This window comes from Streptomyces kaniharaensis (assembly GCF_009569385.1).
GTDB lineage: Bacteria > Actinomycetota > Actinomycetes > Streptomycetales > Streptomycetaceae > Kitasatospora > Kitasatospora kaniharaensis.
Genome location: NZ_WBOF01000005.1, coordinates 112825 through 167151 on the forward strand (window position 1 = coordinate 112825; position 54327 = coordinate 167151).

Below are 54327 nucleotides of genomic sequence, written 5' to 3' on the forward strand. Positions count from 1 at the left end.
CCCGCCCTCGCGCGCGCCCGCATCGCGCGTCACCAACGTTTCCGCTACGCGGGAACAGCAACCAACAACGGAGAGATGCCTGTTCACACGTGCCTGTTGAGAGTGGCCTGTTAGTGGAGCCGCCGCCAGGGGGGTTTCCGGAAGCCGATCCAGGGGGGTCTCGGGAGCCGAATCGAGGGGGGTCTCCTCGACCGATCCGTCACCGAACAGCGCCAGCTGACCGGCACACACCCACTCCCCGACGACGTCCTCCAGCCCCACCACGGCATCCGGGCGGGCCGACTGCCGGGGCTGCGGGAACAGCCCGAGCTGCACCGCCACCCCGCTCAGCTGCGCCGGGTGCACGGTGTACTTGAACGCCCCGCCGCGGCTGCCCACCCGGCTGACCCAGCCATCGGCGACCAGGTCCCGCGCGGTCGTCCGCGCACCCTCAGGCGTCATCCCGCAGGCCTCCGCCAGCTGCGCGGCAGAGACGGCCTGGCCGAGGTCGGAGCGCACGCTGATCGCGCAGTAGACCTTGAACCGGTGCCCGGACAGGCAGTTGCGGGCAACCGCGGAGACGGTGACGGCGAGCTCGTCCTCGGCGACCGGCCGGACCCGGCGGGCGAGCGTGCCGGTGGGGGCATGGTGCTCGGACAGCACCAGCTCGCCCTCAACCTCGCGCAGAGCGGCCGCCACGGTCTTCTCGTGCAGGGCCAGGCCCAGCGCGATGGTGCGGTTCGCCGCCCAGCACGCCCCGTGCCGCCGGCCGTAGTCCGCCACCGACGTCACGGTCCGGATCGTGTCCCCGGTGTACTGCCGCAGCCACCGAGCCGGGAACCGTGTGCGGAACCCCAGCTGCGCCGGCCGAGCACCTGGCCCTCCGGTCGCGGTGTCCCTCGGTGGTGCATCCTCGGCGGCGGTGTGGGGGGAGGGGAGAAGTTCTGCTGCCGTCGTCACCGGTCACCCCGGGGCACGGCGACAGCCCCAGCGCCCGCGACGGGCGACAGGGAGACCAGCGATCCAACGGTCGTGCGGTGCTGTCGCACGACCGAAAACAGGTGGTTTCGAGCGCGCGTGGGCATGCCGAACTGGCGAAGGGCAGGAGCTTCCTGCATTATGTCCTCGTTCTCAGGACCCAGCTGAGGGCACACAAAAGCCCCGAGCGGGCGACGTGTCGCGAAGATGGGATCGGCCGGACCTCCCCGTGGCAGGGGAACCGGCCAGCACTACCGACAGGCCTGGGCTAAGGCGGTCGGTGCGCGGTGACGTGAGGGACGCGAGTTCGGCGGGTGGTTACGGCGAACCGACAGTCCCGGGCGGTGCAGTAGGCCCCTTTAGCAAGGGCCGTGAGGGCACCGCCCCCCAAGGGCTAGGCCATAGCCATCACCACCGCGATATTCCGACGGCATACCCGAAGCCGCGGAGGCTGGTGGGTCACCAGGGACTCCTCGCGCCCCGAGGACGTCAGACCCCGATGAGCAGCTCGTAGGCACCATGCCACGTCGAGCTGCGGAAGGGGCGACGAGTAAACCCCAGCGGAGCGCCCACGAAGGCGCTCGACGCGGGGAGCCAGAGAGCCGCCTGCCGTGGTGCTGCCCCGGGTCGGCATGGCGATACGCCAAAACGCCCAGCCGCTGTTGCGTGCTGGGCCGCGACTACGGGTACGCTGGTTCACAGCGAACCGTCTCCATTCTTCTAAAGAGCGGTCGCGACGAGCACCGAGGCCCCCCTCTCACAAAGGGCCTGGTCTCGACTGGGGACCGGCTAGTCCTGGGTACCAACGGTGATTTCCAGCACCGCGGACAGCCGGTCCCACTTTTTTGTTTTGGGTCCTGAGTGGCAGTCAGATGTTTCCAGGCATCATCCAGCCAACTACAGGGTGCTTGTGATCCTAGACCCTCCGCGACCCTCCGCCGACCTCCATTGGCGGGTGTCGGAACGTCTTCCGATCATGCGACTTCTGGTTGAGGCCGTCAGCCAACCTTGCTTGTCCTGACACGTCGGCCTCGATCATGCTCGGCTGACGCTACATCCATTCGCAAAAACCAGCAAGGTTGACCGGCGGCTGCGCCCTCAGAACTCGTATTGAAGCTGGTACAGGTGTCCTGCCTTCACCATGATGGTCACCTCGATGACTTCGCCCTTCGTGCTGCGCACCACCCGGAAGGTCCGCAGCACCGGAATGAGTTCTCCAGGCAGTTGCAGTGCCTTGAACTGTTCCTGCGTTGGGATGCAAGCCGAGACGAGGTCGACCGTTCCCCCCGGCGCCGGCGAGTGACCGAGCTCCGCGAGGAGCGTTGGCGTTCCGCCCCGGATCTTTCGGCGCTCCAGCAGGGGAGTCCCTGCGGCGATCGAGAGGGGGTAGTAGGAGTGGACCAGTTCGGCCGGCTTGTCATCGAGGTACAGGATCTGGCTCCGCAGCCCGACCAAGGCCTTGTCTGGGAGGCCGAAGGCTGCGGAGACCTGCTTCGGCGCCGTGACCTCCCCGACGTCGAGCAGTTCGCTTGAGGCCCGGTACCCCTGCTGCTCGGCCTCGGTGATCCACCGGTACGTCTCACCTGGTGCAGCCGGCGCTGAGTACGCGGCAGGAACCATCGTGCGGCGAGGCTTGGCCGTCACCGTCACGCCGGAGCCAGCGCGGGAGGTCACGAGCTCCTCGGCCTTGAGTACGCCGACGGCCTTCTGAACAGAGGCGTTCGAGGCATCGAACCGTTCAATGAGCTTCCCGGTGGAGGCCAGCTTTGTGCTCGCGGGCAGCTCTCCCGTGAGGATCTCGTCTCGCATGTCCGCCGCCATCCGCTGGTGGATGGATCGCGGGTCCTCGCGCTCCGCCTTCCTGGGCCTGCCCTGTTCAGTGGTCATGTCATCCCGTCCGCATCTCGTAGCGCAGGCGCTGGTGAAGCGCCGAGGCAACCATCACGTCCACCCATATCGGCTCGCCAGCGTCGGTCGCATAAGTCCGGTACACAACTAGCACCCACACACCGTCGGCCAGGTCCAAGGCCGTCCGCTCGGGCGTCGTGGGCGGCCTCGACTCGACCTCCTCGACGACACAGGGCGTTTCGATCCCGAGCTCGCGAAGGACTCCTGCCACCCCTCCCTTGACCTTCGCCGGCAGCGCCAATGCCGTGTCGGCGGCAACGTCACCCCGGAGGTACGAGTCCGTCAGCTCCACTGGCGCGTCGTCGAGGTGCACCGCGCGCCGGCGGACTACGACGGGAGACCCCGAAGGTATGCCCAGGAGAGACGCGACCCGCATCGGGGCCGGGACCAGCCCCGCTTCCACGATGCGATGCGTCCCCCGCCGACCTGCGCCGGCCGCCTCCTGCTCCCATGCCGTACCAGGCGCTTGACCACCTGTGTAGTGCGAAGAGCTGCTGGTCCACATGCCTGTTTGTCCCCCATCCCTGACGCTCCAACCTTGCTGCTTTCCAGATTAAGGCCAGGTACGAAGCGGGGAGCGACGCGCCAAGCACCACGCGAAGCTTGCTGCTTTTCGCGAAAAGCAGTATGGTTCTGGTGTTGGACGAGCCAGCAGGGAGAAGGCATGGAGGCCGACAACTCGGCGCCCGTGGACTTGCCTCGCAGGAGCGTTGTGGTCCGTCTCGGAGATCGCTCCGGTACGGCTCGCCGCTGGAATCGGGCATGTCGACCGCGAGAGAACCCCAAGGGGGACCCCGCGGCCGAGGTGACGGCGAAGGTGGCCGCGACGCTGCTCGGAGTGCATGTCGCCACGGTCTACCGATACATGGAGCGCGGCGTTCTGTCGCACAGGCGCCTCGGGGCGGAACCGCCGACGGAGCGGGGCACCGGGAAGCGCGGCGGAGCGATTCGCATCCCGCTCGCGGCCATCGAGGAGATGCGCCGGGTTCGGGGTGGCGTCGCCCGCTGACTGACAGTCACGAAGATCAAAAAGAAGAGACCTCGGCTCCGCCTGGACAGCTGTCGCCGAGGTCTCAAGAACCAACTCGCGAGGAGTGATTCACGTGCACATCTTGCACCATGACCACCACGGCACGCCCCCCGGGGCCGAGAACTGGCTCGCCGGCAAGGTCGAGAGCTGGAAGCAAATCCAGACGGAGACCGGCCAGATCCACGACCAGGCGGAGCAGCTTCGCCAGGGGTCGGCGGGAGGTGTGTCCTGATGGGCCGCCGCATCAGCGCTGCGAAGGCGTACCTCGGCTTCGGGTCCTCCTCCAGCTCGGGGGGTAGCACCTCCGACTCGGCGACCCGACGCCGCGGCTGGTGGTCCTCCGACCCGGCGGCCGACCTCGCCAACCATCGCACGGCGCAGGTCAATGTCCCGGCCGCGACCTACAGCGCGGGGCAGCGGGTCTTCACGCCCGATCCCTATGTCGGCGGCGGCGATCACTTCACCCGGAACTTCGGCGGACCGTTCACGCCGAGCGGGGACGGGGGTGCGCAGTGAGGCTCCAGTACATCTGCCGTGCCTTCAGCAATGGCTCCGGCGACCCCGCGGACAACCCGCCGAAGAACCCGCCGGCCGGGAAGGGGGGCAAGTGATGCGCGTCTTCGCTGTCGGCAAGATCACCGCTCGCAAGCCTGCGGTCGGCTCGGTGAGCCCTGAGGCTATCGGCCTGTTCGGGAAGCCGCAGCCCAAGCCGGGCCCCGACACCGTCGCTTACCGCCGTCTGCGCGGTAAGCGCGGCGGTAGCGACCAGCCCGCGAAGTAGTTCCCCGCAGTTCGGTATCCCGCCGCCTGTCCCTCGGAACCGCTCTGACATGTACACGTCCAGAGCGGCGCCGGGGGTGGTGCGGCGGGCCCCCAAGGGCCCAGCACCTACCACCTTGCCCGGAGGTCCGGCGGAAGCCGCCCGAAGGAAGCGATCGTTCCTCCCCGCCCCGGGCTTCGGCTCGACGGACAACTCCACAGCGAGTCAATCGAGTTAGGCCCCACAGCCGTGAGCGTGACACCGCGCGGGGAGCACCACGACACCTTTGTGATGTCAGCACTTTCGGCGCGGGGCCCGCCTCCCCGTCATCCAGGCGCGATCGACCCGGCAGCCGGCCGGGCGGTAAGCGGCCATCACGTCCCGTTGGCACCGGGGCGCAGCCGTCACGTACCCCTCGATCCACCCGCACCACCCGTTCGACCGGTCGCCGTCGGCCCTCCAGGCCGGCGGCGCCACCCCTTCGCAGCCCCGAAGCTGCCCAGGCCCACCGCAGCCTGGCCCGGCGCCAGCGCCGAGGTCGGTGCGGAGGGCGCGGGGAGCCCCGGAGCTGTCCGGCCTACCAACTGCCCACCCAGGAGGAGTTCGCGATGAGCGAGAGCAACCCCCTGTTCTGGATCGTGCTGTCCGGCGGAGCCGCCTTGCTCCTGTGGGGCCTGGCGATCGTCCTGGACCACTACTTCTTCACCCCTTACCTGACCCGGGTCAACCGAGAGGAGGACCGCCATGGCTGACGACCCGATCACCCCGACACGCATCGACAAAGCCGGTGAATGGAGTACGGCGGGTAACTCCCCGCCGTCCGGTTCCGTCCCGCCGCCGCGGCCCGGCGGCGGGGACATCCCGCCTTCCGCACCGCCCCCGCCGAACAGCCCGCCGCCTCCGCCGCCGTCAGACCCGCCCGGCGCGTTCGGCGGTGACGACGCCGAGGAGCCCTGGTGGTACCGAGGCGGAGGACGCGGTGGCGGGGGCGGCGGTGTCGCCACGGCGCCAGCCCCCATGCCCGCCGCACCACCCGCCGCACCGCCCGTCGCGATGCCGCAGCCGATGTGGGACCCCGCGATGATGCCGCCGATCAACGTGATCGTGAACTTCCCGGCCCCGGCGCCGCCGCCCCGATTCTCCCTGCGCAGGCTGCGACCCGCCTGGAACGGCAGCGCGGCGATCGCCGCGCTGATCCTCGTGCCCGTCACCAGCCGGGTGCTGGGTGTGGAGGACTACGGCGTCCTCTACACCGGGGCCGTCCTTGCGGCTGTCGGTGAGCTGGTCGCCGTCATGAAGCAGCGGCGCAGCGGCTGGCTGGTGCGGGTGTTGTCCTTTCACGTGGGCTTCGCGGCGTTTCTCACTCCGGTCGGGCTGCATGCCCTCAGCTACCCGCTCACGGGGGTCTGAGTATGGGCGTCACCCCTGCCCAGCTGTCCTTCGGAGGCCTGGCGCTGTCCGGCGCGATCCTGATCACTGCCGCGATCCGCTGGTGGCGAGCGGGGTTCCCGCTGCCCGGCGTCATCACTTTCCTCGCCGGCCTGCTGATGGGTCTGCTCTCCGCCCTGTGCACAGGAGGCCTGCTCGCTCTGGTGGCGCGCAACCTCGTCAAGGCGACGAACAAGCTCGGCGAGGCGGCCGCTGGGCGCGGATCCTCCCAGCTGCTCGGGCCCGCCCAACCGGCAGGTCTCAAGGAAGGCGGCGGAGTCGCCGTCGCCCTGCTGCTCGCCACGCTGATCGTCATCTGGAAGTGCTGCGACAACACCCTGCGCCGCCAGATCGGCTGGGGCTCGGTCGTCGGCACCTCCTTCGGCCTGGCCAGCGGCGTCTCCGGACTCGCGGCGATCACCCTGATCCCCTGGCTCAACCACGCCGGGGACCAGGTGCTGTTCGCCTGGCAAGTCCACTGAAACCCGCTGCTCACACACGGTGCCCGCCGCCCGAACCGCGGCAGGCAGCGGCATCTCGCACACCCACCCCGATCCCAAGTGGAGGAGAACACCTCATGTGGAACGTTCCCGCGACCAGCCTCACCATGGGCGGTCTGCTGGTCGGACTCGCGATCCCCGTCTGGCACGTGACGCGGTTCGGCGGCGCCCACATCAAGAACCACAAAGCCATCCTGAAGAACTCGACCGAGCTCGTTCCGCTGGCCGCCGGCATGGCCTACGGCAGCCTGGCCACCGCCACGACCAGCGGGCTGATCGGCGCCTTCACCGGCGCCATCACCTTCCTCGGCAACGGGGCCGGCTCGTTCGCGATGTGGGGCCTCACCGGCGGCACCACCACCCTCAACACCCGCGCCAACCCCCTGGAGCTCGACGGCGCGGGCAACATCGTGCTGCTCCTGATCACCGTCGCGGTCATCGCCGCCTGGAAGCCGATCCCGCAGGAGGCCCGGGCCCGCATGCGCGTCGGCATGGTCTCCGGCATCCTGCTCGGCCTGTCCGCGACGCTCGGCGGCGTCGTCGCAGCGACCATCATCCCCGCCGTCAACAACGCGGGTGCCGCGCTCGTCGACGCCATCAACTGACGGCCTACGCACGCCCGGACGCCATCGGTCGCCCATGCTCCGCACCGCCTTCGCGTGCTGCGGACGTGGGCGGCCGTCACCGCCCGGCCCTGTGCCGGCACCACCCCCGAAGCTCCCCGACGTCCCCGCTGGAGGAGGACCGTGACCACCCACCTGCCCGAACCGCTGGTCATCGACGCCGAGTTCGTCGACGACGAAGAGCCGAACCCGATCCCCGACGAGGAGCGCGGAACCGAGCGCCGCCCCGGCCGGGCCGCTACGGCCGCCGTGTTTTTGGCCCGGGGCACGGTCCGGGTCGTCGTCCGTAACATCGCCGCCACTCGCACCGGCCTCAGCGTCTTGGTGGCCGAACGCGGTGCCTGGCTCAACGGCGGCAAGCTCAGCGAAGCGCACCTGCGCACCCACCTGCTGAACCGCCGCTACGCCCAGTGGCAGTCCGCCCAGAAGACGGCGGCCGCGAGCCTGGTCGAGCAGGCCAAGGTCCTGCAGACGCAGGCCGACACCACCACCGCCCAGGCCATGGCCCTGCAGACGCAGGCCGCCACCGCCGTCGACCGGATCACCAAGGCCGCCAGCGGGACGGACCCGATGAAGGCCGGGCGCCAGGCCGGGGCGGACCGCCAGGCCGCTGCCAAGCTGCTGGAGGCCGCCGCCGAAGACCGGGCTGCCGCCGGCAAGCTGCTGGCGGCAGCCCGCGAGATAGAGCAGCAGCTCTACCTCGGGCACTTCGAGCCGAACGAGCTCGAACTGGCCAGCCACCGCCGCCGGGTGGCCAACGGACGCCGGTGGCGGACGGCGGCCCTGTGCCTCGTGGTGGGATTCGCCGAGCTCCAGATCGGCCCGCTGCTCATGGAGATCACTGCTGCTGGGGTCCTCACGGCGGCGTGGGCCAAGGGCCGGTTCACCGGATGGCGCTCAGCCGATCCCGAGATCGAGGCCCTGAAGTACCAGCCGGACACCGGGAAGAGCACGGTCGCCGCCGGCCAGAGCGCCGACGCCCCCGCCGCCCCGGGTCCGGATCCCGCACAGCCCGGCGCCACCCACAACGCCGCGAGCCCCGGACCGGCCAACGCCCCCGCCGACGAACAGCACGCCCCCGCCGACGCCGACGAGCCGGACGAGGAGATCGTGCTGCTCAATGCCGCGCTCACCGCCGCAGGCCTGCTGCCGCCCGCCCGCAGGGGCAAGCTCCCGCTGGGCGTGCAGGTCATCGACGCCCCGGACTACTCCATCGGCAACGGGTTCGTCACCACTGTCGACCTGCCGGTCGGCGGCGGAAAGCTGGTCAGGCACGCCCTGGCCAAGGCGGACGTCATCGCCGGTGAGCTCTCCGTGCCGGTCACCCAGCTGGCCATCCGGGAAGTGCCCGCCGCCGAGGGCGGCCACGGGCGCCGGATGCAGGTCTGGGTCGCCGACGAGGACCCCTACCTGGCGGTGGGTCACGACCAGAGCCCGCTGGTCCTCGCCGCTACCTGGAATTTCTGGGGCGGTGTCCCGTTCGGCAAGACCATCCTGGCCGAGCGCCGTTCCCTCCTCACGCAGTTCGCCGGCGGTTTCACCAGCATGTTCTTCAGCGGCATGATGCGCTTCGGCAAGAGCTTCGCCATGCGCGTCGCGGTCGCCGCCGCCCTGCTGGACCCGGGCCTGCGCCTCTACCTCGCCAACGGCAAGCAGGGCGCCGACTGGAAGTCGGCCAAGAAGGTCGCCCACCGCTTCACCGAGGGCACCGGCGAGGAAGACCTGGCCCGGTTCGAAGCCATGCTCGACGAGCTGGTCGAGGACATGGAGCAGCGCTACCGGGACTTCGGCGACCTGGACGTCTCCCTGGTGCCCGAAGGACGCCTCACCCCCAAGCTGGCCCGCCATCACGGCATGCCGATCCTGCTCGCGGTCATCGACGAGCTCCAGCTCTACCTGCTGGCGATGACCCCGAAGCGGCGGGCCCGCGCGCTGGAGAAGCTGAAGAACCTCCTGCGCGGCGGACCTGCGGCCGGGGTGTTCCTGATCTGCGGCAGCCAGCGACCCGACGGCGAAGAGGTCCCGACGGGATTTCGCGATCTTTTCGGTGTCCGGGTCTCAGTGCGCTGCCCAGACAAGCGCTCCAGCCGGATGTGCCTGGGCGACCTGGCCTCCGACAACGGCGCGGACTCCAGCGTCCTGACCGAGGATCACGTCGGCATCACCGTCGTCGCCGTCGGACACCGGTGGGAGATCCTGTCCACCGACTTCCTCACCAGCGCCGAGTTCGACGAGATCTGCGAGCGAGCCCGCGCCATGCGCGAGCGCGACGGCACGCTCACCGGCGACGCCGTCGGCGACGTCCGCATCACCGAGCCCACCGGCATCCGCGCGGTACGCGCCTGTGTCGACGCCCTGCGCGAACTCGACACCGACCGCGCCACCATCGCCCTGCTCGCCGCCCAGATCGGCGGCCAAGACGAGGAGCCGGACGAGGACAACCCCAACGCCAGCCCGGGCGAGTTCGCCGGTATCACCCCTGACGTCCTGCGCAAGCTGCTGAAAGACGCCGGTTGCGGTAACACCGTCAGCCTCGGGGCCGTCGAGGACCAGCGCAACGCCTCCGGCTACAAGCTCTCCACCTTTGAAGGTGTCCTCAGGGCGGCCAAGGCCGCCCGGGACAGCCACTGACTCTCGCCCCCTCGGGGTCGTCCTGCCGGTGCTCCGGCCGGACGGCCCCGCTCCTTTCCCCGGCCACCCCCCAGAACGGGAGAACACCATGGCCCGCACCAACGCCCGCCGTACCCGGCCCGCCGCCAAGTCGACCCCGTCCACCCGGTCCAAGCCCGACGCCACGCAGCAGGACCCTTCCCCGCCCACCGCCGAGCAGATCCTCGCCACCGCCCAGGCTCAGATCGGAGAGCTCCTCGCCACCGCCGAGCGCAACGCCGGCGAGCTCCTGGCCCAGGCCGTCGCCGACGCCGACCGCCAGATCGCCACCGCCACCCAGTGGAGCGAGGAGTCCGAGCAGCTGCGCGCCGAGGCCGCCGAGAGCGCCGACCGCCTGACCGCCGCCGCCGACCGGCAGGCCGAGCAGATCCTCGCCGCAGCACGCCGCCAGGCCGAGCACATCACCACCGAAGCCATGGCCGCCGCCGATGTCGAACGCGACCAGGCCACCGCCGAAGGCCACGCCGCAGCGGACCGCCTGGTCGAGGACGCCACCCAGCGCGCTGCGCAGCTGCTGGAGGAGGCCGAGACCGCCGCTGGCAAGGTGCGCGCCGACGCCAACGACGAGGCCAAGGCCTTGGTTGCCGCGGCCGAGGAGCAGGCCCGCACCCGCGCCGCAACCATCGCCGACGAGGCGCAGGCGACGGCCAACCAGCTGCTGCGCAAGGCCGAGCGCGACGCCGAGGCCACCGGCAACCGGGCCGCCGACGAGCTGGCCGACGTCCAGGCGCGCATCGAGCAGGCCAAGGCCTACCTGACCCAGGTCTGCGTCCGCGCCGACGAGGCCCGCGAGGGCGCCGACCTGATCGTGGCCGAGCGCCACCGGCAGGCGAGCCGGATCCACCTGGACGCGATCACCACCGCGGAGGCCACCCTGGACAGCGCCACCCAGACGGCCGAGGAGATCCGCACCACAGCATCCGCCACCGCCCGCAAGATCCTGGCCGACGCCGCCGAGGAGGCCGACCGGACCCGCTGCGAGGCCGAACAGCAGGGCGAGCACGTCATCGAGACCGCCCGTGCCGACGCCGACGCCATCCGGCTGGACGCCCAGGACGACGCGCGTCAGCTGCGCGAGCAGGCGCAGGCCGAGGCGGTGGACATCCGGAAGGAAGCCGCCGAGGAGGCCGACGCCATCCGCTCCCGCGGCATCGAGGAGGTCAACCGGCACCGGAAGAAGGCCGAGGAGAGCATCGCCGGAGACAGGCACGCTGCGGCCACCGCGAGGGGCAAGGCAGAGGGCGAGGCTCAGAGCATCCGCAACAAAGCCCAGAAGGACGCCGACAAGCTCGCCTCGGACGCCGAGGAAGCCGCCAGCAAGGCCGAGGCCCGCGTCCAGCAGGCCGAGTCCAAGCTGGAGGAGCTGCGGGCGGAGCAGCAGCGCCGGGAGGCGGCGGCGGAGGCCCGGCACAACGGCAGGTTCCGCCGCGCGATGCGACGGCTGTGGGCGCGCCGGCCGACCCGGCTGGAGATCGTGCTGTGGTGCGGGGTGGCTTACACCGCCCGGCACGAGCACGACCTCGCGCAGATGGCCGGGGCCGGCGACTACCTGGCCTGGGCACTCGCGATCTGCGTGGACGTGTGGCTGGTGGAGGCCACCCGGGCCAAGGCAAAGGTCGAGACCCGCATCGCGCTCACAGTGGTCACGATGTGCCAGATCGCCAGCCTGCTCGCCTCCCTGCACATGCTCGGCGTCGCGCCGGACGCTAACGGAGAGTGGCAGATCCAGTGGGCACTGGCAGTGCCGCTCGCCATGGTCGTGCCCATCGTGATCTGGCGCGTCCACGAACTCGAAGAGCACGTCAAGGCCGCGCGTAAGCGTGCTCACGATGAGCGGAACACGCCGGAACCCGCCAGCGGCCCGCTCATCCCGGACACGGTCGGCGCTCACGAAGGCGGCTCCCCACGCCCGCCGGTGAGCGAGTACGAAGCCCCCTCCGCTCACCCGGTCTCGCTTCCCGCACAGGCCGCTCACGGCGCGCGCTCACATGAGCGCGCGATCTCTGCAGATCAGGAGGGTGGTAGCGCTCACCCTGAGCGGCCGATGCGCGCCCTGGAAAGCGGCGACGCCCACGACGCGCAGGTGCTGAGCGCCAAGGCGCTCTTGATGAAGCGCAAGGCCGCCGTTCGCCCGCTCTACGACGCCCTCCGCACGCGCCCGACCGCGAAGCAGATCTACGCGGTGCTCACCGCCCAGGGTCTGCTGAACGGCACTGAGGAGGGGACGCGCGGCACCTGCCAGCGCGTGCGCGACGCGATCGAGGCCGACGAGCCGGGCCTGCGCCCGCTGAGCGGCGCTCGCTCTTAGTAACCGGAAAACGCTCGGCCCCGGGATGAAGGAGACACCCCGGGGCCAGTCACCCGAAGGTGTGGCGCACCGGTCTCGTCCCCGGTGCGGCCCCGATTCTTCCGTACCGCTCACCCCGAGCGCACACACCCGCCCGGCCGCTCAGCCCGGGCCCCGCCCCCGCACCGCAGGCCCGGCACCCAGCCGGGCCGGGCGCCGGGGCGGAGCCGGGGCCGGCCGACCGGCCGAACCCGAGCAAGGAGAAGCACCATGCAGCCCAACTCCGCTACCCCGGGCGCCGTTACGGCGCCCTCCCGCAAGATCGGCTCCGGCACGTACGTGCTCTACCGCGACATCGACCTCTACCTGACCGGCGACCCGGCTCACACCAAGATCTGCCGCGTCGTCGACGACCGTGGCCACGCCCCGGAGGGCCACCTGCTCCTGGTCGAGCTGGAGACGAAGGAGCTCATCTAGTACGCGCCGGTCCTCTACATCCGCCCGTTCGACGCGGCGGAGTTCATGACCGACATCGACTCCGCGTCCTTGACCCTCGTCGACGAGGGCCTGCTGGTGTCCGCCGCTGCGGCCTGGCTGGTCACTCAGCGTGGCCGCATCGAGGGTGCCGGACAGGGGATGGAAGCACTGCCCGCCACGGCCTGACTTGGCGTGGCAGGCCCCCTTCGGGGGCGGCCCGCCACCCGCCGGCACCCGGCCCCGCGAGGGTCTGCTGGTGTCCGCCGCTGCGGCCTGGCTGGTCACTCAGCGTGGCCGCATCGAGGGTGCCGGACAGGGGATGGAAACACTGCCCGCCACGGCCTGACTGTCGCTCGCGGACCTCCCTCGGGACCAGCCCGCCACCCGCCGGCACCCGGCCCCGCGAGGTCCAGGTGCCAGCCCTCCTAGCGCCGAGCAGGCGGCCCCGAGGCCTGCCTGCTCGACCTGCTAAACCACAGGTCAGTAGCTAGATGTGGCTGCTCTGTGGCTGCTCGGAGGCTGCTCTCGACCTCCCCCGCCACCGGCAACGGAGCAGCCGGGAAGCAGGCCCAGAGCAGCCTCAGAGCAGCCCGTCGAGCAGAGACCGGCCCTCCGGTGAACGCCATCTGCCGACTGCCGGCCAGCCGCCGGGCACCCGAACCGGCCAGGCCAAGACAACTCCGCAGAGTCATCGGACGCTGGGCGGTCGACCAGCCCCCACCGTCCTCTTTCCGGTGCCCGCAGGGATGGAAGGAAGAACCCCTTCGGTGAACCCGATTCGTCGCCTGCAGCGGCGCCGTGCACAGCGCCGTGAAGACGCACTTCTCTCACGTTCCGTCACCTGCCGGGCCGACGGCCGATACCGGCCGGAAGCCGTGATCCACTGCTCCGCCGTCCGCTGGCGGGTGATCGTCGAGGCCTTCCGTGGGGACTTCGCCATCCTCGGCCGGATCTACGAGCCGGACGGCACCCCCATCCCGGGATACGGGCCGCTGCCTGTGCTGCGCCGGACCATGCACCGCCTCGCCGCCGAGGACGGTGCGCGGGTGCGCGTCGACCTCGGTCCGGCGGAGATGGGCATCCTCGTGCACATCGCCCGGACGGTCGGCGACGAAGCGCTCCTTGCGGCGCTCCGAAGCGCCGTCGCCAGTAGCGCCTTCCCCCTGTGGATCGCCCTCGACTGACCGGGCCCGCCCGGCGCCCGTCCCCTCGGGCGCCCCCTTGCGGGACGCGATCCTCCCCGCTACCCGGGGCCGGCGAAGCGACCGCTTCCCGCCCCGGGACTCCGCCGGTGGTGCCCTCTCGGTACCACCACTCCGCAGCACCCCACCCCCTCTTTCACCTCTCACAGGAGAGATCGCCATGCGCGACTGGAACACCCCCGACCACCACGTTGCCGACACCGAGCGCGGCACCCTCCGCTTCACCGACGGCACGCAGCTGGTGATCGCCGACTGGCAGGTGACCGAAGAAGCACCCGACCGTGACGGCCTCGTCCGCACCTCGATCCGCGGCTGGCTCACTAACGGCTCCGGCTCCGGCCGGCTCGACGATCCCTACACCAAGCCCATCAAGGCCGGTCCCGCCCGCCTCGTCACCACCGAACTGCGCGGCCGCGAGCCCGTTCGGGACCGCGACGTCCACATCGGCTACCACCACCCGGGCAAGCCCCACCCGAACACCTGGGACCACGTGGGCTGCCTCGTCACCGTCGCCTGGAACGATCGCCTCCCGGACAGCCCTGGGGCCCGTGGCTGAGCCGCACAACCGGCTCCGACCCGCCCTGCCCGCCGCCTCTGGGGGCCGCAGGCAGGGACCGTCTCTCGAACGGGACACCACCGACGATCTCGCCCGCCCCTGGTGACAGGAGCACCGTGCGCCCGCCACACCCGCAGAGGGTGCGGCGGGCGCACGTGCTCTGCGGCGACGGCCGCCGACCGGGCGTGCACCACATCACGAGGAGCACCCTTGAACACCGAGACCAAGACCGCCGGCGACCGCGACGAGGCCGCCGCGGCCGTCCTGACGGGCAGCCACGAGAAGCGTGGGGCCCGCGGCGTGGCCGCAACCGCTGGCACCGCGCAGCAGGCCGAGGAGGACAACCGCCCCGGCTGGGTGACCCTGCCCCCGGCCCGCAGCGGCGCTTCGCGGGTGCTGCACCTGCCCGACTTGCCGTCGACCTACACGATGGCGGTGGACTTCGACGGGGTCCTGCACCGGACGGACCACCGCGGCTGGATGGGGGGCGAGGTCTACGGCGACCCGGTCCCCGGCTCCATGGAAGCGCTCCAGGAGCTGATCCAGGATTACTGCATTTTCGTGCTGACAGCGAGGGGCAGGCGGTTTCACCAGGCCGTCGCGGAGTTCGTCACCCTGCACTCCGGCATCCGCACGGTGGTCGACGACTATCGGCCCGACCAGGAGTACTGGCTGGTGCCCGGGACCATCCTGGTGACGAACCGAAAGTTCGGCTCGGCCGGACTCATCGACGACAAGGCCGTGGAGTTCAGGGGGAACTGGGCGAAGACCCATGCCCGGGTCCGGCACCCGGAAGGGGTCGGTGCGTCCCGCCTGGCCGTGCTGCGGCAGCACTTCCCAAAGACGCCCTGGTGAGGGTCCCCTGCCACCTGATCGCGGGCGCCTCCCAGGCTGGGCCCGCCGTGACCAGGTTCTGGTCGGCGGCCCCGGCGGCGGCACAGCTGGCCCACTGCTGCGGGTGCCCGCAGGCCGGCATCGCGGGAGCCCTCGCCGTACTGCTGGTCGCCGCCGGTGCGCTGATGCACCGTCCGCAGACCGACACGGTGTCCTACGCCGGCTTCGACCAGCCCGGCCCGCCCTCGTAACAGGGCCCGCCCGTGTCCCGGCCGCTCGCCCCGCTTGGGACGCGGGTGCGCCGACGCTTCCGGCAGGCGTCCGCCTGGCTTCGCGTGGCGGACCGGCGCGACCCTCGAAGGCATTGTCCGAGTATGCATTCTCTGGACATGCATACCCTGACAATGCATACTTGGCGAGGCGGGAACACCTCCCGCTCCACCGGAGGGAACGATCATGGGCATCCACTGGGGCGAATACACCGGACACCGCAGCTGCCGCACCACCCAGCAGCTCGCCACGCGGCTTCGCCTGGCCGGCGTCGGCGACACCGCCACCATCCGGACGTTCCTAACCGCCCTTGACGGTGACTACCGCGACGCCCTCACCTTCACGCCGAGCCAGGCCGAGCAGATCAAGTACGCGCTGCACCTGGCCGTACGCCGGATGCGCTGGTTCACCCTCCCGGGCTGGAGGCGCCTGGCCATCCTGCTCGCGAACGACGCCGAACACGCCGCCCACAACGGCGGCTGGACCATCGAGTGACCACCACGGCGCCCGCGTCGGCCGGCGACAAGGCAGACTGCGGGTATGCATCCAACCGGAATGCACACCCGCAGTCACCCGACCGCCAGGAGCACCTCATGGTCCAACCCGACAAGGAAACCCGAGCCGACGGCCGCAGGCTCATCGCCGAGCTCAAAAAGCAGCGCGACCAGATCCACAAGGACGCCGACGACGCCAAGGCCGACGCCGACGCCGCGATGTGGCGCGGCATCGACGAGGTGATCCGAAGCGGCAAGGCCATGCAGGTCGACGCCGTCAAGGAGACCGGCTACACCCGCGACCACGTCCTCAAGAAGACCAAGCAGTACCGCGACACCGGCGAGGCCTGACCTCGCCCGCGCGTCCACCGGCACCGGCCGGCACGGGCTCAAGACCCAGGACGCGCGCCATCCGGGACACCAAACCCGGAGAAGCCTCGGGAGGAAACCGCGAGCCCCGCTCCGGCCCCCGGCCTCGGCTCCATTCTCTCTGCGCACCCGCGCATCCAGTCCCGACCGGACTCCGCCAGCCGCTCACGAAGACACCACACCGTGACACGGCCGGGAGCCGTGTCCGGCGAACTCCCCGGCGAACGCCACCCACCACGCTCCATCAGCCTGGAGGACCCCATGAAACGTCTTGCCCTGATGCTGGCCGGCACCGTGCTCGCCGGCGCCGTCGCCACCGGCTGCGGGCCGGCAACCTACCGGCCCGCGAACCCGGCCCCAGTACCGCACCGGCCCTCGCCGCCGCCCAGCGCCACCGGAACCGGCGTGAACCTCAGCAAGACACCCGCCCCGCCCGCCGGACAGGCCAAGCCGTCCACCCCGGCCCGAAACGGCGGCCGATGAGCAGCCCCGAAGGCGGGAATCCCGACACCCGCCCGCACCAGCGGGTGCGGCGCGTCCTGCGCTGGTCCGCCTGGTGCCTGCTGGTGCCGACCGCCGCCGGGCTGCTGTACGCCACGTTGCGCGCCGAGTGGCAGCTGCTCAACGGTCCCTTCGGGCACAAGGTCCTCCTCGTGGCGGTCCTCGGCGGGTGGCTGCTGGTTCGTCAGCTCGCCCGCGCCGGTGAGCTCTCGCCCGGGCTGACCCGGGTCGCACGGAGCTGGGTCCCGCCGTCCATGCTCCTGGTCGCCCTTGCCGATTGCCTCGCGTGGCCGCACGGTCTGATCACCCATCTCTTCTGACCTGTTGAAGTCCCCGCCCCGGACCGGTGAGCAACCACGTCCCGAACGCGCTGTGTGCCACCGGTCCCGGAACGGCCGCGGTAAAGGCCGCCGCCAGCAGCACGACGGTCGGGCATGACGGCCGTGCCGCCTGCTTCGCCGTTCCTCGGCCGGCCCGCTCACGAACACGAAACCGTTCGACAACCCGCGCCCCCGCTCCGGCACCGCGTCGGACCCGCCCGCGCGGCCGAAACGGCGCCTACTGCATGTGCAACGCGGCCGACCAGGCCCAGCCCGACCTCGCCCGTGCCGAGGCCGCGAAGGCCTCCGAGGACCTGATCGCCCTCGTGGCCGGCTGCCTCAGCCCTCCCTGACCAACTCGCCGTCGTCGCGGTGCCAGTTCCGTGCACCGCGTCGACGGCCCGACCCGGAGACCCCATGGCCGACACCCCGCACGACCTCAGCCTCACGGACCTGGACTATGCCGCCACCAGGCGCGATCTCGCGGACTACCTGCTCCACCAGGCACTGATCTGGGACGCGGCGCCGCACGACCGCCTCGAACGCAAGGTAAGCGCGGCCGACCGGCGGGCCCTGGCCCCAGTGGACCGGGCCCTGTGGCCGCCGGCCCGCACCTGACCCGCCGCCGCCCCACGACGCGAAACCCCTCCCCGCACACCCGGTACCACCGACACGGCCAGGAGGCCCCCATGGACCCGACCACCGCCCGCGCCACCACGCAGCCCAGCGACGAAGGCCAGCCTGACAACCACCCGGACATCCCGGACCACTTCGCGGTGAGCGACGCGACTGCCCGAACTCTGGCCGAGCTTGACCTGCCCAACCCGTGCCTGCTGGTGCTCATCGGCGTTCCCGGCGCGGGCAAGTCGGCCCTCGCCGAGGCATTCGGCCCGGACGACGTCCTGAGCTCCGATCAGCTGAGGGGCCTGGCGACGGGCGACCGCGCGGACCAGAGTGTCAGCACTCTCGTCTGGGAGGTCCTGCTCACCTTGCTGGGGTCGCGGTTGGCCCTGCGTCGCAGCGCAGTAATCGACGCCACGAACGCGGAGCAGCAGTTCCGCCAGCCCCTCCTCGCCCTGGCCGAGCAGCACCGAGTTCCCGCAGTGGCTCTCGTCGTGGACACGAGCCTCGACGTCGCGCTGGCCCGTAACTCTGCCCGGCCGCCCGGCCTGCGGGTGCCCGACGACTTCATCCGCGACCAGTACGCACAGATCCTCGCCGACCTGCCGGGCCTGCAAGGCGAGGGCTTCGCCGACGTCCTGCACACGCACCGGCTGCCGCTGATCGCCAGCCTCCTGCGCCGCCAGCGCGAGCGCGAGGAGCAGCACGCCGGAGTCGAGGCCGAGGCCCGCGTCCTTTTCGGTGAGCCGGTCGCACGGCTGTTCACGTGGGATCCGCCCCTTCACAACGGCAGCATCTACGGCACTTTCCCCGGCCCGGGCGGAGCCGTCACCATCAGCTACACCCCGGGCGCCAGCCCCTGGGGCGGCTTCGAGGCCGAGACCGTCTGTCCGCACTGCGCGGCCAGCACGTGGACGACGGTGTCCAACGCCGCCGGCCTGCAGGCCGTAACCGACAGCGCCGCGACCGCCGAGCGCAGCTGCTGGCGCTGCACCGCCCTCTGACCAGAGCGCCATCCGCGATCCCACCGCACCGGGCAGCCACACCCACTGCGGGCACCGGCGGCACGAATTCCGCCGGCGCCCACGCTGCCGACCAGGCGCCCGGTGCGGGCCCCGACCCAGCTACGGAGCCCCCCGAGATGACCGACCAGCCCGACCTCGCCGCGCTGCGAGCAGCCGCCCACCACGAGATCCAGAGCGCCGCCCGCCGACCGCTGCCCGGCACCTGGCGCACGGTCCGCTTCGACGGCCTGACCGCAATCGCGCCCACCTGCACCACCGACCACCGCGGCCGCACCCCGATCCTCCCCACCGTCGAGGGAATCTACGACTGCTGCCCCCAGCCGTGGATCCGCGTCGGCTACCCCGCCGTCACCCAGCTGCTCCTCGCGCTGCTGAACCCGGACGGCCGGGTCACGGAGCGGAGCCCCCACACGGGCCCGCTCAGCGACGACCCCACCGGCATCTGGACCTGAGCGCCCGAAGCACGCCCCGGGCGCGGCCGATGCCCGGCTGCGCCGCCCGACCCCCTTCCGGGCCGGTCATCAACGTGGGACCGGGGCCCGGTCCCACGTTGATGACCGGACGTCACGCAACCGTGACCAGGCGGTGGTGCCCGCATCAAGGAATCCATCAACGTTCGCGGTGTACCAGATACCGAAGCCCCACTCCCGCGTCCAGCCCGCCCCAAGTGGACCTACGCGGCCCGCCCGTCAGTACCCGCCCAGCCAAGCCGCCACAGACCCCGTCACGCCAACCCACAGGAGCAACCCATGGCCACCGCCACCACCCCGGACCGCCTCCTCGCCGACGCCGAACGCTCCCTCACCGCCGCCCGCATCGCCGACAAGATCCTCAGCCACCATCCCGCGCTGCCTGTCGAGCTGATCCACGCCTGCGGAACCGACGGCGTCGGCGACACCACACCCCTCCTGGAGCTGGTCCTGGTCGACGGCGCTACCCGCGCAGTCGCGGACTGGGCCAACGCCGTCGGTACCGACGTCATCGTCACCCAGGGCGGCCTCATGTCCGCCGAGCACCGCGCCACCGCCGAGATCGACGGCGTGACGGTCTGGGTCACCGCCTACGAGCCCAACGACGACGGGCCCGAGGACTGACAGAACCCCCGGCCAGCACCCACCAGCAGTACGCCACACACACACCCACCACGGAGATTCCCAATGACCGACACCCTGCGCACCCGCCTCACCCGCACCGCGCTGGACACCGCCGACAACATCGCCACCGTCACCGCCGCCGCCGCGACCGGCCTCACCACCTACCGCGCCCTCCACACCCGCCCCACCGAAACCCGCATCACCGCCGCCCTCGCCACCGGCACCCTCGCCGCCCTCCTCACCGACCAGACCATCTACAAGGTCCTCGCCCCGTTGCGCCGCCGCCTCGGCGTCGACTACCGCGGCCTGGCCCCGGAGGCCGCCCCCGCTCCGACTCCGCAGCAGCTGGCCGCCGACCTGGTCGCCGACGCCGCGCAGCGCGCCGCCTCCGGCGCCTCCATCCTCGACTACGGCTGCGGTTCCCTCACCAAGACCGACAACTGGGAAGGGATGGCGGACGGCAGCGCGAGGTGCGAGATCACCTCCACTGCGCACCTGCTGTCCGTCCCCAGCCCCACCGTCCACGACGGCTACCGGAGCCGTACCTACCTGCTCGTCCAGGACGGCGAGCAGCCAGTCCAGGTCCACAGCATCGGCGACCTGGTCGCGCTCGTGGGCGGCCCCGCCAACGGCCTGCCCGAGTCCCCCGGCGCCGAGGACAACGACCCGTGCTCCGTCCTCGGCGAGGATCTCGCCATCAAGGAGTTCCTCCCCGACAGCCGGACCGACGGCGAACCCGCTGACGACATCGACCAGGAAGCCGAGGCCTGCGCCGACGGCCGCCCGTAAGGAGCAAGTCCCCCCGTGCGGTGTGGACCAGCCCATCAGGGGCCGGTCCACCGCCACCTGAGGGCTCGACCGCACCGACTGCACCACAAACGCGACGAGCGGCCTGTGCCTCGGCGGCATCGTGAGCGACAGCCTCGGTCCCGTCCCGTGCGACGACGACCCGCGGAACACCGGCCCCAGCGCTGACCACCACCCCGCCCCACCCGGAGAAGACGCGTGCCGTACGACCACTGGACCAGCAAAGCCGGCATCACGGCCCCCTGCCACACCGCCCGCGGCCCCGGCGGCGAGGAGTACCTCGTCCCCGGCTGCGCGGCCAGGGCCAACGATCCGGATGCGGACTGCACGTGCGAGGACTTTGAGCAGGCCGCCCGGCGGAGAATCCTCGTGCTGGAGGCGGAGATCGAGAAGTACAAAGGCCTCTACCAGGGCCTCTGCGAGGACTACCGCAAGGTACTGCAGCAGGGGCGCGGGCGCGCTTGAGTGTCTGCGGACCCAATGTGGAGCACAGGAGGTCCGTTACCGACAGGTGGCGGGCCTCTCGCGTTCCAGGGTTCGTGGTCCTGCTCGCGGGTCGGGTTCCGGGCCGGGAGTCCCGCCATTACAGGCCCAGTGACTGAGGCCACATCCCCAGTGCCCAGGGGTGGGCAACCTCGCGACGTCGTGAACGTCACCATCAGACCTGAACGACGGAGCCGCCTGCACCCGCCAGGCACCTGTACAACGGCCCCGCGGTGGCCGGGACTTCCTGGCCGGACAGCCAGCCACCGCGGGACCGCCCATCGTCCACGAGGAACGAGGAACCCATGATGTCCCAGACCCGATTCGGCGTCACCAGCCGGGCCCTGAAGTTCGCGGCGCTCGGTGGACTGCTCTCCACCACCTTCGAGGCTGTTCACGGACTTGCCGACCAGTGGTGCCAGCTCAGCCGCGACGCCGTGCTCAAGGGCCTGCACGGCACCACGCGCGTCCGGCTCGACGGCACCGTCGCCACCGAGGCGGACATCGCCGACCCACACGTGCGCACGGTGAAGGCCGGCACCCTCGGCTGGCTGTGCGCAGCTCGCCACGGTCTCACCTACAGCGGCGTGCAGCTCACCGCCGGGGTCGCCGTCACCCGGGCCCTGGGCTACCGGCTGCCGGCGCGGGCCTGGCTCGCGGGCACCGCCATCACCCTGGTCACCCACACCGTCATCGACCGGCGCCGGCCGTTGACCGCGGTTGCCCGTTGCCTGGGCAAGGGCGGTTATCTGGAGACCGCCACTGTGGTCCGCACACCGGGCGAGGCACCCGACCATGGTGGGCCTGGCACCGCCCTGTTCGAGCTTGACCAGGCAGCGCACCGGGCCCTGGGGGTCCTGGCGGCCGTCGTCACCGCTGTGGTCGCCCGCCGCGGTGACCGCTGACCGCCGCCGGCGCCCCTGGGTGGCGACCTTTCAGTCGGCACCACCGCACGGACGGCCGCCCCGGATCAGCTTCCGAACTTCAGCATCGTCGTACAGCTTTTAGAGAGGACGTCCACATGACAACGCACGACACCGTCGGGACCGGCCAGCAGGGCTACGCGCAGGACGCTGTCACCGGGCGCTTTTACGAGAATCCCGAGTTCGCCACCGCCATCAACTCCGGGACCGTGGAGTACGAGCTGCCCCACCGCGGAGAGATCACTCAGGTCGTCTCCACCGACCTCGGACCGTTCGGCCGCACCAGCGTGCTGGGCGTACTGCGCGAGACCTGGTTCGGTGACCAGTCCAACCAGTGGATCGTCTTCCCGAACCTCCAGGCCGCTCTCGCGTGGAGCCGGAGCACCGTCGCCCAGTGGCTGCGCGAGCACAACGGCACCTACTCCAACCAGCACTTCGCGGTCTGGCACGGGACGACATGGTGGAGCGTGGAGATCGACCGGTATCGGCAGCGATACACCGTCGTGGTGGGACTGGCGCCGGGCGTCATGGTCGAGTGCTACGACTCCAAGGCGGAGATGCCGGACGCGCACGAGCCCCGGGCGCTCACCGAGGCCCGCGGCTGGGCACGCGTCGTCGAGCTTCTGCCCGTCGGCCGCGAGGACTGGCCGTGGGGCATGGCGAACGAGCACGACCAGGTGCTCGCTGCCGTGGAAGCCCTGACCGCCGAACGGGAGGAACAAGCCGCTGCCGAACAGGAACGCAAAGCCGCCGCGGCGGCCGCCGCGATCGCGGCTGCCCGGCCCACTCGCTGGTGGGCGCGGCTCTGGGCCTGGATCACCGCCGCCCGTACCGCCTGATCCTCGTCCAAGTCACCGCGCCACCGGGCGCAGCGCCGCCGGGTCAAAGGGGCTGGCCGCAGGGCCAGCCCCCGTTCAGCTGATTCGGCACCCGGGGTGGTTGCCGGGGCTGGGGTGGTCCTGGTTGCCGGGCCGAGGTCCGAATCCTCCCCGGCGCACCGCTACGTGGGTCACAATGCTGACGTACCGGCAGCAACGGAGGGGTGGGCATGGGGTGGCGCGACGCGGCCCAGGCCAGTCTGCGGGCCCTGGAGAACCGCGACGGTCGGCACCCCGATCCCTACCTCGAACTCCTGCGCCTGGGCGTCCAGCACACAGAAGAGTCCGTGGTGGTGACCCTGTTCCTTCCCGGCGCGACCGTCACCGGAACGGTCATCACCCTGGACGAGTGGGAGCTCCGGACGCTCCGGGAACTCAAGGAGCGCTCCAGCGGGGTGCGGCGTGTCGCCGGTGAGGCCATGCAGGCGCTCGACGACCGGGCCCAGGAGCAGCGCACCGCACGGCCGGACACGGACAGCCCGTTCGTGCACTTGCGCGACGTCACCTACCGGTCGGGGTGTGACCAGTTCTCTGTTCGCACCTGGCGCGGACCGGCTGCGGGCATCAGCGGATGGACCGTGGGCGAACCCACACCGGCGTAGACGGTCTGGCCGGGAACAAAAGCGCTGATCGCTGTCGGCCAGCGGCGCTAACATGCCCGTCGGGCCGGTCGAGGGCGGAGCAGTAGCCCCCGGCCGGCCCGCCGCCGCTTCGGGGCCACCACGCCGGGCATGCTGGGGTTGTCCACCTCGGGGAAAGAGAACAAGCGATGGCCGACTTGAGCAAGCATCAGCCCGAAGCGCAGCCGGTCTTCGATCCCGCCCTGCCGGCCGTGACCCGGGATGCCGTTGCCGAGCTGGCCGCCCACCACCCCGACCTGCTCGCCCCCGGCAGCGGGGCAGGTGGGCTCATGGCGTCCTACAGTGGCGCCGCCCAGATCCTGAGGCGGTCCGCGGCAACCGCAGCCGGCGGGGGGATCGCCGCCCTGGGCGCCTTCATACTCGGGCGGCTCCTGGCCCCGCCCGCAGATGTCCCAGGCCCGGCCGGGGGCATCGACGTTCTTGTCCGCGGTCTGCTCAGCCAGTGCGAGAACGCCGGGCTGATCGTGTTTGCCGGTGGAGCGAGCATGGCGATCGTGGCGGTCCTCCTGACCTGGTGGGAGAACCGCTACATCGACCGGGCCCTGGATGAGGCCCGGGGGCACTACGTCCACCCGCACTGGCTGACCAACGACGCCGCGCCAGGGTGGCTGCATCCTTAGGCCCCAGCCGGTCCGGCGGCCGCCTGCCTTCCGGTTGCCACGGCCTGGTCGATGAGGCCGCACACCTGCCGCAGCATCCTCCGTCCGGCGCCGAGGTCGAGCGTGGTCAGGCGCTCCGGCATGACGAGGACGAGTCCGGCCAGCGCGGCAACGGCGGTCACCTCCCCGTCGGTGAGCGCGGGCCGTTCCTCCGAGAACGCGAAGCCGAGCGCGGCGTCGGCGCCGAGGCGGCAGCGGATGTCGTCGTCGATGCCGGCCAGGAGGTCGTCGCATGGGTTGAGGCGTTCCCCGACCTCGCGGATCGCCTCTGCCAGGTCTCGGTAGGAGTCTGCGTGGCGCAGCGGCAGGCGCTCGGCGAGTTCCCCGATCCAGGTGGCCGCAGCTGCGGTGGATGCCTGTACGAGAGCGAGGTCCGGGTCGCGGCGGACCGGCGGCGGAGTGGTGATGGAAGTGGTCACGGTTGGTCAACTGTGAGCGGGCCCTCGGGGGATTGGCCCGTTCGGATGTTCGGCAGCCGGCCAGCTGCTTCTGGGGAGCTACCGGGGGAAGGTCACCTGGAAGGTGCGAGGGTGTAGAGGACCTGGCTCTGGCCGTACTCGACGAGGTGCTCGGTGGCGAGGAGGCCGAGTCTCTCCAGCAGCCGTCGGGACCGGAGGTTCGTGGCCTGGGTGACCGCGATCAGCTGATGGCCCAGGGCCGCCTGGGTGCCCCAGGTGAGCGCGGTGCCCACGGCCTCTGACGCATACCCGCGGCCTGCGTAGGCGGGGAGGAACTCGTACGAGATCTCGGCCCGGCCTGCGGCCCGGTGGTCTGGGTCGAGCGTCACCCGGCCCACCGCCTGGCCCGCCTCCGTGAGGATGACGGTGAAGTGGCCGCGCCGGTTCGCGGCGTCGACAAGGCGCCGGTCGAGGCGGTCAGCAGGAACGGGGCCGCCCAGGAAGCGCCGGACCTCTGGGTCGGTCCACAAGGTACGGAGCAGTAGGGAGTCCGCAGTCTCCACTGGGCGCAGCAACAGCCGAGGGGTGGGGAGTTCGGTCGGCCAGTGGAGGTGGAGCCACTTTGGGCCGACGGTCATGCTGCTCCCCAGGGGCGGTGGTGGATGCTCCAGGACGTCGGACCGATGCCTGCTCGGCCCGGAACGGCGACGGTCACGCGGTTGTCCGGAGCAGGAGGAGGTCGAGCACGGGTCCGTCCGGGCCAGGACGGTAGGGTCCGGCGTACTGGTATCCCAGCCGATCGTAGAGCCGACGGGCAGGGTCGTTGCCCGGCATCGCGAGCAGTGACACCCATTCGGTGCGCAGCGCCTCCAGCAGCGCAGTATGGAGGCGGGTGCCGACGCCTTGGCCCTGCCAGCTGGGGCGGACGGCGAGTTCGCAGATGCCGGCGAGGGAGTCGGTGTCGCGGGCCTCGGGGGTGATGGCGGGCAACAGCTGTTCGCCGTACCAGTAGGCAGGGGAGCAGCGGAAGCCGTACCCGAAGCCGACGATCTGCCCGGCCGCGAAGGCGGCGATGAGGGTGAACTCCTCGTGCGGTGCGTGCCCGCTGATCTGGCGGCGCAGGGAGTCGGGGGTGAACCCGGCGCGGGCGACGTCGTCGTGGCCAGCGTGGGCCTCGGCCCAGACGTCGGCCAGGGTGTCGAGCAGGATGGCGGCGTCGCCGGGACCGTAGCGCCGGACGACAAGCGGCGTGGCAGGCGTGTTCATGGAGGCCTTTCAGGCGGCGGGAACGACGGCGCGGTGGGCGTCCAGGTAATCGGCGACGCACGGCACGGTCCGGTGCGCGCGCAGGGTGCTGGCGAGGTCGCGCAGCGAGCGGACGAGGCGCCCGGACCGGACGTCGGGCAGATAGGCCAGCGTGCGGTGGCCGGCGTCGACGGCGGCGTCGAAGTCCGGCTTGGCCCTACGGGCGTGGTGGGCGGCGATATCGGCGGTGTACAGGGCGCGGTTGCGCGGGTAGCCGTCGGCAAAGAGCATCACGGCCTGCTCGGCGCCGGCTGCGGCGCGGTCGTGCTGTCCGAGGTCGGCCCGGCACAGGGACTCCAGTCCGGCCAGTTCGGCGGGCACGAAGAAGGCGAGCCAGTCCGGGTCGCAGTCGCGGGGCCCCTTGGCGTAGAGGTCGTACGCCCGAACCAGCGCCTGCTCGGTGAGCGGCCGGTCGCCTTGAAGGGCCCAGCCGCGGGCCTCGCGCATGGCCAGCAGGGACATCCAGCGGGGCGAGCCGAGCGCCGCGGCCGCTCGCTGCGCCACCTGGGCGTTGGTGACGGCTTCCCGCGGCCGGCCGGTGGCGTGGGCCAGTAGGGACAGGCAGGCCCAGGCGTGGGCCTCAAGGCCCGGGTCGTCGGCCTGGCGGGCGCTGGCGAGGGCCTCGGTGTAGAGGGAGCGGGCGTCGGAAGGGCGTTCGGCGTCGAGCGCGAGCCAGCCGGCGGCAACCGAGAGCATGCCGGTGGCGGTGTGGAGCTCGCGGCCCAAGTCTTTGCTGTAGCGGCCGTCCGCGATCCAGGTGTGGGCGGTCTGGAGCGCGGCGGCGGCCTGCTCCGCGAGGTCGGCGGATCCGTGGTCGCGGTCTTCGGCGTACAGACGCTGCTCGGTTCGCGCGAGTTCGTCGAGGTGGTCTCGGCCCAGGGCCGGACGGGAGGTGCCGGGGGCGGGGACGGTGACGGCGAGCACGGCCGCTCCGGCGCCCAGGAGGATGCTGCGTCGGCGCATGTCGTCCTCTCCATCGGTGCATCGTTCGTCGGCGTCCCGCGCCGCCTTGGTTCTTGCCCGGCGGCCGGGAGGGGTAAAGCCGAGTTCCTCGGCTGTGCGGCCGGTCACCCGGTGCAGCAGGCGGCGGTACCGGGCCTGCGGCCAGGCGGTGTCGCCGTCCTCCCAGGTCGCGATCGTCCGGGCCACCAGGAGTACCGGGTCACCGAGCTTGACCGATTCGGACACCAGGAACTCGGCGGCCTCGCTCCTGCTCATGTCCCACTCGACCTCGCGGAGCCTGCGGAACGTTCTGTTCGGTTGGCCCATGACCGCCCCCTCGGAGTCCACGAGCACCGCGCCTACACCCAGACGGTAGCGATGTTGGCACTCTCCGCGACAGGGTCGCCGCGCTGGAAATTCGGATGACGCCGCGTTCTTCATCCAAATTTCCGGCCGTCTGACATCGCTTCATCGCCACCGCCACCGGTTCCCTGGATCCACCGCAGTCCGGGAAACCCCGTACTGCTGGTGAGTTCTTGTCAGGCCCCGTGCGCTCCAACCTGGATGAGGACGCCGGGTCCACGGTCGCATCCGGGCCGGCTCCGCAGTCGTTCCCCGCCGCACCTTTCCCGAGAAAGGACTGGCATGCTCACATCACTCAGGATTCCGAGCCAGCGCCGCCGACAGCACCAACCGCCGCCAGGGCCGATGTCCAACACCGAACGGCGCGTCGCTCTGCTCGCCGTGCCGCCTCACGCGGCCGCGGCGCGCATCTCGGTGATGGCGGAGTCGAGCCGGGCCGACCCCACCGCGGAGGCCAGGCCGACGGCGACCGCGGCGTGGTGGCGGGCCTCGTCCACGTCGCCCTGCCGGAAGAGGACGGTGGCCAGGCGCGCCGCGCCCATCGCCCTCGCCCGGGGCTGGGAAGCCTCGGAAACGCCTGCGGTGCGCCGCAGTTGGGGTACGAGGTCGGGGGCGAGGTGGCCGATGGTGGCCGCCAGCCGGTACAGGGCGTACCCGAGATCGGAGCGCAGCTTGGCCGGCGTCAGGGTCTGCATCCAGCCCCCCTGCGCACTGTCGCCAGCGCGGGAGGCGTGGCCTTCGGCGGCGGCGACGGAGCGCATCACGCCGCGGATGTCGCCCTGGAGCGCGAGTGCCTGCGCGGTGACGGCGGAGACCATCGCCAGGACGGCGGGCGGGTGCGGACCGGAGGCGGACGCGGTGAGGGCCAACGCCCGCTCGGCGCCGCCCTCGTGGACGGCCTGGCGGGCGGCGTTGGTCGCGATGTGGCAGTACGCCAGAGCGTCGCCTGCTTCCCGGGCGGCGTCGAGGGCCAGGTCGAAGGCGGCTACGGCGCCCTTCTCCCCGGCGTCGAAGCTGGTCCAGGCGTACAGGCCTGCAAGCCGCGCCACCGCGCCGCTCCACGCGGTGCGGACGGACGGCGTCATCGAGGCGGCGCCCAGGTCGACGGCCCGCCGCAGCTCCAGGCCTGCGAAGTGCCGGGTCGCGCGGCCACCCGAGCGGCGGTCCCACTCCTCCAGCGCGGCGGTGTGGCGGTCGAGGCCGCGCACGTCGTCGGCCCCGAGCCGGCTCGGGGCCGGGGCGATGTCGGGCAGGACGGCCACTGCGCCGAGCGACAGGAATGTTCGGCGTTCCGTCGGACTCACCTCGCGGGTCTGGGGTCGCGGCCGGCGCGTGCCGACGAGGCCGAGCTCCGCGTCGGTCTTGACCTTGAAGACTGCCCGCAGCGCCTGCCGCACCTCGTCCCGCGGCCACCTGATGCGACCGCATTCAAGGCGGCTGACGGTGGTGGCGTCAAAGCTCCCCGGATCCAGTCCTTCCTCTCGGCACCATGCCTGTACGAGGACGGCCACCTTCTCCTGGGTCCAGCCCCGGACGCGCCTGGCCTGCTGTAAGACCGTGTTCTCCATCGTCCTGCCCCCTCAACTGGACGTTCTCGAAGGGCAATGAGCCTACTCGGTGCCCGTAACTTGCCCACCTAACTTGCCCTGCCCAATTCACCTGATCGGGTGTCAGATAGTGCTCCGCCAGGTCGAGAGCCGAAGCCGCGCCCGATTGCCGAGGGCTGCTCGACCGGCTGGACCACGATCAGCGCGACCCCGCTCAGCCCGAACGGCCCGGCCTTCCCGGGCGCTGTTCCACGCGGCCAAGTGCCGCCCTTCCCGAGGAGATGATGGCCCTGTCCACCGCCCTGCCCGCAGTCGGGATGCCGCCCGGCGTGTTCCGCATCGGCAAGTCGTTCACCTTCGAGGCCGGCCACCGGCTGACGGGGCTGCCGCCCGAGCACCAGTGCTCCCGCCAGCACGGGCACAGCTACACCGTTGAGGTCGAGCTGGTCGCGGACGAGCTCGTCACGCCGGGCTTCGTCACCGACTTCGCCGACCTCAAGCCCTTCAAGGCCTTTCTGGACGGTGAGCTGGACCACCGCAACCTGCACGAGATCCTGCCCGTCGAGGCCACCTCCGAGCTCCTCGCCCAGTACCTGGCGGGGTGGTTCGTCCAGCACGTGCAGCCCGGCATCCCGGGGCGTCTGGCCGCCGTCCAGGTCCGCGAGACCGGGAGCAGCTGGGCCCGCTTCGAGGTGGCAGCCCCGTGAGCGGGCAGAGCCTGCTCGGCGCGCCGCTTCTCGGTGACGGCACGCTGCTGATCGCCGAGCGCTTCGGCGTCGAGGTGCCTACCTTCCAGGGGGAGGGCCCCAGCACCGGCCAGCCGGCCCTGTTCATCCGCTGCTCGCGGTGCAACCTGACCTGCACGGGGTGCGACACCAAGCAGACGTGGGACTGGAGCCAGTACCAGCCGGCCGAGGTGTCGACGCGGGAGACGGTGGCGGAACTGGCGCGGTGGGCGCTGTCCTCGCCGGTCGAACTGGTCGTGGTCACCGGCGGTGAGCCGCTGATTCAGCAGCAGCGACTGCTGCCCCTGGTGCGTGAGTTGCTCGCGGCTGGTCGGCGGATCGAGTTCGAGACCAACGGCACCATCGGGCCCGACCCCGAGCTGCTGGTCGACGGCGTCCGGTTCAACGTCTCCCCGAAGCTGGAGAGCTTCGGCGCGGATGAGAGCCGCAGCATCGTCCCGGCGGCGCTGGCCGCGTTCGCCGCCAGCGGCCGGGCGGCGTTCAAGTTCGTCGCCACGGGGCCGGACGACCTTGGCCGGATCGCCGACCTGGTCGAGGAACACCGGCTCGCCCCGGTGTGGGTGATGCCGGAGGGCACGACCGCGGAGGCCGTCATCGCGACGACCCGCGCCATCGCTGACCAGGTCGCCGCGCGCCGGTGGTGCCTGACCACCCGGCTGCACACCCTCGCGTTCGAGAACGCCAGCGGCCGCTGAGCCGCCCGCCCATGCACCACCGGCCCCTCCGAGATGAGGACGCACCATGACGAGTACCGACCTCGCCGACAGCCCGACCGCCCTCGGACCGGCCCTGCCCGGGTCGAGGGTCGACACCGCCCGCGTCGAGTCCCTGGTCACCGACCTCCTCGTCGCGCTCGGCGAAGACCCCGCCCGCGAAGGCCTGCTCGACACCCCGAAGCGGGCCGCCGCCTGGTGGTCCTCCTTCCTGTCGCCCGAGCCCGCGAACGCGGCGTGCTTCCCCGAGCCGTACCTGGAGGGCCAGATGGTCCTCGTGGACGGCGTCAGCGTCTGGTCGCTGTGCGAGCACCACCTCCTGCCCATGAACCTGCGGGTCGCCGCCGCCTACGTGCCGGAAACCGAGGTGGTCGGCCTGTCGAAGTTCGGCCGGATCGCGCAGCACTACGCCGGCCGGCTCCAAGTCCAGGAGCGCTTCACCACGCAGGTCGCCGACCACCTCGCCGCGCTGGTCGGTAGCGAGGACATCGCCGTGTACGTCGAGGGCCTGCACCTGTGCATGAGCATGCGCGGCGTGCGGATGGAGGGCGCCCGCACCACGACCGTGCGCATCCGGGGGCGCTTCGGGAGCGACCCCGTGCTCAGCCAGCAATTTCTCACCATCGCCGCCCGGGACCGCGCGGCCTGACCGGCCAGCCGCCCACCGACCAAGGAGGTGCATCCGATGGCCACGCCACCGACGGCGCCCGCGCACGACGCCGCCCCGCCCACCCCCCGCTACCTGACCTGGGCCGACATCGGCTCCGCCGTACAGGTCCTCGCCGAGCGGGTGACCACCGGCGGGCCGCCGCAGGCCGTGGTGGGCATCATGCGCGGAGGCATGGTCCCGGCCGTGTGGCTCGCCCACCGCCTCAAAATCCGCGACGTGCGCAGCATCGAGGTCGTCCGCACCACCGGCGACATCATCAACGCGGACAAGAACCCGCTGCCGGACGTCCACAACCCCGCCTCGCTCGGCGACCTGCGAGGCCTGGACGTGCTCCTCGTCGACGACATCGCCGGCTCCGGCGTGACCCTCGCCCACACCGCGGACATGCTCCGCGACCTCGGCACCGCCCGCCTGCGTACCGCGGTCCTCGCCGTGAACCGGGCCAACTGGGAGCAGGACGCCCATCCCGCGGACGCCATCGACCACATCGCCGCCCTCTACGACACCTGGATCGTCTTCCCCTGGGAGGGGACAGCATGACCACCGAACTGACCGACCAGCACCGCACCCGGCCCGGCACCCCGATGATCGGCGCGTACAGCACCAACCAGATGGACGACTTCTACAGCGCGCTCGCCCTGGGCGAGGCGAAGCCGTCGGGGCTGATGAACCTGATGCAGCACCTCATCGCCGCCGAGCGATGCCCGCAGGGCGCCAACGTCCTGGACGTGTGCTGCGGACGCGGCCTGGCCCTGCCGCTGCTGCACCGCTACGCCCCGAAGATCGCCCGCTATGTCGGCCTCGACATCAGCCCGGACAACCTCGCCGAGGCCCGCACCCGGCTGGAGGCCCTGCGCGGGCACTACGGCAGCCCGTTCCCCGTCGACTTCATCCAGTGCGACGTGTCCGAGCCGTGGCCGGACCTGCCGCAGTTCGACGTCGCGATCTACACCGCCGCGCTGGAGCACCTGCCCTACGAACTCGGCGTCAAGAGCCTGGCCGCCACCGGCGCCGCGCTCGCCCCCGGCGGCGTGCTGTACCTGTCCACGCCGCAGGCGTTCGGGCCGCCGCCGCGACCGCTGCAGTACCGGGTGCACGTCTACGAGTGGTCGCGCGAGGAGGTCGTGCGCGCCGTCGAGGATGCCGGCCTGGTCGTCGACGACGTGATGGGGCTGCTGCCGCCTGCCCCGGACGAGGTCGCCGCCGAGCTCGAAGAGCGCTACGGCAGCGGCGCGGTGGACTGGTACCGCCACCTGGCCGCCCGGGTGCCGAAGGCGCTGCTGGACACGGTGTCGTCCGTGACCGTGCCCGACCGGGCGACCGAGCTGCTGTTCGTGTGCCGGAGGCCGGCATGACCAACGCCGTCCTCCCCCGGCCCCGCCTCGGCTCCGGCGGGGCGGACCGGCCGCTGTGGGTGAGCGTCGAGGGCGTCAACGGGGTCGGGAAGACCACCTCCGTCCGCGCGGTGGCCGCCGCGTTCGGCCCGCGGTGCCTGCGTCTGGACGAGCTGACCGACCAGCGGGCCGACTCCCTCCCCGGACAGGTCATCGCCGCCCTCGCCGCGACCGGCGACGTCTGCCTGCGCACCGGGCACCCGGTGGCGGAGACGCTGGCGCTGCTCGCGCTGAAGTTCCGCGAGTCCGAGCGCCTGGCCGCCGGCCTGCAGGACGGAGTGGAGGTCGTCCTGGAGGACCGTGGCGTGGACAGCGTGGCCGTGTGCCAGGCGGCGATCCTGCACGCCGAGTCCCCGGCCACGCCCGCCCTGGCGATCGCCGAGCGGATCCTGGCCACCGTCCGTCGGTGGCGGACCATGCCCGACGCCACCGTGCTGCTGGTCGGCGACACCGACGTGTGCACGGCCCGCTTCGCCGCCCGCATCGGCCGCGTCGTCCCGCCCGACGCCCAGGCCGTGATCGAGCACACCGGCCGGCTCTACCGGCAGCTCGCCGCCGCCGAACCGGACCGGTACACGCTGATCGACGTGTCCGGCCATGGCCCCGAGGAGAGCGCGAAGGCCGTCGAGGACGCCGTCCGCGCCGCCGAGGCCCGTCGGGAGGCCGCCCGTGTGGCCTGACGAGACCCGTCCGCCGCGGGAGCGGGACATCACCCTGCTGTGGGCTCTGCGCTCCCCGTGCAGCTTCGGCTGTCCGCACTGCTACTTCGGCGAGCTGGACCTGGACAAGGCGGGCCCGCCCAAGGAGGTGGGGATGCTCTCCCACATCCCCGTGCGCGACCTCGACCACGCCGCGCTGGAGGCGTTCGCGCGCAGCCTGGCCGACTCGCCGGTCGAGCGGGTCGTCCTCGCGGGCGGCGAGCCGCTGGACTGGCTGCCCACCCTCAGCGTGATCAAGACGATCAAGGACGCCGGGTGCGAGGTCGTCATCGCCACCAACGGCGTGCCCCTCACCCGGCCGGGCATCGCCCGCAGGCTCGTCGAACTCGGCGTCGACGGCGTCTCGGTGTCCCTCGACAGCGCGGACGCGGCCGTCAACGACCGACTGCGGCCCTCCCGCTCTGGCCGCGTCGGCCACCGCGAGGTCCTGGCCGGCATCCGCACCCTCCTGGAGGGGCGGGGCGACGGAGCGGGCCCCCGCGTCGGCATCTACACCGTCGTCATCCGCGAGCGCCCCCAGGAGATCACCGACGTCGCCCGCCTCGCCGCCGAGGTCGGCGTCGACTACTACGTCCCGCAGCCCATCTCCCTGCCACCCGACCACAAGCTCTTCGCCGAGCGCTGCCACACCGCCGCCGACGTGCCCGCAGTCGAAGAGCAGCTGCTGCGCCTCCAGCAGGACCCCGGCGGCCTCACCCTGCCCGGGACCGCCTACATCCGGCAGTTCCTCGCCTCGATCGCCACCCAGGACAGCGGCCGCATCGAGCACTGTTTCGGCGGGGCGCAGCTGTTCTTCGTCCAGCCCGACGGCTCGGTGTGGGACTGCCCCTCCGACCGGCGGATCGCCGCGACGCCCCCCGCGGCACGGCGCACGATCGTCGGAACCGAGGCGCGAACCCTGTTCGCCGACCGTCCGGTGTGCACGGACTGCTCCCACTTCTCGCGGGACTGCGTCAACATGGGGCCGCTCGTGCTCGGCATGCCCCGCCTCCTGGGCCGGGAGGGGACGTGAGCGCCCTGCCCCCACTGCCCGCAGCGGAAGCTCTCGGCGCCGGTGTGCTGGCGGCGCTGGCCGCAATGCCCGACCCGGCCTGCGCCGCGTACGCCGACCGGTTCGAGCACGACCTGAGCGGCGTGTTCGGCGGCCGGCACGCGATCGCGGTGAACTCCGGGACCGCGGCGCTGCACGCCGCGCTGTTCGCGGCCGGCGTCCAACCGGGCGACGAGGTCCTGCTGCCGGCGCTCACCGTCGTCATGACCGCCGCGCCCGTCGTCCAGCTCGGCGCTACCCCGGTGTTCGTCGACAGCGACCCCGCCACGCTCGACCTGGACTACGCCGACGCCGCCGCCAAGGTCACGGACAGGACCAGGGCCCTCGTCCCGGTGCACTTGTGGGGACGGATGGGCGACCCGGCCGCTCTGGCCGCCTTCGCGTCCCGCTTCGGCCTGGCCGTGGTCGAGGACGCCGCCCAGGCCGCCGGGACCTCGCGCGCCGGCATCGCGGCCGGAACCGCCGGCACTGCCGGGTGTTTCAGCATGAAGGACGGCAAGATCCTCTGGAGCGGGGAGGGCGGCTTCGTCCTGACCGACGACCCCGACCTTGCCGCCCGGGCCAGGGCCTTCCGCGGGCACTGGCTCACGCCGCCGCCCGGTAGCCACCCCCAGCAGCAGCTCGCGGTCAACGCCCGCCTGGCCGAGCCTCTCGCCGCGCTCGCCCAAGCCAACCTGCACCGCCTCCCGGCCCTGCTGGAGCGCCGCCGCACCCAGGGCACGTACCTGCTGCACGCCTTGGCCGGCGCCCGCGGCCTCACCCCGCTCCGGCCGGCCACCGACGAGACGTGGAACCACTACTCCCCGCTCCTGACGATCGGCCTGCCGCGCCCGCGCGCGTTCGCCGAGCACCTCGCCCAGCGCGGCGTGCCGAACTCCACCGGCACCTTCCGCCTGGTGCCGTGCGACACGCGCCCCATGTTCACCCCGAGCGCCCGGCCGCGGTGCCGCGGTGCCGCCCAGATCCTGGAGCGCACCCTGGCCGTCGTCCTCACCGACCGCGACGACGAAGCGGTACTCGACCGCTACGCCGCTGTCATCACCCGCGAGAGCGCCGCGTGGAGCGGCTGACCGCACACCCCGAAGCCCGGGCCGCCGCCGCACCCGCCGCGGCGGCCCGCCCTCCCCGAACGGACATCGCAGCATGACGACCACACCGCAACGCCCCCGTTGCCGCCGCGGCCCGCTGATCTCCGCCGAGGGCCTCAACGGAGTCGGCAAGACCTACCTCACCAATCGCGCCGTCGAGGCCCTCGATGACAAGCCGGTGATGCTCGACGAGTTCTCGCAGCGCGCCGACGGGCGCCCGGGTCTCGGTGAGGCGCTGCTGGGCGCGCTGCGCCAGGCCAGCATCGGCGACCCGTTCCTGCGCGGCGGCACCCCGATGGCCGAGGCCCTGCTCCTGATGGCCATCAAGCGACACGACCTGGACACCGTCCTGCCCGACCTGGCCCGCGGCCGGGCTGTCGTCGAAGGCCGCAGCGTGGACACCACCGCCGTGTGCCAGGCCCTGCTCCTGCACCCCGACGACCCGGACGCCGCCCTGCGTACGGCGATGGATCTGCTGGACCTCGCCGCCTCCTGGCGGCCGCTGCCCGACCTCACCATCCTCGTCACCGACGACCCCGGCGACGCACTCGCCCGCGCCCAGCGGCGCGACCGGTGCGTCTTCACCGACGAGCAGGCCCACTTCATGCGCGAGGCGTCCGATCTCTTCGAACGGCTCGCCGCCACCGATCCCGTCCGCTACCGGGTCGTGGACCGCCGCCACGTCGACGAGTACGAAGCAGCCGACCGGATCCGCACCTGGATCCGCGACGCCGGCAGGGACCTGGAATGCCTGCCCGAGCCCTGGCAGGGCACCGCCGCCGCGTGCCTGTGCTGCCACCGGCGCGCCGCCACCGCGGCCGTGGCATGAGCACGGGGAGCCAGGAGCCGTCCTGTCCGGGCGAGTGCGGCTGCGTGCCCGCGCTGGACAAGGACATCGGCGCCCTGATCGTCGACTTCGACGGCACCCTCGCCGACACCCGGCAAGGACATGAGGACGCACTGCACGCCGCCCTGGAGCCCTACGGCGTCGTTCTCGACCCCACCTGGTACGCCCGGCACATCGGGCTGTCCATCCGCGACCTGCTGGCGGCGCTGCCCGGCGGCCGGGCGCTGCCCCACGGCGAGGTCATCGCGCGCAGCCGCGCCCACCTGCTGGCCGAGGTCCACACGATCACGCCCATCGCGTGCACCGTGGAACTCCTCCGACGGGCGCAGGCCGCGGGCCTGCCTTGCGCCGTGGCCTCCGGCGCCAGCCAGCAGCTCGTCGGCCCGGGACTCGACGCGCTGGGCTTGCGCGGCGCGTTCGAGGCCGTCGTCGCGCGCGAGGACGCCGCCCGCGGCAAGCCGCACCCGGAACTGTTCCTCACCGCCGCCCGCCGGCTGGGTATCGCGCCGGGGCACTGCCTGGCGGTCGACGACGCGCCCGACGGGGTCGCCGCCGCCCGCGCGGCGGGCATGCGGGTGCTCACCATCGCCAGGGCTCACCTGGCCCCGGTGATCAGTGCCCCGGCGGGGCTCCGGGACTGCGCCTCTCGGTCCACCGACGCCGCAGGACCGCTCCCGGCCCACGACCAGATCCGGTGACGGCGCCACGCCGTCCGTCTCAAGGAGCACCATGCCCGTCCTGCACGCGACCAAGAATCTGACCGTCTTGCGACGGCCGACCGCCACGAGCGAAGGCGTCGGCGAGTTCGAGTACACCGACCACTACAGCGTCTTCCACTACGGCCCGATGCCCGACCCGATCCCCGGCAAGGGCGAAGCCGCCTGCCGCATGGCGGTCTTCAACTTCGAGCTGCTGGAGGCGGCCGGCGTGCGCACGCACTTCCGCCGCCAGAGCGCCCCGAACCGAATCGAGGTCACCCTCGCCCGCCTCCCGGAGACGCTCGACCACCCGCCCACCCCGCAGTTGGGCAACTACCTCCTGCCGCTACAGGTCCTCTTCCGCAACGAACTCCCACCCGGGAGCTCGGTCCACCGCCGGCTGGCCTCCGGCGACCTGAGCCCGGCCGACATCGGCCTCGACGCGGTCCCCGCCGTCGGCGAGCGGCTCCCGCGGCCGACCGTCGAGTACGCGACGACCCGCGAGCCGGTCAACCGCTTCCTCACCCCCGCCGACGCCCAGTACCTCTCCGGCCTCGACGACCGTCTCTTCCGCACCCTGCGCGAGACCACTCTCGCGGTCAACAGCGTGCTGAGCGACCACGCGGCCCGAGTTGGCGTGAACCACTGCGACGGCAAGACCGAGTACCTGGTGACGGACGATCAGGAACTGCTGCTCGCCGACAGCCCCGGCACCCCGGACGAGAGCCGTCTGATGTTCGACGGCGTGCACTGCGGCAAGCAGATCCTGCGCGACTGGTACGTGCGCTCCGGCAACGAGATCCCGGTCGGCCGGCTGATCGCCGACGGCGTCCCCCGCAGCCAGTGGCCCCGGCCCGCGTCCCTGCCGCCCACGTTCGTCCCCGTGATGACGGACCTGTACCGGGCCCTGTGCGAGACCTGGACAGGCGAACGCCGCTGGAGCGCGCCCAGCCTGGCGGCCGCGACCCGGGCCGTCCTCGACCTCACCGACGAGTGACCGGGAACTGGACCGGCAATCGCGGGGGCATGCTAGTTCCGGTGCGGGACCGTGCTTGGCAGACAACAGCCGAGGAAGGCAGGGGAATTGGTGAACACATGGCTCTGACCGACGATTCGGGCTTTCGGGCGACGACGTTCGTGGTCATCGACTTCGAGACGACGACCCCCTCCGGCCATCCGCCCCAGCCCATCGAGGTCGCGGCGCTCGCCCTGCGCCTGCACGACGGCGCCTGGACGGAGACCGGCCGCAGCACGTGCCTGATCCGGCCGCCCGCGTTCGCGCCGGTAACCCCCGCCGACACCGCCCAGACCGGCCTGACCGCCGAGCAGCTCGCCAACGCCCCTACCCCCGCTCAGGCCCTCGGCGCCCTGGACCGCCGCCTCACCCCCGGCACCCCCTACCTGCTGGTGGCCCAGCACGCCGCCACCGAGGCGAACGTCATCCACCACCAGGCCGAGCGCTGCCCGACGCTGGCCCGCACCAACCTCATCGACACCATCCCACTGGCCAAGCACCTCGTCCCCGGCCTGCCGAACTACAAGCTCGACACGCTCATGGCGCACTTCGGCATCCCGCACCCGCCCGACCGCCACCGGGCGCCCGCCGACGTCGACGTCACCGCGCAGCTCTTCCTCCACCTCATCGCCGCCGCCGACCGCGACCCGCGCCTGGACAGCCTCGCAGCCCTGTTCAAGACCGCCGGGCGCACCGCCAAGGCCAACCAGCCTGTCCAGGCAGGGCTGTTCGACGCCTGACCCCAGACACGCCACCCGAACGACCGACCCGAGAAAGGACGGTGCTCACCCGATGCAGCACGACGAGGAGCAGTCCCGCGTCGAGGTGCCCTTCTGGTTCGACCCGCTGTGCCCGTGGGCGTGGGTCACCTCGCGCTGGCTCCTGGAAGTCGAGAAGGTCCGCCCGGTGCGCGCCGACTGGCGGATCATGTCGCTGGCCTACCTCAACCTGGTCCAGCGCGAGGGCAACGGCCTCAGCGACGACTACCGGGCACTGATGGAGAGCGCCTGGGGGCCGGTGCGGGTGTGCGCCGCCGCCGCCGAGCACGCCGGCCCCCAGGTCCTCGGCCCGCTGTACACCGCCATCGGCACCCGCCTGCACAACCGGCGCCGCCGCGACGACCCCACCGTCATCCCCGAAGCGCTCGCCGAGACGAACCTGCCCGCCGCCCTGGCCGAAGCCGCCACCAGCACCGACTTCGACCCACTCATCATCGCCTCCCACCACGAGGCATTCGACGAGGTCGGCCTCGACGTCGGCACCCCCGTCGTCCGCATCGCAGGCACCGTCCTGTTCGGCCCCGTACTCCGCAAAGCCCCCCGTGGTGAGGCCGCCGGGAAGCTCTGGGACGGCCTGGCCCTGGTTGCGGCAACGGACGGCTTTTTCGAACTCAAGCGGACCCGGGACTCCAAGCCGATCTTCGAGTGAGCAAGGCCGCAGCGAACCCTCCGCCGCCCCGGCGCCAGACAGGGGACGCCGCCGAGCGGCGGTGCGGACGGCCGCTTGCAGCCCTCCGCACCGCACCACGGGCCACTCTGCGGAACCGGGTACGGCCAGGGCGCCGGAACGTCACCCCCGTCTCAGAGAACCTGGGCCGGTACGCCGACCGCCCGAGCGATGCGCTCGCCGACCAGACTCACGGCCAGGTCCACCGAGTACCAGGCCGCGCCAGTCACCTCCGTCTCCTGGATGAGCCCGATCTCGGCGCGCTCCGTCGAGAAGGCGTACCCGATGTCCAGGTGGTAGTGCTCCGGCTCGTCCTTCTCGGGCCGCGCCGGCACCAGGCCGTATTCGACGTAGACCGGCACCGACGACAGCGCCACGATCTTGCGCTCGTCGATGCCGGTCTCCTCCGTCAGCTCACGCAGCGCCGCCTCGGGCAACGTGGCGTCGGTCGGCTCAAGATGGCCGCCCGGCTGCAACGTGATCCCGTAGGCAAGGTGGTCGATGAGCAGAACCTCGGAACCACAGACGAGGAGCGCGCCGACCGTCACATGCATCGGGAAGCTGCGTCGGGATGCGAACCCGGAGCCCTCGCCAAGGAGCCGCACCGGCTCGGCCAGCGCTTCGGCCTCGGCCGGGAACCGTTCGAGGTACGACGACAGCGTCTCCGCGATGGTGGCATCACTGATGGCCACGGTTCACCCCCGATCCCACCAGGGAGAGGAACTCCCACCGACCAACTGCTCGGATACGGGCAGCGAGCACGTGCACATCAGCTCCAGCGGGGCGTGGCGTACGAGGGCCGCACTCTACAAGCCTGATCGAGCCGGGTACGGACCACCGCGCCCGCCCGGATCGCTCTCGCCTGATCGAGTGCCTGGCACGGAACCAGGGCGCACCACCCCAAGGAGGTGGGCCGCTGCATGTTCCGGCCGACCCGACTCACCGTACCGCTGGCGGACGGTCCCCGCTGTCACTCCTGAGAGGGAGTTCCAACCGCACTCACCACGACGTGCAACTCCACCACTTAGAGTCGCTTGTCCGAAGCGCAAGTCCGTTGTCTGTAAGAGACGTTGGAGCACCACCCGCCCAGCATCCGCACGTGAAGGAGCCCATCGGTTGAGCAAGCCGTCGGGCATACCGGGCCGACACCGGCGCCCACCGACGGACTCCTGTGCGCCCGTACGGCGGTCCCGGCATGGCCCCCCGCAGCCCCGTGCTGCGCACCAGCTGCGCATGCCTCCTTCCACGCGACTCGCCTGGCCAGGCGCCGTCAGAAGAGCTGGACGTGCTCCTGCCCGTAACCCTCTACGGCGTAGCAATGTTCACCAGACTGTCCCAACAGCAACTGGAAGAACCTGCTATGAGCCGATCTGTCATCTCCGCCCGTCGGGCTGCCGCCGTCAGCACGGCCCTTGCCCTTACCGTCCTACCCACCGCAGCCCCCGCCGCCGCCCAGACTCGCAGCTCAGACGCATGTACCCATCACTGGTCCGGTCCGAAGATCTGTATTGAGATCTACGGGTCGAGCATCTACATGGACCGTGTGGTGGCCAAGTGGACCAACCCGCCACGCGACTTGCAGGGCGCCACCGCGCACCTGCGCGAGGGCGACCGCGAGGTCATCGGCACCCAGCAGGCCCACCGCGTCGGTGGGGAGTTGGTTGCCGAGTGGCATCCCGGCAGGAGCGCCAATCTCAGTTCCGAGAAGGTCTGCGTGACGATCGACGGCGGCCAGGGACGCTGGGCCTGCCAAGAAATCATCAACCGGTAGTTGACCCCGCCAGGGGCCCACGGACCCGGCGCTCCTGAAAAGCGGTAGCGCCGGCGCCACGACGGTCCGCCCGCAGCCGATCCGGGCAACCTGGCGACGGGTCCCAGGCGAATCGCGCACGGGCGGGCATGAAGCACGTCCTGCCCGGCCGTCACCCGACGGGCGTGGCGCACTTGGTCACTGCGGTCCGGACAGGCAGGCTGCTGCGTATGCCCACCATGCGACCCGCCCGATCGGCCGGAGCGGCGCTCCTCGCGGTCGTGCTCCTCGGCGCTTGCGCGAAGTCCACGGCCGTAGACCTGTCCGCCTCAAACGCTGCGCCGCCGTCTTTCTCCTCCGCCGTCAGGTGGCCGGGGCCGCAGCCTTCGGACGCCGCCACGGCCCGCGCTCAGTTGGCCGCGTTGACGGTCGCCCCGGTGCGCCCGATGACGGGCTACTCCCGGGACCGCTTCCCGCACTGGATCTCCCAAGGGGCGGGGTGCGATACGAGAGAGAGCGTCTTGATGAGAGACGGGCAGTCGGTGGTGACGGACGCCCAGTGCCGGGCCACCTCGGGCGCCTGGACTTCTCCGTACGACGGCTTGCAGTTCACCGATGCTTCCAAGATCGACATTGACCATTTGGTGCCGCTGGCCGCCAGTTGGCGAGCCGGAGCGGACAGCTGGACGGACGAGCAGCGCAAGTTGTTCGCGAACGACCTGAGCAGGCCTCAGCTCCTCGCGGTCTCCGCCGCCTCCAACCGGGCGAAAGGCGACCAGACACCGGACCAGTGGAAGCCACCGTCCCAGGCGGCCTGGTGCCACTACGCGGAGGCCTGGACCAACGTGAAGACCTACTACAAGCTGGCCGTCACCGAGCCGGAGAAGACCGCCCTCGGCCGGATGCTCGACACCTGCCCGGCGGGATCATGACCGCCTCCAACGCCCCGATCCCGGACCCCGCCTCCGGGCCGCTCGTGACCGCCGGCATCCCGGCCGGACCGGGCGGCGTGATGACGGTCGAGGTCGGGGTGATCACCGGCGACCTCACGCTGCGCACCACGTGGGACGGCCAGCAAGCGCTGCTGGCCGTCCAGTACGACGGGGCCGACGAGTGGTACACCGTCGAGGGCGCCCCGGTGCCGGCATCGACGGCAGCCGCCGCCCAAGCCGTTCACGAGGCAATGGCCGACGCCGTCCGGCGCGGCGGAGCGGCCACCGCCCCATAGCTCAGCGGCTGAATCGCCGGAGTGCCGCGTGGTCGCCCTGAAGCTCCACAGCTCGTCGAGACCCCCGAGGACACGGTCACTACCGCCCACCCGGAAGCGGGCCGCTGGCTGACCGCCGAACTGGAGCAACGAGGAACCCCAGGCGATGTGGGACGGCGCCTACTTGCTGTTCGTCCCGCTGACCGCCCGGCCTGCCTAAGGGCTGCCCAGCACGAAGCCGCCGGCCGGCTGCCCATCACCGCAACTCGCCGTCGCAGCGCAGGCCTAAGCCCCGGCATCCGACGACACGATCGGGTGATGCGCGTCCCGGCGGTGGGGCCCGGGCCGCCGAGCGGCGCCTGGGCCCGCAGCGGGTTTACTTCACGGCGTCCTTGAGTTTGGAGCCGGCGCTGACCTTGACGCTGTAGCCAGCCGGAATCTCGATCGGGTCCCCGGTCTGAGGGTTGCGAGCCGTACGGGCAGCGCGGTGCGTGCGCTCCAGAGTCAGGAAACCCGGGATCGTCAGCTTCTCGGCACCCTTCTGGACGACCTCCCCGGCGATCTCGGAAAACACCGTGAGGACGGCGTCGGCGTCCTTCTTGGGGAGTTCGGCTCGCTCGGAGATGGCTGCGACGAGTTCGGTGCGGTTCATTTCCCTGCCTTCGATCACGGAAAACGGCTTCCACCGCATGCTGTCAGACGCACCCGATAGGCCGGTGTACATGGCGAATCGACGCACCGGGCGTGGCGAACAGGCCGCCCCGCGGCGATCAGTGCGTTGCCGGTGTGCTCGGGCCCGGCGCGGATCGTGGCTTCCGGTCTCTCGTCGGCAGCGGGTAGTTGTCCACGAGGTCGAGGACCAGGGCCTCCACGGCGTTGTCGTAGTACTCCCGGCCGAACACCGGCCACTCGTCGGCCCGGCGCAGCGTCGCCAGTACGGAGCGTTCCAGTTCCAGCGCGGTGCCGTCGGGCAGATTGGTGAGTCGGCGGATGGTGCGGGTGAATCCGGTCCGGGCGTGGGTGTTGAGGCGGTGGGCAGGATCGCCGGAGGTGACCCCGAACTTGATCCAACCGCGGTTGTCGTCGGCCACGACGTAGAAGACGTCCCAGGTCTTGCCGGCGCAGAGGCGGCACATACCGGCGCCCTGGAGTACGTTGCCGGGTTGCGGGGTGACCCGGTGGCCTGCTGGGCAGAGGATGCGGTGGGGGGTGTCCCGGCCGAGCCAGACTGGTTCCAGGACGGTTCCGCCAAACTGCGCCACGCGCGCCCGGAAGGCCTGTTCGCAGGAGGCGGGATCGTTGCCCGCGCAGACCCGGCAGAGGCCCTGGCCTTGTTGGACAGCGGCGGGCCGGGGTGCGCATGCGTGGCCGGAGCGGCAGACCACCCGGTGGGGGCGGTTGTTGCCGAGCCAGACGGGTTCGACGACGGTTCCGCCGAGCTCTTGTACCCGTGCCCGGAAGGCCTGTTCGGCGGCGGCCGTGACGCGGGCGATGCGCGCGGTGTTGCCGGGGCGGTCGTTGCGGCAGGCCATGCACAGGCCGCCGCCCTGTTGGACCGAGGCCGGTCGTGGGGTGCAGGGGTGACCGGCCGCGCACAGGGCCCGGTGCGGTGTCAGCGCGCCGAGCCAGACGGGTTCTAGGACGGTTCCGCCGAGCTCCTTCACCCGTGCCCGGAAGGCCGACCAGGCTTGTTCGGGGTCGCGTCCGCCGCAGGCTCGGCAGATGCCCGAGCCTTTGCTGGCGACGTCGTGTGGCCTCGGCGCCCCTTCATGCCCCTCGGCGCAGCGGATCCGGTGCGGTTTCATGGCGCCAAGCCACGCGGATTCCAGGACAGTGCCGCCGAGTTCCGCCACGCGCGCGCGGAAGGCCTGTTCGGCAGCCCTGGGATCGGTGCCTGAGCAGGTCCGGCAGATGCCGCCGCCCCGCTTCACATCGGAGGGGCGGGGCGCGGCGTCGTGTCCGGCCCGACACCGCACCCCGTGTCGCCGGTAGGCGCCGAGCCACGTGGGTTCCAGGACGGTCCCGCCGAGTTCGGCGACCCGCGCCCGGAACGCGTCCTCGGCCCGCAACGACGCCCCAGTCCTCGGCCGCGCCTTCACCCGGTCCCCCTCCGGCGCATCGGATGCGACGGGCAGGGCTTCGCGGCCGGCTCGGTCACCGACGACCGCCCCAAATGCGAGATTACTTCTTATTTCAGTCATATCAGACACATAATCAGGTGGGTCTGACAGGCTGCCGGTGCCGCAGGAGGATCCGCCCGAGCACCTGCAGCCGCGTTCTGACCGTCGCTCACCCGGCTCAGCCCTCCGCGCGACGCCCGGCGCCCAGGCGGACACTCGACGTGTGCCCGCCGACCTGCTGAGCCGCCACGACCGCGCTCTCCTCACCGCCGTCGCGGCCCTAGCCGCAGCCGGCTCCCCGGCCGCCCGCGTCGTCCTCGCTTAGGGACGCCTGCTCACCCCTGCACCCTGGCCGCGCTCCGGCGCCCCGCGCCGCGGCGCTGCGGGAGGTTGCCACCGCAACGCCCTGCGTGTCGCCCGGCTTCTTCCGGGCGCCTACGCCGAGGGGTACGCGCTCGCGGCCGACGGTACGGTGCGGGCGCACGCGTGGTGCGCGGGCGCTGACGGCACCGTGCTCGACCCCACGAGGCCCGAGGAGCCTGCCCTGGCCTACCTCGGGGTGCCCATGGCCCCGGACTTCATCCTCGCCATTCAACGGCGCACCCTTACGAAAACGAGGTTCCGGGGGGTTCTTGACGTGGGGGTGCAGGCCCGCGACGCCGGAAGGATCTTCGACGACGGAGTACCGTTTCACGGGATGCTCGATGTCGGCCGGACTCCGGTTTGAGAACCGGGGTGGTGGCGGAGCTTGCTCGGGTCCCGGGCTCCGAGCCGTTGGCGTGGGCTCCACCGTTCACCGGCGGGCAGCTGTCGGCCGCCAGATCACCTGCGCAAGCCCCCCGAGCCCAGACTTGCCGGGCGATCAGTCTGTGCGAGCCAGCCGGGTGCGACGTTGCCCGACCTTCGGCCTGCGGAGGCTGGCCGTGCTCGGGGGGTCACGACCAGCCGCTTCCCACCCTGCTCCGCACTCGGATCGCGTGCGCGACACGCTGGGCCGCCCGGAGCAACCACCAGAGGTCAAGGATCGGGCACCGGGCTGGAAGAACGGCTCACACGCCAGCTCCTTCGCGCGCGTTTCCACGTAGGGGCGGGCCTGATGACGGACGTCGAACCGGCCTACCTCGGGCTCGACCACCTCGGCCTGGTGTAACCGGACTGATCAGCTGCCCCGCCGGCTGCCGGGAACTCACGAGGTGAAGGCTGCGGCTATTCGTCGGCGGTGCGGCGAGGCAGATGGGCTTGATCCCGCCCTTCCCGCTCATGCCGCGTTCGATGAAGGCGGCCAAGGCCGCCAACGCTCTGGGCCGGGCCGCAGCCGGCAAGCACTTCCGCGACCTGCGCCCGGACCGAGAGGATGCTCCCGTGGACTTGACCCTGACGCTGCGCCTGCGCGAACTCCTCGCCGACTACAAGGACCTGCGCCAAGCGCCGCCCGGCGGCCAGCAGCGCCGCGGGCAGAAGTTCAACGCACTCCTCGCCGAGCTCCTTCAAGCGTGGGGGCTGACGGCCCGGCACAGCGTGCGCGGCGTGGACGGCCTGGACGAGACAGACGTCTTCTTCACGGCCGAGCAGACGAACTACATCCTCGAAGCCAAGTGGGAAGCCGAGCCGATCAACGCGGAGCCCCTGATCAAGCTCGCGGACCGCCTGAACAACCGGCCTCCCGGCACGCGCGGCATCGTCCTGTCCGTGTCCGGCTACACGCAGCCGGCGCTGGAGTGGGTGAAGCGGCGCCAGGACATCCTCCTGCTGGACATCACCCACATTGAGGCGCTCCTGTGCGGCATGCTCGGCCCGGTCGACCTCCTGGACCTCCTCTACGCCGAGACCGCCGCCGCCGGCAACAGGCTGGTGCCCCTGGCCGACATCCTCGTGCCCAGCCACGAAGACCCCGGCCCAGCGCCGCAGCTGCGCCCGGTCGGCGAAGTGCAGCTCCCGTGGCCGGTCGTGGAGAGCACCGCCAACGGCGTCACGGCCGTCGAGGCCTTCACCGGGGTCTGGTCACCGCCCCAGACCCCCAGCGCCTTCACCGCTTCCCGGGGCAACCGGCTGCTGATCACCACGGCGGCCGGCGTCATCGACTTCCACACCACCACCGGGCGCAGCACCTGGGCGCTGGCGCTGCCGGGCACCGAGGACCGTGCCGTGCGCGGGGAGGATGGATTGCTCACCGTCCTGTGCCGCGGTGCCCTCGTGCGCTGGCACCCCAAGACCCGCACCATCGAGCTGCTCGCCGGGGGCTTCGGCGGCTACGCCACGCTGGAGGCCGGCCGGGACGGCACCTTGTGGGTCTTCAACCAGGTCGGTGCGCTGCACGGCGGCTCGATCATCCTGACTCGGATCGGTGAGCGGCCTGGCGACGAGCAGCGGCACGACGTCCCGTTCCCGGGCGCGGAACGGGCGGTGTGGCTCGCACCCGGGCGGTTCTTCCTGACCGCGAACGGGCACAGCATCCCGCTCGACCTCACCAAGGACCCGGCCGCGACCAAGGACGACTGGGTCGACTCCACCCTGCCCAACCCCAAGGCGGCCGTCGCCCCGGACGAGCACACCGTGCTGTACGCCGGTACCTGCGGATCCCTCAACGGCAGCCTTCACTGCCGCGACCTGCGACAGGACGCCGTCCCGGCCGAGCTGCTCACCGTCGCGGCCAACCGGATCACCGACCTGGCCCTGACGAACACCGGCTCGGCGGGGACCAGTGGCTGGATGCTCGCCGACGTCTCCGGCAACACCCAGAACCCGACGCCGGTCCTCGTCAGGTGGGACATCTCAGCGGCGCCCTCGACGTCCGGCTGACCAGCTGGGCGCGCGCAGCGGCAGGGACGGCGCCTCGGCCTGCCCGAAAGTCCACCGGAGCGGGATCGTCACTCACGCTTGGGTGCGGCGTTCTCCAGTACGGAGACCAGGTGGGCGTGGACGTCGGCTGCGGCCTCGCGGGTGACCGGGTCCGGGTCCTCCAGGTGGGCGGCGATCAGCTCGGCGGCCGCGGCCAGCACCGGCACCGGGACGGCGGCGGTGCGCAGGTGGAGCATCTGGGCGGCGGCCCGCTCGCCGGGGGTTGCCGCCTGGCGGGCGGTAGGGATCAGGGCGTGGAGGCCGCGCGGCTGGGAGCTGGTCACCGGCCTATTCTCTCGGCTCCGGCGAGGCCCTGGTGCCGCATCAGGCGAGCCGAACTGCAGGTACGTTGCGCCGCTCGCGACCCCGCGACTCTCCTAGGATTGTCTTAGAAAGACCTCTCTAATTTCTTTTAGAGATTTAGGCAATCCTTGCTATGCTTCGTGCATGACATCCTATGTCGAGGATCTTGAGCGGGTGGAGAAGGAACTCCGCGAGGCGGAGCGCGAGCGAGACCTCCTGGGGGTGCGCATCGAAGGGCTGCGAGCCCAGCGTGAGGCCTTCAGGAAGCTGGTCGAGGCACCGGCGGTGCCGGGGGAGGATCTCAAGGGCCTGAAGAAGGCGGACGCCATCGTGAAGATCCTGCAAGCGTCGGACAAGCCGATGACGCTGGGGGAGATCGCCGACGCGATGAGCGCGGCCGGCAAGAAGACCCAGAAGGACGGCGCGTCGGTGTACATCGACGGCCTGCTGAAGGCGGGCAGGGTCATCCGGGTCCAGCGCGGTCAATACCGCGCGGCCTGACATCACCACGCAGGGAGGGAGAAGGACATGAGCACCCAGCCTGACACGCCGGACGCGATCGACGCACTGCTCGGCCAGGGCCCGCGCCGCGCCGTCCAACTGCCGACCCCGGCCGAACGGGAACGGCTGCGCACCGAGTACGGGCTGACGAAGGCTGCCACCGCCAAGGCCCTCGGCGTCAGCACCAGCACATTCACCGCCTGGGAATCGGGACAGCGCGATCCGCAGGGGGAGGCCCGCGCGGCCTATGCCCGCCTGCTGGAAGGCATTGCCGCCCAGCTCCGCCCCGAGCCGGCCGCCGTGACGCCCCCTCAGCCCCAGACCCCGGCACCCGCACCGGCCGAGGCACCCGTGCCGGTGCCGATGCTCGACCAGCAGCCGGACGGCTCGCTGGTGATGGCCGAGGCCGCGCCGTGCGTGCAGTGCGGCAACCCGTCGGTCTACCGCTCCCAGGGCGTGCCGATACACCTGGGAGGCTTCTGCCGCCCCGGCACCCAGCCGCCCGAAGCCCCCGTCGCCCCTCAGCCGGCCCCCGCTTCAGCTGCCCCGGCGGTGGCTGCACCGCGCCGGACCGCGCCCCACGCCGCTGGTGCCCCCTCCTCGCGCCAGGCTTCCCCGCGAGTGCACAGGGCGCCGGTGAAGGCGACCGCCACGGCGCGACCGCAGGTCGCGGCCAGCCCGGCCGCCCCGGCGAAGTACCCCGCCGGTCCGCTGGCGGTCATCGACCTCGCCCCCTCCGGCCGCGCTCTGCTCGGGCACCTGGTCGACGGGCGCGTGCTGGACGTGCCGGCCATGACGCTGCCCCAGCTGACCGAGTGGGCGGTGAGCGCAGGCCTCGGGCAGCCGCGGCTGCACAAGCACGGCAAGGACAGCGACCCGCTGGTCGTCCTCATGGCGGACGCCGCGGAGTTCCTGGGCCTGCCGCCGATGGGCGAGGACGCGGACGGCGACTTCGAGCGTGGCATCGGCCGCCTGCCGGAGACCGGACCGGTCGTCAAGGCGCTCGTCAAGGCTGGCTGGCAGCTCACTCAGCGTGGGTTCGGCCCGTGGGCCCGCGTCTTCCGCACCCCGGACGGCGGAAAGCGCGTCTGCGTGCAGTACTGCATCCCGATGTGGTCCGCCCTAGCCTCCGCAGGCTGGAAGGTGCCCGCCGACCTCGACGCCGTCCAGCTGGCAGCCCTCCTCGGCGGCTACGCCGAGCGCGTCCAGACTCCGCGCGGCTCCACCGCCGTCACCGGCCTCCAGCTCATGGAGGCGCTGCGCCCGCCGACCCGTGCGGTGCGCACCGAGACCGGCTGGACCTCCGGTCCGGTAGAGGGCTCCCGCACCCACGCCTTCGACCCCGCGCCGCCCGAGCCCCCGGCCGAGCACCCCCTCGCCCAGGGCCGCGCCCCGGGCGACGTGCTCATGACCGAGACGTGGGACTGGATCCGCGACCTGGACCTGATCGAGGACCGCGAGCGCGGCTACCCGTACGTGATCGGCCTCGACGTCAACATGGCCTACCTTGCCGCAGCCGGCAGGCTCACCATGGCCCTGTCCGAGCCAGTCCACAAACTCGAACCCGTCTTCGACAAGCGGATCCCGGGCAGCTGGAAGTGCGACTTCTCCAACGCCGAGCTCGACCCCCGGCTGCCCAACCCGTTCACCCCCGACGGCCTGCCGCCCACCGGACCCGCCTGGTACAGCACCGTCAAGGTCGCCTACGCCCTGGAGCTCGGCATCCGTGTCCAGCCCACGGAGGGCTGGCTGCGCCACGAGTCCGGCCCGTGGCTCGATCCCTGGCACAAGCACCTGCGCGAGGCCTACCTCACCACCATGGCCAACCTCGGCGTCCCCCTGGACCTCGCGGACCGCGACGTCGAGGCGTTCCTGGCGGCGATGGCCAACCTGAAGAACGGCAACCCGGTCGAGCTGGCGATCCTGCACGCCATCAAGTCCACCGCCAAGGGCGGGATCGGCAAGCTCCGCGAGCGCCCCCGCGGCGCCACCTACCGGCCCGGCCAGCGTTGGCCGGCCCTGGACCGCCCCACCTGGGACCCACTCAATCGGGCACTGGTCATCGACACCGACACCGTCAACAAGCACCGCAAGATCCGCCGCCACGCCGAAGCCACCGGCGAGTACCCGATCGCCGCCCTCGCCGACTGCATCGTCTACCCCTCCAAGGGCCCCTCGCCCCTGGACGTCCTGCTCCAGCCTGACGGTACCCTCGCCACCGCGTGGCGCCTGGGAATCTCCCCCGGGCACGTCAAGCACGAGGGCACTCAGACGATGACGTGGGCGCTGGAAATGATCACCGACGACGTCAATCCGGGCCGCCACATCAAGGGCGGCGACGCTTACGCCGAGGGGGAGTGACCTGAATGAGCGAAGCACTCGACCGCGGGCTGGAACGCGCCCTGCAGACCCAGCCCATCCCCAAGACCCTGGCCGGCCGCGCTGCCTTCCTGGTCCGCCAGCTCAAGGGCACCAAGAACGTCGCCGCCCAGCTCGGAGTCTCCCAACGCTCAGTGGAGCGCTGGCTCAAGGGCGGCGGCATCGGCAAGAAGAACGCGAAGAAGGTCGAGGACGCCGTCCGGGAACGCTGGCAGCCCCGCGTCCGCAACCGGATCCGCAAGGCGGCCGAAGCCAACGGCTTCTACGTCGACGTGATGGCGACCTTCGGCTTCAAGACCACCGGCCCCAGCACCGACGACCCCCGCGAACGCATCCTCCCCACCCAGAAGCTGTCCGGCGACGTCGCACGCAGGCTCTTTGAAGCCCGAGACCGCGGAGCCAGCCAACAGGAGCAGGAAAAGATCATCGCCGAAGGCCTGCGCGACTCCTACTTCACCGACGGCGGACGCCGGGCCCGCAGCCTGGAGGTCACCTTCACCGGCCTCGTGCGGGCCGACTTCTCCGTGGACTGAGCCGTGCGCCACGGGCAGCGCCGGATCAGGCGGCGCTGCCCGCCCGCGCCCGTTTTCGCCGGAGGAAACGAGCCGGCGTCGACTGAGCCGCCCGGGTGTGAATCCATGCGGCACGACTGCCGACACGATGATCTTCGAGTGGTGGGACTCACGCGCTGGCAGGCGGGCTCCTGCGGATCGACCTGGCCGACCGGGCGACACGCTGCCTGCCATTTGAGCGAACCCTGTTGCCTCGGAGGAACGGCCTCGTTGTCCGGGTGACGGCGATCGCATGGCGGAGGACGGCGTTGGCATACGAGGTGATCACCACATCTTTCCGGAGCGATCTGCATGCTCGGTGGTCGGCCGTGTTCGACCGGTTGCAGGTGCCATGGGTCTACGAGCCGCATACGTTCACAGCGGACGACGGCCGAAACTGTGTGCCAGCGTTCTGGCTGCCCCGCGAGCGGATCTGGTTCGACGCTGTCACGGCTACCGAGCGTGAAGATCTGGGCTGGTGGCGCCGCTTCGCGGCAGCAGCGCGCGGCTGGGAGTACTTCTCGGACGACTGGTTCGACGAGCCGGACTGGGACAGCCCGGTGCAGGTCGACGAGGTGTGGCACGGCACGGCGCTGCTCGCAATCGGCCCGCTCCCCAGGCTCCACGGGAACGATGCGCTGGATCTGTGGCAGAACAGTCCCGAAGGTGGGATGTGGGTCTACGACGATGCCATGTACTGGTGGACCCTGTGCCCGGTCTGCGGGCTGTTCGGAGCGGAGTACTTCGGGCAGGCCGAGCGACTGCCCTGCGAGTGCCTCAATGACCGCGAGCACAACAAGACCAGGAACGGCCACGATGCGCGGCTGCTGAAGGCCTACCAGGACGGCTGGAACGAAGCAGTGGAGGAAGTCCCGGCCGTCACGGGTGCCAAGCCAGCCGGGCACCCGTGGCGCCGGCGGGCGCTGATCCCTCAGCAGGGGGCAGCCGAGGCCACACTGCGCTGCGTCGCTCAGTGCCGGTCCGTCGCAGAAGTGCTGCGGGGGGAACTACCCGAGGAGGCCTATGTCGACGCGGAGGAAGCGCACCAGCTCTGCGACTCCTGCCCGGGCTTCGTGTGCACCGGCTGCGGTGCTGAGCCGGCCGCCGCGCCGGGCGAGTACTGCCGCTCGTGCGAGCCGGTGCCACTGCTGTCCGACGCGCATGCTCGTGACCAGCTGAACCTGCGGGCGATTGAGCTGAGCCGTCTACACAAGGAACAACTCAAGATCATTCATCCGGTGATCAACAAAGCCATGGGAGTCCGACGGCGCGGACATGCGACGCTGGCCGATCTGGCCGTGGGCCTGACACAAGCAGAGCACTGGCTGGCACACCCAGGCTCGCTGCAGATTCCCAATCCGACGCTGTCGGAGGAGGAGATCGACATGCTCTCCGGCGCGGAAGTCCGCCAGGAGACGGCCGCGAGGGTGGGCACGCTGAGTGCGGTCGTCCACGACCCGATCCCCATCGTGCAGATGCGCATCAACAACGCCATGGGGGTGCGCACTCGCGCCGAAGCCGACGAGGAGCAGCTGCGCTCGGGGCTGCGACAGGTGCGGCAGTGGCTTCACACGCCTGCTTCGTACCATGAGGCCGGCTGAGGTCGACGGCGGGAGGCGGGACCGGGCGTGCGCCTGCTCGACGGCGGGAGTAGGGCGGCGGGTGCGAGCGATGGCGTGGCGGCCGTCGCGGGCGTGGGCCCTGCTCACCGGACGCTCGCCTCACCCTGGGGCTGGCGGCCGGCGCACGTCCCGCAGCGCGCCGTGGCCCAGCGGGCGCCTGGTCGAGTCCGGCGGGCAATATGCCGGATCTCCTTTGCGGCTGAAGGTCACCCTCACCAGCATTCACCCTCCCGGCGGCGCCCTGGCCAGGGGGTGCGGGGTCAGCCCGCGGCGACGAGGGTGAATCCGCCTGAGCAGTACCAGTCGCTGGCTGCCAGGGCTTCGTAGAGCGCGGTCATCCAGTTGTTCTGGCGAGGGCGGGTCCGCTGGTGGGCGACATCGAGGAGATGGGCGCGGACATCCTCGCATCCCCCGCCGTCGAAGACCGTCTCCAGCATGAATCCCAATGTGTCCAGCTCGTCGGCGACCTGAGCCTCGTACACCTCGGCGAGATGGAACACATTGAAGTGGTGTATGATCCGTGCCCCGAGTTGAGGATCCCAGACGTCCGGCGGATCTACGAAGAACCGGACCTGCCAGTCCACTGTCCCGGCGTCGCCGTTGTCGGGCTTGTGGATCAGGAACTCCGCGCGCAGCCAGCGTTCGTCTTCGACGTTGTCGAAGTACGGGTGCAGAGTCTGCTCCTCCTTGCTGGCCGGTATCTGGTCCAGCTTCACGAAGTTGCAGTCCCCGCAGACGGGCACCAGGTTGACCGGCGCGACCGCGAGATAGGGGTAGCGGCTCTTGGGCAGGTGATGGTCCACCTGACGCACCCTGCCGATGCCGCAGAGCGGGCACTTGGGCTGGAGGTTCTTGATGCGTTCGTAGATGGGCCGGCCCGGATGCTCTAGCCCTCTCATCCGCCGGTTGTACATGTCGATCATGTCGTCGACCGCGTCGTCGCTGTCCGGCCGGAAGGACTTGGGGTCGAGCTTGTGCAGGGCCGCTGCTCGGCATGCCTGCTCGTAGCGGTCGGCGGCCTGTACGACTGGTTCTTCGTGCTGCGACAGGGCGGCCAGTTTGGCTGTGCTGATCTTGGAGCTGACGCACAGCCGGAACACTTCGCGGGCGCCGGGCAGGGTAGGGGTGAGGTGCTGCATCAGCCGCCGTTCTGGTGACGGCGGGCTGCCGCGCGGGCCAGGGCCCTGCCCTCGGCGCCCAGCTTGCCGTTGAAGTCCTCGACGATCTGGTCGAAGGATCGCCCCTGCCGGGCGAGCGTCTCGATCATCGCGTGGAACCCTGTCCTGGTGACCTCCAGGGCGAAGATCTCCCGGGTGATCACGCCCACGTTCTCGCCGAACGTCTGGATCTCGGGGTGTTCGACGCGCACGTCGTTTCCCGCCCGCCGCAGCGCCCACACCGCTTCCCTGGGTGTCTCCTGGAGGACGACCGGGGAGTGGGTGGCGACGAGGGCGAGGCCGTTGCGGTTGACCAGGAGCGCAGAGAGGACGCGGATGAAGGTCGACAGCAGGGGAGGGTGCAGATGGGCCTCCGGCTCGTCGATCAGCACGAGGGTGCGTTCGGTCATGTGCTGGACCAGCCGGGCCAGGGTGAGGAGCACGATCTTGTGGCCCGAGCTGAGCCGGGCGAAGACGGCCCTGGGGTCAGGCCGCTCGCCGTCCGGGGCTGCCAGGCGTGAGATGTCCTGTTCGTGGAAGAGCGGGTCGGTCTCTTCGAGTCGTTCCAGCACGTTTTGCCAGCGCTTCGCTGCCGCCGGCCCCTGCGACATGCAGGCGGCCACGCTCTCGGCGAACTCCC

Annotated in this window: 66 protein-coding genes (2 of these 66 cut by a window edge); 52 read left to right on the plus strand and 14 right to left on the minus strand. The window is 71.5% G+C overall.

Annotation, left to right across the window (positions count from 1 at the left end; all coding sequences use genetic code 11):
- The 3 genes from F7Q99_RS36680 to F7Q99_RS36690 form a co-directional block, all read right to left on the minus strand.
- Window positions 1-771: the 5' portion of a hypothetical protein gene (locus tag F7Q99_RS36680; RefSeq protein WP_153470735.1), read on the minus strand. 1308 nt of this gene lie to the left of the window's left edge; only the first 771 of its 2079 coding nucleotides appear in the window; its start codon is at window positions 769-771; its stop codon lies beyond the left edge, outside the window.
- Between the two features lie 1284 nt (window positions 772-2055).
- Entirely contained in the window at window positions 2056-2844 is a 789-nt protein-coding gene (locus tag F7Q99_RS36685) for a GntR family transcriptional regulator (RefSeq protein WP_153470738.1), read from the minus strand.
- Between the two features lies 1 nt (window position 2845).
- The gene (locus tag F7Q99_RS36690; protein ID WP_153470741.1) at window positions 2846-3370 is read right to left on the minus strand and encodes a UTRA domain-containing protein; all 525 of its coding nucleotides are present in this window, start codon (window positions 3368-3370) and stop codon (window positions 2846-2848) included.
- 312 nt (window positions 3371-3682) lie between these two features.
- Between F7Q99_RS36690 and F7Q99_RS43530 the strand changes: the two genes are divergently transcribed.
- From F7Q99_RS43530 to F7Q99_RS36840, 30 genes are all read left to right on the plus strand, one after another.
- The gene (locus tag F7Q99_RS43530) at window positions 3683-3874 is read left to right on the plus strand and encodes a helix-turn-helix domain-containing protein (protein ID WP_195911407.1); all 192 of its coding nucleotides are present in this window, start codon (window positions 3683-3685) and stop codon (window positions 3872-3874) included.
- A gap of 94 nt (window positions 3875-3968) precedes the next feature.
- Window positions 3969-4127 carry a hypothetical protein gene (locus F7Q99_RS36700; RefSeq protein ID WP_153470746.1) on the plus strand — a complete coding sequence of 53 codons (159 nt, stop codon included), beginning with the start codon at window positions 3969-3971 and terminating at the stop codon, window positions 4125-4127.
- A complete protein-coding gene (locus F7Q99_RS36705; RefSeq protein WP_153470749.1) occupies window positions 4127-4411 on the plus strand; it encodes a hypothetical protein in 285 nt (94 codons plus the stop codon). The genes F7Q99_RS36700 and F7Q99_RS36705 overlap by 1 nt, the downstream gene beginning before the upstream one ends.
- Window positions 4412-4505: 94 nt before the next feature.
- Window positions 4506-4676 (plus strand): hypothetical protein, encoded by a 171-nt coding sequence (locus F7Q99_RS36710; RefSeq protein ID WP_153470753.1) that lies wholly within the window; start codon window positions 4506-4508, stop codon window positions 4674-4676.
- Between the two features lie 587 nt (window positions 4677-5263).
- Complete coding sequence (locus tag F7Q99_RS36715; protein ID WP_153470756.1) at window positions 5264-5407, plus strand: hypothetical protein; 144 nt, start codon at window positions 5264-5266, stop codon at window positions 5405-5407.
- Window positions 5400-6065, plus strand: coding sequence for a hypothetical protein (locus tag F7Q99_RS42920; protein WP_153470758.1), 666 nt, complete (start codon window positions 5400-5402; stop codon window positions 6063-6065). The genes F7Q99_RS36715 and F7Q99_RS42920 overlap by 8 nt, the downstream gene beginning before the upstream one ends.
- Before the next feature lie 2 nt (window positions 6066-6067).
- Window positions 6068-6565 (plus strand): hypothetical protein, encoded by a 498-nt coding sequence (locus F7Q99_RS36725; protein WP_153470761.1) that lies wholly within the window; start codon window positions 6068-6070, stop codon window positions 6563-6565.
- Window positions 6566-6660: 95 nt separating this feature from the next.
- The gene (locus F7Q99_RS36730) at window positions 6661-7188 is read left to right on the plus strand and encodes a hypothetical protein (protein WP_153470763.1); all 528 of its coding nucleotides are present in this window, start codon (window positions 6661-6663) and stop codon (window positions 7186-7188) included.
- Window positions 7189-7329: 141 nt separating this feature from the next.
- Window positions 7330-9837, plus strand: coding sequence for a P-loop NTPase family protein (locus F7Q99_RS43535; protein WP_153470766.1), 2508 nt, complete (start codon window positions 7330-7332; stop codon window positions 9835-9837).
- An 88-nt stretch (window positions 9838-9925) separates the two neighbouring features.
- On the plus strand, window positions 9926-12184 hold the full coding sequence (locus tag F7Q99_RS42925; RefSeq protein ID WP_153470769.1) for a hypothetical protein: 2259 nt from the start codon (window positions 9926-9928) through the stop codon (window positions 12182-12184).
- 249 nt (window positions 12185-12433) lie between these two features.
- Entirely contained in the window at window positions 12434-12640 is a 207-nt protein-coding gene (locus F7Q99_RS36745; protein WP_153470772.1) for a hypothetical protein, read from the plus strand.
- A 45-nt stretch (window positions 12641-12685) separates the two neighbouring features.
- Window positions 12686-12826 (plus strand): hypothetical protein, encoded by a 141-nt coding sequence (locus F7Q99_RS36750; protein WP_153470774.1) that lies wholly within the window; start codon window positions 12686-12688, stop codon window positions 12824-12826.
- 689 nt (window positions 12827-13515) lie between these two features.
- On the plus strand, window positions 13516-13824 hold the full coding sequence (locus F7Q99_RS36755) for a hypothetical protein (RefSeq protein ID WP_153470777.1): 309 nt from the start codon (window positions 13516-13518) through the stop codon (window positions 13822-13824).
- 178 nt (window positions 13825-14002) lie between these two features.
- Window positions 14003-14398, plus strand: coding sequence for a hypothetical protein (locus F7Q99_RS36760; protein WP_153470779.1), 396 nt, complete (start codon window positions 14003-14005; stop codon window positions 14396-14398).
- A 210-nt stretch (window positions 14399-14608) separates the two neighbouring features.
- On the plus strand, window positions 14609-15253 hold the full coding sequence (locus F7Q99_RS36765) for a hypothetical protein (protein WP_153470782.1): 645 nt from the start codon (window positions 14609-14611) through the stop codon (window positions 15251-15253).
- Window positions 15250-15483, plus strand: a complete 234-nt coding sequence (locus tag F7Q99_RS36770; RefSeq protein ID WP_153470785.1) for a hypothetical protein — start codon at window positions 15250-15252, stop codon at window positions 15481-15483. The genes F7Q99_RS36765 and F7Q99_RS36770 overlap by 4 nt, the downstream gene beginning before the upstream one ends.
- Before the next feature lie 205 nt (window positions 15484-15688).
- A complete protein-coding gene (locus tag F7Q99_RS36775) occupies window positions 15689-15997 on the plus strand; it encodes a DUF7739 domain-containing protein (RefSeq protein WP_153470788.1) in 309 nt (102 codons plus the stop codon).
- A 98-nt stretch (window positions 15998-16095) separates the two neighbouring features.
- Window positions 16096-16347 carry a hypothetical protein gene (locus tag F7Q99_RS36780; protein ID WP_153470791.1) on the plus strand — a complete coding sequence of 84 codons (252 nt, stop codon included), beginning with the start codon at window positions 16096-16098 and terminating at the stop codon, window positions 16345-16347.
- Window positions 16348-16626: 279 nt separating this feature from the next.
- Window positions 16627-16848, plus strand: coding sequence for a hypothetical protein (locus F7Q99_RS36785; protein WP_153470795.1), 222 nt, complete (start codon window positions 16627-16629; stop codon window positions 16846-16848).
- Window positions 16845-17186 (plus strand): hypothetical protein, encoded by a 342-nt coding sequence (locus tag F7Q99_RS36790; protein ID WP_153470798.1) that lies wholly within the window; start codon window positions 16845-16847, stop codon window positions 17184-17186. Before F7Q99_RS36785 ends, F7Q99_RS36790 begins: the two co-directional genes overlap by 4 nt.
- Before the next feature lie 417 nt (window positions 17187-17603).
- Window positions 17604-17804, plus strand: coding sequence for a hypothetical protein (locus F7Q99_RS36795; RefSeq protein ID WP_153470800.1), 201 nt, complete (start codon window positions 17604-17606; stop codon window positions 17802-17804).
- A gap of 71 nt (window positions 17805-17875) precedes the next feature.
- A complete protein-coding gene (locus F7Q99_RS36800; protein WP_153470803.1) occupies window positions 17876-18811 on the plus strand; it encodes an AAA family ATPase in 936 nt (311 codons plus the stop codon).
- Between the two features lie 137 nt (window positions 18812-18948).
- Window positions 18949-19284 (plus strand): hypothetical protein, encoded by a 336-nt coding sequence (locus tag F7Q99_RS36805; RefSeq protein ID WP_153470805.1) that lies wholly within the window; start codon window positions 18949-18951, stop codon window positions 19282-19284.
- A gap of 297 nt (window positions 19285-19581) precedes the next feature.
- Window positions 19582-19926, plus strand: a complete 345-nt coding sequence (locus F7Q99_RS36810) for a hypothetical protein (protein ID WP_153470808.1) — start codon at window positions 19582-19584, stop codon at window positions 19924-19926.
- Window positions 19927-19989: 63 nt separating this feature from the next.
- On the plus strand, window positions 19990-20715 hold the full coding sequence (locus F7Q99_RS36815; RefSeq protein WP_153470811.1) for a hypothetical protein: 726 nt from the start codon (window positions 19990-19992) through the stop codon (window positions 20713-20715).
- A 216-nt stretch (window positions 20716-20931) separates the two neighbouring features.
- Window positions 20932-21198 (plus strand): hypothetical protein, encoded by a 267-nt coding sequence (locus F7Q99_RS36820; protein WP_153470814.1) that lies wholly within the window; start codon window positions 20932-20934, stop codon window positions 21196-21198.
- Window positions 21199-21524: 326 nt separating this feature from the next.
- Window positions 21525-22121: a hypothetical protein gene (locus tag F7Q99_RS36825; RefSeq protein WP_153470817.1), complete on the plus strand. Its 597-nt coding sequence runs from the start codon at window positions 21525-21527 to the stop codon at window positions 22119-22121.
- A 116-nt stretch (window positions 22122-22237) separates the two neighbouring features.
- A complete protein-coding gene (locus F7Q99_RS36830; protein ID WP_153470820.1) occupies window positions 22238-22978 on the plus strand; it encodes a hypothetical protein in 741 nt (246 codons plus the stop codon).
- A gap of 209 nt (window positions 22979-23187) precedes the next feature.
- Entirely contained in the window at window positions 23188-23619 is a 432-nt protein-coding gene (locus F7Q99_RS36835; RefSeq protein ID WP_153470823.1) for a hypothetical protein, read from the plus strand.
- A 167-nt stretch (window positions 23620-23786) separates the two neighbouring features.
- Entirely contained in the window at window positions 23787-24278 is a 492-nt protein-coding gene (locus tag F7Q99_RS36840) for a hypothetical protein (protein ID WP_153470825.1), read from the plus strand.
- Here the strand turns inward: F7Q99_RS36840 and F7Q99_RS36845 are convergent.
- From F7Q99_RS36845 to F7Q99_RS36865, 5 genes are all read right to left on the minus strand, one after another.
- On the minus strand, window positions 24275-24736 hold the full coding sequence (locus F7Q99_RS36845; protein WP_153470829.1) for a hypothetical protein: 462 nt from the start codon (window positions 24734-24736) through the stop codon (window positions 24275-24277). The genes F7Q99_RS36840 and F7Q99_RS36845 overlap by 4 nt on opposite strands.
- Before the next feature lie 92 nt (window positions 24737-24828).
- Window positions 24829-25353, minus strand: a complete 525-nt coding sequence (locus F7Q99_RS36850) for a GNAT family N-acetyltransferase (protein WP_153470831.1) — start codon at window positions 25351-25353, stop codon at window positions 24829-24831.
- A 73-nt stretch (window positions 25354-25426) separates the two neighbouring features.
- Complete coding sequence (locus F7Q99_RS36855; protein WP_153470834.1) at window positions 25427-25981, minus strand: GNAT family N-acetyltransferase; 555 nt, start codon at window positions 25979-25981, stop codon at window positions 25427-25429.
- A gap of 9 nt (window positions 25982-25990) precedes the next feature.
- Complete coding sequence (locus F7Q99_RS36860) at window positions 25991-27238, minus strand: hypothetical protein (RefSeq protein WP_230211276.1); 1248 nt, start codon at window positions 27236-27238, stop codon at window positions 25991-25993.
- A 476-nt stretch (window positions 27239-27714) separates the two neighbouring features.
- Window positions 27715-28893 (minus strand): helix-turn-helix domain-containing protein, encoded by a 1179-nt coding sequence (locus tag F7Q99_RS36865; RefSeq protein WP_153470840.1) that lies wholly within the window; start codon window positions 28891-28893, stop codon window positions 27715-27717.
- Between the two features lie 260 nt (window positions 28894-29153).
- Between F7Q99_RS36865 and F7Q99_RS36870 the strand changes: the two genes are divergently transcribed.
- From F7Q99_RS36870 to F7Q99_RS36930, 13 genes are all read left to right on the plus strand, one after another.
- Window positions 29154-29579: a 6-pyruvoyl trahydropterin synthase family protein gene (locus F7Q99_RS36870; protein WP_230211277.1), complete on the plus strand. Its 426-nt coding sequence runs from the start codon at window positions 29154-29156 to the stop codon at window positions 29577-29579.
- Window positions 29576-30313: a 7-carboxy-7-deazaguanine synthase QueE gene (locus tag F7Q99_RS36875; protein WP_326847524.1), complete on the plus strand. Its 738-nt coding sequence runs from the start codon at window positions 29576-29578 to the stop codon at window positions 30311-30313. The genes F7Q99_RS36870 and F7Q99_RS36875 overlap by 4 nt, the downstream gene beginning before the upstream one ends.
- Before the next feature lie 46 nt (window positions 30314-30359).
- The gene (folE, locus tag F7Q99_RS36880) at window positions 30360-30980 is read left to right on the plus strand and encodes a GTP cyclohydrolase I (protein ID WP_153470843.1); all 621 of its coding nucleotides are present in this window, start codon (window positions 30360-30362) and stop codon (window positions 30978-30980) included.
- 36 nt (window positions 30981-31016) lie between these two features.
- On the plus strand, window positions 31017-31541 hold the full coding sequence (locus F7Q99_RS36885) for a phosphoribosyltransferase (protein ID WP_153470846.1): 525 nt from the start codon (window positions 31017-31019) through the stop codon (window positions 31539-31541).
- Window positions 31538-32356 (plus strand): class I SAM-dependent methyltransferase, encoded by an 819-nt coding sequence (locus F7Q99_RS36890; RefSeq protein ID WP_153470849.1) that lies wholly within the window; start codon window positions 31538-31540, stop codon window positions 32354-32356. The genes F7Q99_RS36885 and F7Q99_RS36890 overlap by 4 nt, the downstream gene beginning before the upstream one ends.
- Entirely contained in the window at window positions 32353-33075 is a 723-nt protein-coding gene (locus F7Q99_RS36895; protein ID WP_153470851.1) for a nucleoside/nucleotide kinase family protein, read from the plus strand. The genes F7Q99_RS36890 and F7Q99_RS36895 overlap by 4 nt, the downstream gene beginning before the upstream one ends.
- The gene (locus F7Q99_RS36900) at window positions 33065-34126 is read left to right on the plus strand and encodes a radical SAM protein (RefSeq protein WP_326847525.1); all 1062 of its coding nucleotides are present in this window, start codon (window positions 33065-33067) and stop codon (window positions 34124-34126) included. Before F7Q99_RS36895 ends, F7Q99_RS36900 begins: the two co-directional genes overlap by 11 nt.
- On the plus strand, window positions 34123-35235 hold the full coding sequence (locus tag F7Q99_RS36905; protein WP_326847526.1) for a DegT/DnrJ/EryC1/StrS family aminotransferase: 1113 nt from the start codon (window positions 34123-34125) through the stop codon (window positions 35233-35235). Before F7Q99_RS36900 ends, F7Q99_RS36905 begins: the two co-directional genes overlap by 4 nt.
- Window positions 35236-35308: 73 nt before the next feature.
- Window positions 35309-36082 (plus strand): dTMP kinase, encoded by a 774-nt coding sequence (locus tag F7Q99_RS36910; protein WP_153470858.1) that lies wholly within the window; start codon window positions 35309-35311, stop codon window positions 36080-36082.
- The gene (locus F7Q99_RS36915; protein ID WP_153470861.1) at window positions 36079-36798 is read left to right on the plus strand and encodes an HAD family hydrolase; all 720 of its coding nucleotides are present in this window, start codon (window positions 36079-36081) and stop codon (window positions 36796-36798) included. Before F7Q99_RS36910 ends, F7Q99_RS36915 begins: the two co-directional genes overlap by 4 nt.
- A gap of 31 nt (window positions 36799-36829) precedes the next feature.
- A complete protein-coding gene (locus F7Q99_RS36920) occupies window positions 36830-37795 on the plus strand; it encodes a phosphoribosylaminoimidazolesuccinocarboxamide synthase (protein ID WP_153470864.1) in 966 nt (321 codons plus the stop codon).
- Between the two features lie 98 nt (window positions 37796-37893).
- Complete coding sequence (locus tag F7Q99_RS36925) at window positions 37894-38553, plus strand: 3'-5' exonuclease (protein ID WP_153470867.1); 660 nt, start codon at window positions 37894-37896, stop codon at window positions 38551-38553.
- Window positions 38554-38605: 52 nt separating this feature from the next.
- Window positions 38606-39241 (plus strand): mycothiol-dependent nitroreductase Rv2466c family protein, encoded by a 636-nt coding sequence (locus F7Q99_RS36930; protein ID WP_153470869.1) that lies wholly within the window; start codon window positions 38606-38608, stop codon window positions 39239-39241.
- Window positions 39242-39393: 152 nt separating this feature from the next.
- Here the strand turns inward: F7Q99_RS36930 and F7Q99_RS36935 are convergent, their stop codons facing one another.
- The gene (locus F7Q99_RS36935) at window positions 39394-39951 is read right to left on the minus strand and encodes an NUDIX hydrolase (RefSeq protein ID WP_326847527.1); all 558 of its coding nucleotides are present in this window, start codon (window positions 39949-39951) and stop codon (window positions 39394-39396) included.
- 626 nt (window positions 39952-40577) lie between these two features.
- Between F7Q99_RS36935 and F7Q99_RS36940 the strand changes: the two genes are divergently transcribed.
- From F7Q99_RS36940 to F7Q99_RS36950, 3 genes are all read left to right on the plus strand, one after another.
- Window positions 40578-41030, plus strand: coding sequence for a hypothetical protein (locus F7Q99_RS36940; RefSeq protein ID WP_153470872.1), 453 nt, complete (start codon window positions 40578-40580; stop codon window positions 41028-41030).
- A gap of 503 nt (window positions 41031-41533) precedes the next feature.
- A complete protein-coding gene (locus F7Q99_RS42245; RefSeq protein WP_230211278.1) occupies window positions 41534-41941 on the plus strand; it encodes an HNH endonuclease family protein in 408 nt (135 codons plus the stop codon).
- Complete coding sequence (locus F7Q99_RS36950; protein ID WP_153470875.1) at window positions 41938-42237, plus strand: hypothetical protein; 300 nt, start codon at window positions 41938-41940, stop codon at window positions 42235-42237. The genes F7Q99_RS42245 and F7Q99_RS36950 overlap by 4 nt, the downstream gene beginning before the upstream one ends.
- A 355-nt stretch (window positions 42238-42592) precedes the next feature.
- On the opposite strand, the gene F7Q99_RS36955 is transcribed toward F7Q99_RS36950, so the two are convergent.
- Window positions 42593-42868, minus strand: a complete 276-nt coding sequence (locus tag F7Q99_RS36955) for an HU family DNA-binding protein (protein WP_153470878.1) — start codon at window positions 42866-42868, stop codon at window positions 42593-42595.
- Window positions 42869-42986: 118 nt separating this feature from the next.
- The gene (locus tag F7Q99_RS36960; protein ID WP_153470881.1) at window positions 42987-44417 is read right to left on the minus strand and encodes a hypothetical protein; all 1431 of its coding nucleotides are present in this window, start codon (window positions 44415-44417) and stop codon (window positions 42987-42989) included.
- Window positions 44418-44847: 430 nt separating this feature from the next.
- Here F7Q99_RS36960 and F7Q99_RS36965 point away from each other — a divergent pair, with 430 nt between their 5' ends.
- Together F7Q99_RS36965 and F7Q99_RS36970 are read left to right on the plus strand one after the other, a co-directional pair.
- On the plus strand, window positions 44848-45063 hold the full coding sequence (locus tag F7Q99_RS36965; protein ID WP_153470884.1) for a hypothetical protein: 216 nt from the start codon (window positions 44848-44850) through the stop codon (window positions 45061-45063).
- A 533-nt stretch (window positions 45064-45596) separates the two neighbouring features.
- Window positions 45597-47135, plus strand: coding sequence for a restriction endonuclease (locus F7Q99_RS36970; protein ID WP_195911408.1), 1539 nt, complete (start codon window positions 45597-45599; stop codon window positions 47133-47135).
- A 68-nt stretch (window positions 47136-47203) separates the two neighbouring features.
- Here F7Q99_RS36970 and F7Q99_RS36975 read toward each other — a convergent pair whose 3' ends face one another.
- Window positions 47204-47458 carry a hypothetical protein gene (locus F7Q99_RS36975; RefSeq protein WP_153470890.1) on the minus strand — a complete coding sequence of 85 codons (255 nt, stop codon included), beginning with the start codon at window positions 47456-47458 and terminating at the stop codon, window positions 47204-47206.
- A gap of 163 nt (window positions 47459-47621) precedes the next feature.
- On the opposite strand from F7Q99_RS36975, the gene F7Q99_RS36980 reads away from it, so the two are divergent.
- From F7Q99_RS36980 to F7Q99_RS36995, 4 genes are all read left to right on the plus strand, one after another.
- Window positions 47622-47978: a hypothetical protein gene (locus F7Q99_RS36980; protein ID WP_153470893.1), complete on the plus strand. Its 357-nt coding sequence runs from the start codon at window positions 47622-47624 to the stop codon at window positions 47976-47978.
- Between the two features lie 27 nt (window positions 47979-48005).
- Window positions 48006-50339 carry a telomere-associated protein Tap gene (gene tap / locus F7Q99_RS36985; protein ID WP_153470896.1) on the plus strand — a complete coding sequence of 778 codons (2334 nt, stop codon included), beginning with the start codon at window positions 48006-48008 and terminating at the stop codon, window positions 50337-50339.
- Between the two features lie 5 nt (window positions 50340-50344).
- Window positions 50345-50890, plus strand: a complete 546-nt coding sequence (tpg, locus tag F7Q99_RS36990) for a telomere-protecting terminal protein Tpg (protein WP_153470899.1) — start codon at window positions 50345-50347, stop codon at window positions 50888-50890.
- Window positions 50891-51177: 287 nt separating this feature from the next.
- On the plus strand, window positions 51178-52509 hold the full coding sequence (locus F7Q99_RS36995) for a hypothetical protein (protein ID WP_153470902.1): 1332 nt from the start codon (window positions 51178-51180) through the stop codon (window positions 52507-52509).
- 281 nt (window positions 52510-52790) lie between these two features.
- On the opposite strand, the gene F7Q99_RS37000 is transcribed toward F7Q99_RS36995, so the two are convergent.
- Both F7Q99_RS37000 and F7Q99_RS37005 read right to left on the minus strand, forming a co-directional pair.
- Entirely contained in the window at window positions 52791-53669 is an 879-nt protein-coding gene (locus F7Q99_RS37000) for a hypothetical protein (protein WP_230211279.1), read from the minus strand.
- A protein-coding gene (locus F7Q99_RS37005) for an AAA family ATPase (RefSeq protein ID WP_230211280.1) crosses the window boundary here: on the minus strand, window positions 53669-54327 show its 3' portion. It continues 655 nt past the right edge of the window; the window shows 659 of its 1314 coding nt (coding positions 656-1314); its start codon lies off the right edge, out of view — the gene reads right to left on this strand; the stop codon is at window positions 53669-53671. The genes F7Q99_RS37000 and F7Q99_RS37005 overlap by 1 nt, the downstream gene beginning before the upstream one ends.

Bases quoted from the DNA above. Each gene is read 5' to 3' on its own strand.
- F7Q99_RS36685 (WP_153470738.1), bottom strand. From the start codon at position 2,844: ATGACCACTGAACAGGGCAGGCCCAGGAAGGCGGAGCGCGAGGACCCG.
- F7Q99_RS36690 (WP_153470741.1), bottom strand. From the start codon at position 3,370: ATGTGGACCAGCAGCTCTTCGCACTACACAGGTGGTCAAGCGCCTGGT.
- F7Q99_RS36705 (WP_153470749.1), top strand. From the start codon at position 4,127: ATGGGCCGCCGCATCAGCGCTGCGAAGGCGTACCTCGGCTTCGGGTCC.
- F7Q99_RS36710 (WP_153470753.1), top strand. From the start codon at position 4,506: ATGCGCGTCTTCGCTGTCGGCAAGATCACCGCTCGCAAGCCTGCGGTC.
- F7Q99_RS36715 (WP_153470756.1), top strand. From the start codon at position 5,264: ATGAGCGAGAGCAACCCCCTGTTCTGGATCGTGCTGTCCGGCGGAGCC.
- F7Q99_RS42920 (WP_153470758.1), top strand. From the start codon at position 5,400: ATGGCTGACGACCCGATCACCCCGACACGCATCGACAAAGCCGGTGAA.
- F7Q99_RS36725 (WP_153470761.1), top strand. From the start codon at position 6,068: ATGGGCGTCACCCCTGCCCAGCTGTCCTTCGGAGGCCTGGCGCTGTCC.
- F7Q99_RS36730 (WP_153470763.1), top strand. From the start codon at position 6,661: ATGTGGAACGTTCCCGCGACCAGCCTCACCATGGGCGGTCTGCTGGTC.
- F7Q99_RS42925 (WP_153470769.1), top strand. From the start codon at position 9,926: ATGGCCCGCACCAACGCCCGCCGTACCCGGCCCGCCGCCAAGTCGACC.
- F7Q99_RS36745 (WP_153470772.1), top strand. From the start codon at position 12,434: ATGCAGCCCAACTCCGCTACCCCGGGCGCCGTTACGGCGCCCTCCCGC.
- F7Q99_RS36750 (WP_153470774.1), top strand. From the start codon at position 12,686: ATGACCGACATCGACTCCGCGTCCTTGACCCTCGTCGACGAGGGCCTG.
- F7Q99_RS36760 (WP_153470779.1), top strand. From the start codon at position 14,003: ATGCGCGACTGGAACACCCCCGACCACCACGTTGCCGACACCGAGCGC.
- F7Q99_RS36775 (WP_153470788.1), top strand. From the start codon at position 15,689: ATGGGCATCCACTGGGGCGAATACACCGGACACCGCAGCTGCCGCACC.
- F7Q99_RS36780 (WP_153470791.1), top strand. From the start codon at position 16,096: ATGGTCCAACCCGACAAGGAAACCCGAGCCGACGGCCGCAGGCTCATC.
- F7Q99_RS36785 (WP_153470795.1), top strand. From the start codon at position 16,627: ATGAAACGTCTTGCCCTGATGCTGGCCGGCACCGTGCTCGCCGGCGCC.
- F7Q99_RS36790 (WP_153470798.1), top strand. From the start codon at position 16,845: ATGAGCAGCCCCGAAGGCGGGAATCCCGACACCCGCCCGCACCAGCGG.
- F7Q99_RS36795 (WP_153470800.1), top strand. From the start codon at position 17,604: ATGGCCGACACCCCGCACGACCTCAGCCTCACGGACCTGGACTATGCC.
- F7Q99_RS36800 (WP_153470803.1), top strand. From the start codon at position 17,876: ATGGACCCGACCACCGCCCGCGCCACCACGCAGCCCAGCGACGAAGGC.
- F7Q99_RS36805 (WP_153470805.1), top strand. From the start codon at position 18,949: ATGACCGACCAGCCCGACCTCGCCGCGCTGCGAGCAGCCGCCCACCAC.
- F7Q99_RS36810 (WP_153470808.1), top strand. From the start codon at position 19,582: ATGGCCACCGCCACCACCCCGGACCGCCTCCTCGCCGACGCCGAACGC.
- F7Q99_RS36815 (WP_153470811.1), top strand. From the start codon at position 19,990: ATGACCGACACCCTGCGCACCCGCCTCACCCGCACCGCGCTGGACACC.
- F7Q99_RS36825 (WP_153470817.1), top strand. From the start codon at position 21,525: ATGTCCCAGACCCGATTCGGCGTCACCAGCCGGGCCCTGAAGTTCGCG.
- F7Q99_RS36830 (WP_153470820.1), top strand. From the start codon at position 22,238: ATGACAACGCACGACACCGTCGGGACCGGCCAGCAGGGCTACGCGCAG.
- F7Q99_RS36835 (WP_153470823.1), top strand. From the start codon at position 23,188: ATGGGGTGGCGCGACGCGGCCCAGGCCAGTCTGCGGGCCCTGGAGAAC.
- F7Q99_RS36840 (WP_153470825.1), top strand. From the start codon at position 23,787: ATGGCCGACTTGAGCAAGCATCAGCCCGAAGCGCAGCCGGTCTTCGAT.
- F7Q99_RS36850 (WP_153470831.1), bottom strand. From the start codon at position 25,353: ATGACCGTCGGCCCAAAGTGGCTCCACCTCCACTGGCCGACCGAACTC.
- F7Q99_RS36855 (WP_153470834.1), bottom strand. From the start codon at position 25,981: ATGAACACGCCTGCCACGCCGCTTGTCGTCCGGCGCTACGGTCCCGGC.
- F7Q99_RS36860 (WP_230211276.1), bottom strand. From the start codon at position 27,238: ATGAGCAGGAGCGAGGCCGCCGAGTTCCTGGTGTCCGAATCGGTCAAG.
- F7Q99_RS36865 (WP_153470840.1), bottom strand. From the start codon at position 28,893: ATGGAGAACACGGTCTTACAGCAGGCCAGGCGCGTCCGGGGCTGGACC.
- F7Q99_RS36870 (WP_230211277.1), top strand. From the start codon at position 29,154: ATGATGGCCCTGTCCACCGCCCTGCCCGCAGTCGGGATGCCGCCCGGC.
- folE (WP_153470843.1), top strand. From the start codon at position 30,360: ATGACGAGTACCGACCTCGCCGACAGCCCGACCGCCCTCGGACCGGCC.
- F7Q99_RS36885 (WP_153470846.1), top strand. From the start codon at position 31,017: ATGGCCACGCCACCGACGGCGCCCGCGCACGACGCCGCCCCGCCCACC.
- F7Q99_RS36890 (WP_153470849.1), top strand. From the start codon at position 31,538: ATGACCACCGAACTGACCGACCAGCACCGCACCCGGCCCGGCACCCCG.
- F7Q99_RS36895 (WP_153470851.1), top strand. From the start codon at position 32,353: ATGACCAACGCCGTCCTCCCCCGGCCCCGCCTCGGCTCCGGCGGGGCG.
- F7Q99_RS36910 (WP_153470858.1), top strand. From the start codon at position 35,309: ATGACGACCACACCGCAACGCCCCCGTTGCCGCCGCGGCCCGCTGATC.
- F7Q99_RS36915 (WP_153470861.1), top strand. From the start codon at position 36,079: ATGAGCACGGGGAGCCAGGAGCCGTCCTGTCCGGGCGAGTGCGGCTGC.
- F7Q99_RS36920 (WP_153470864.1), top strand. From the start codon at position 36,830: ATGCCCGTCCTGCACGCGACCAAGAATCTGACCGTCTTGCGACGGCCG.
- F7Q99_RS36925 (WP_153470867.1), top strand. From the start codon at position 37,894: ATGGCTCTGACCGACGATTCGGGCTTTCGGGCGACGACGTTCGTGGTC.
- F7Q99_RS36930 (WP_153470869.1), top strand. From the start codon at position 38,606: ATGCAGCACGACGAGGAGCAGTCCCGCGTCGAGGTGCCCTTCTGGTTC.
- F7Q99_RS36940 (WP_153470872.1), top strand. From the start codon at position 40,578: ATGTTCACCAGACTGTCCCAACAGCAACTGGAAGAACCTGCTATGAGC.
- F7Q99_RS42245 (WP_230211278.1), top strand. From the start codon at position 41,534: ATGAGAGACGGGCAGTCGGTGGTGACGGACGCCCAGTGCCGGGCCACC.
- F7Q99_RS36950 (WP_153470875.1), top strand. From the start codon at position 41,938: ATGACCGCCTCCAACGCCCCGATCCCGGACCCCGCCTCCGGGCCGCTC.
- F7Q99_RS36955 (WP_153470878.1), bottom strand. From the start codon at position 42,868: ATGAACCGCACCGAACTCGTCGCAGCCATCTCCGAGCGAGCCGAACTC.
- F7Q99_RS36960 (WP_153470881.1), bottom strand. From the start codon at position 44,417: ATGACTGAAATAAGAAGTAATCTCGCATTTGGGGCGGTCGTCGGTGAC.
- F7Q99_RS36970 (WP_195911408.1), top strand. From the start codon at position 45,597: ATGCCGCGTTCGATGAAGGCGGCCAAGGCCGCCAACGCTCTGGGCCGG.
- F7Q99_RS36980 (WP_153470893.1), top strand. From the start codon at position 47,622: ATGACATCCTATGTCGAGGATCTTGAGCGGGTGGAGAAGGAACTCCGC.
- tap (WP_153470896.1), top strand. From the start codon at position 48,006: ATGAGCACCCAGCCTGACACGCCGGACGCGATCGACGCACTGCTCGGC.
- tpg (WP_153470899.1), top strand. From the start codon at position 50,345: ATGAGCGAAGCACTCGACCGCGGGCTGGAACGCGCCCTGCAGACCCAG.
- F7Q99_RS37000 (WP_230211279.1), bottom strand. From the start codon at position 53,669: ATGCAGCACCTCACCCCTACCCTGCCCGGCGCCCGCGAAGTGTTCCGG.